Consider the following 51,020-nt stretch of genomic DNA (forward strand, 5'->3'; position numbering starts at 1 on the left):
GGAATCCTGAATGCAGACGAGTTAGGTACAGATGGCAGCTTCAATGCACAAGTGGCGTTGGGACCAGATGCAATCGATGGCACAGTGGTGAATGTTAACGGTACCAACTACACCGTGACTGCAGCTGACCTTACAAATGGCTTTATCACAGCAACTCTTGCGGCAACAGCGGCAGATCCTGTGACTGGTCAGATTGTGATTCACGCTGAGGCTGTAGATGCACAAGGTAACGTAGATGTTGCAGATGCAGACGTGACCTTAACCATCGACACAACTCCACAAGATCTGATTACAGCAATTACGGTTCCTGAAGACTTAAATGGCGACGGTATCTTAAACGCTGCGGAACTTGGTACGGACGGTACTTTCAATGCACAAGTGGCATTGGGACCAGATGCAATCGATGGCACAGTGGTCAATGTTAACGGTACTAACTACACCGTAACTGCAGCTGACCTTACAAATGGCTTTATCATAGCAACTCTTGCGGCAACAGCAGCAGATCCTGTGACTGGTCAGATTGTGATTCATGCTGAGGCTGTAGATGCACAAGGTAACGTAGATGTTGCAGATGCAGACGTGACAGTAACACTTGATGTTACTCCACCAGATATCACTACAACAGTGTTAGCAATTGACCCAGTTACTGCTGATAACATCCTGGATGCTACCGAAGCTGGTGGAACTGTGACCTTAACGGGCACGTTGACCAACATCCCTACAGATGCGGCCACAACAGGTGTTGTGGTGACTGTAAACGGAGTGAACTACGTTGCAACAGTAGATGCAGCAGCGGGTACTTGGACCGTTGATGTAGCTGGTAGTGGCCTTGCAGCGGATACAGATTTAACTGTTGATGCTACAGCTACTTTCACAGACCTTGCTGGAAACAGCAGTACTCTGCAAGATACGCAAACTTATACTCTTGCAGGTTCTATCGTTGCCTTTGACAACTTTGATACAGCCGTACTTGCTCCTCAACCATTGCTTGTACAAGATGATGCCTCTTTAGGTAGCGAAACTTACCTAGCCTTGGTTTCACTTGCTGGACTTGATTTACAACTTGGTTCTGAAGCAATTGATTTTACAGTGGGTGCTGGACAAGAAGGTAACGCGACATTTACTTACAGTGCTTTAATTGGAGTGGATGCATTATCTGACTACTCTTTAGTTGTTCAAAAATTTGATACAACAACAGGTCAATGGACTGCAATTTATGGTGGTGGCCAAGCGGATATTCTTGATCTTACTTTACTAGGTTCAACACCTGGTGTAGTGATTGATGGTTTAGAAGAAGGTCAATACCGTGCATTCATGACTTATAACGGTCTTCTAGGCATCGGTTTACTTGGTACCTTAACAGGCACAATGGATGTTTATGACACGACACAAGTAGGCGGCTACTACACTGAAGTTGCTGATGGTAACGTCATAACAGAAATAAATGATGCTGGTGAAGTAGACGTTGTGACTCCAACAACAGTTGTAAGTGCCGTTAACGGTCAACCTGTTGTAGCAGATGGCACGATCATTAATGGTGCTTACGGTACATTGGAAATCAACCTTGATGGTTCATACACTTATACTCCTACTGCAAGTGCGGCAGGTGTAGGTCAAACAGATCAATTTGTATATACATTGACTGATCCTGTGACTGGCGATACGGCTCAAGCAAATCTCAATATTCAATTGAGCTCTGTGAAAGCGGTAGACAATGTAGTAACGGCAGAAATTAATCCAGAGCCATTACTTGTTGCAGATGATGTTGCTCTTGGTAGCTCAACTTACCTTGCAGCCGTATCGTTGGCTGGTCTGGACTTACAATTGCTTGGTAACGATGCAATTGAATTTACTGTTGATCCAAACCGTGAAGGTACAGCAACGTTCACATTCGATGCGATAATCACTGCCGATTTACTCAGTGATTATGCGATTGTTGTTCAGAAGTTTGATGAAGCAACAGGACAATGGGTATCGATTGGTGGAACTAATCCAGAAGCTTCTCTCATAGATCTATCACTCATCGGTGGTACACCAACAGCCGTGCTTGAAGGATTGGATGCTGGTCAGTACCGTGCATTCATCGGATATGAAGGTTTGCTAGGCATAGGCTTAGGCGGAACATTAACTGGTACGATGGATGTCTATAATCCATACATCGTGGCTGGTTACTCTGTTGAACCGATCTCTGGTAATGTCATCAAAGATGCAAGCCTCACTGGTGAAGTTGATGCGGCAAGCAGCAGTGCTGTGATCTCTCAAGTTAACGGTGTTGCTGTTGATCCAGCTACTGGTGCAACAATTGTTGGTACTTACGGTACCTTGGTGATCGATCAAGATGGTAACTACACATATACACCAACTGTAAATGGGGCAAACCTTGGTCAGGTAGATCAATTTACCTACACCTTGCTTGATCCTGTAACAGGTAACACTTCTGAGGCAACACTTTATGTCCGCCTTGACAGTGACAGTGTAGATATGACTTGGAACGATGCAGATCCATCTCAACCAGCTGTAATTACTAGTCCGCTTCCAGTAGATGCAATGGATAACGTTGCTTCGGCTGAAATAGACATGGTGTATCCAGTAACAACTGAGGTACTTGATAATGCGATCAGCTATAACTGGTTACTCGGTGTAGGTGGAATTGTTATCGGTTCTAGAGAAGGTACAGCGACATTTACAGTTGACCCAGGTAACCTTACTGATGCCATTATTGCAGTGAACTTCGGTTCGGTTGCAACGGTGATTGATGGTTTACATGTGGTATTAACTCGAGTAAATCCAGACGGCTCTCGTACTGTGGTTGCTGATAGTTCTGATACTGGTGTGATTGATTTGTTAGGTATCTTTGGTTCGGAAGTTCAATTCAAGATTGATAACTTAAGTGCCGGTACTTATGAATTGTTCATGGAAAGCAACACACTTCTAACAGCTCTAGGTAGTGTTACTGCGGATATCACACTAAATCATGGTGATATTACTCAGCCTCCTGTACTGGTTGTTGATCCTGTGATTGGTAACGTACTTGCTGATGATAACTCTGCTGTTTACGGTACAAACTATGTACCAGACTACATTACGACAACTTCAGTAGTAACTACAGTTACAGCTGAAAATGGTAATACGTCTGCGGTTGTAGCAGGTACCCCAGCAACGATTGTTGGTGCATACGGAACTCTGACTATTGGTGCAGATGGTACTTATAGTTATCAGGCAACTGCAAATATGGCGAATGTAGGTAAAGTTGATAGCTTCACTTACACCGTCACAGACCCAGTGACTGGTAGAACTGATACAGCTACATTACATGTTCAAGTTGGTTCACCAGATGTTGATGTAACTTGGAACACAGCGGATCCTTCGGCAGACGCTACACTTCCAACACCTGCTGTAACAGCTGATACAGATGATGCAACGATCAGTATGGCACCAGTGGTAGACCCACTTGTGGATGTGGTAAGTGGTAATGTGACCATCGGTAACTTGGTTGGTTTCCCAATTCCACTTCCTGTACTCAGCAGTACGGTAACGTCGGATCAATTTGTGATTGCTGCTAATACAGTAAGCGATGTACATGTACAGTTGAACTACACTGCATCATTAAGCTTGTCTGCTTTCCCAACAACTGGATATACAATTCAGCAGTTCGTTGGTGGAACATGGGTTGATACTGCATATTCAGGTTCTGCAACTGCCTTGGCAGGTGTACTCGGTGCTCCGGCATTCTCGGCAGATGTACCACATTTGACGGCGGGTACTTATCGAGTTGTATTCAGTTTATCAAGTGTGCTTTCACTAGGTGTGATAACTCTAGACTCTGTAGTGACAACTACAGCGACTCATCTAGACCAATACACACCAGATGGTCAAACAGACTGGATTACTGGCAACGTACTTACTAATGATGTCGTAGAAGGTACTCAGCTCTATGTAATGAACTCAACAACTGGCACATATGAGCTAGCTGCGGGTCAAGGAGTGAATACAGGTGAAGGCACATTGTATCTATACAATGATGGCTCTTACTTCTACAAACCATTAGACAGTGCTGCGAATGCGACAATCGATGTGGTTGATTACAAGTTAGTTTCGGTGATTGATGGTAGTGAATACACTTCTTCATTGACGATTAACTTGAGTCAAGAGTTGAATAGTCTTGCAGTAAGTACCGCGGCAAATGATACATTTGCTCTTGGTAACGGCTCGGATACCTTGATCTACAACACATTAACAGCTGCGAGTGTCACTAACGCAACTGGTGGTAACACAACAGGTGGTGGTGTAGATATATGGACTGACTTCCATGTAGGTAATACTGCAACTGATGATCAGGCTGATAAGATTGACTTGAGTAACTTGTTAATTGGTTCTCAATCTAACTTAACAATCGGTCAATATGTGTCGGTAAGCTACGATGCTGGTACTCAAACTGCGACAATCAGCGTAGACCGTGATGGTGGAGTACTCATCGAAGGTACTTACACTGAAACACCATTGCTTCAATTGACTAACCTCACAGGTCCAGTCACATTGAATGACTTGATCAACAATGGTCAAATCATTTTCTAATCTGACAATCGACTTATAGAAAAAAGAGCCTTCGGGCTCTTTTTTTATGTTTAAACAATACGTTAACTTTGCTTTTAGAAGGGGCATGATATGATGCTTGATTAGCGCTTTATAGAACAACAAACAATTAGGGACTGAATTCGAGTGACGGCATTTTTAAATTTCCAAAGACAACTTAACCTTTGGTTAGAACAAGTTGTTCAGCACGTTCCGAGTCTTAAACAGGATATTATTTTATTTTTATCTTATGGTCCCAAAGACCAAAGATGTAGCGTATGGCACAGTGAGAAAACCAATTTAGAGCAGGCTAAAAAACAATTATTAGATTTTATTGATGACCAATTTGCACAAGAACAACTGGCTGATTATATAAAAATCGATATCGCATATAATTTAATGCAACAGGTGTGGAAAGAAGTAGAACAACAGGTCCACCATCAATTTCACAACAACCATTACCGTAAAGGCATTGGCTTGGATGAACAATGTTCAGTGGCTTTTCTTGAACAAGAGATCTATGGAAAAGCAATTATTCGAGGCTTGAGCTACGACAAGCCGAACTTCTTTGATGAAACCAATCTGAATTATGCAATTAAGCAAAAATATAACGCTACAAAACCACAGATTAAACTACAAGAGTTGCAAGACATTTGGACTTTTGATACCTACGGAGCATTTTATGAAAATGGTCAATTCATTAATTTAGCGAGTCGCTATGATATAAATGGTATTAGGGCAATCTCAAATAATAAAAAACAGCATTTTAAGCTGTTAATTGAACAAAATTCGGCATTCCTGCATGACCAGATTCAAGAAAATGGCAAATTTATTTATGGTTATTTTTCTGCCTATGATCGAGACATTCGTAACTACAATACGGTACGCCACTGTACCTCGGCGTATGCTTTACTAGAAACATTTGAGGTGCAAAATAAGCCTGAATATTGGCCTAAAATTCATGCCGCGATTCACTATGCACTGACCAATTTTTATAAAGAAAAAGATTCATCAACCGCTTTTATGATTGATGGTAAAGAAGGGGAGTTGGAAATTAAACTGGGTGCCAATGCGGCAGCTATTTTAATGCTGACAAAATATCAAGAAATTACCCAAAAAACTGATTATCAAAAATATGCAGAGAAACTCGCAAATGGTATTTTGAAATTAGTAGATTCAAATGGATCAACGACTCATGTATTAAATTATCCAGATTATGATTTAAAAGAAAAATTCAGGATTATTTATTATGATGGAGAAGCTGCTTTAGCTTTATTACGTTTATACCAAATTAACCAAGATTCTAGATTATTAGAAACAGTTAAATTAATGTTTGAATATTTTATTGAAAACAGATATGAAAAATATCATGATCATTGGTTAAGTTATTGTACCAATGAACTCACTAAAATATGCCCAGAAGATAAATATTTTATTTTTGGTCTAAATAATTATTTAAAACATTTTATTTTTATTCGAAATCGAAAAACGACATATGCAACTTTGTTAGAGATGTTAATGGCTGCTTATAAAATGGTGAGCCGTTTAAAAGAGCAGGAACGCACAGCACTTTTTGAGCAATCTTATATGTCTGAGCTTCAAAAACTAATTGAGTTTAGAGCAGATTTTCAAACTACAGGATTTTTTTATCCGGAAATGGCCATGTATATGGCACGCCCCGATAAAATTTTACATGCGTTTTATATTCGACATGACCGTTTTCGAGTACGGATTGATGACCAAGAACATAACTTGTCGGGTTATATCGCCTATGTAAAAGATTACAAAGGTGATGAGCCATGAAATATCAACCCGTTGAGATTAAGTTATTAGCACATGTCGACACTACAAGTTTTGATGAAACTTTATGGCAATTCGAATTTGATGATGATGTTTCAACGCTATTACTTATCGACTATGCATTAGAGCAATTTCAGCAAAACAACATACAAGCTCAAGATGTCTATGCCGTGCCTGAACACCTATCTGAGCAAGCAGGTCAGCACAATCTAGGCCTAAAGTCTTCTGAAAATTACACCTTTACTGAGCTATTACAGTTTTTAATTTTTACCCAAGCAGCAGATGTAAAAAATGCTTTAAGCAATATGCTTTACGGTACAAGTGAAAAAGCGCATTTAATTTTGTCCGAAAGAGCTGATATCTATCACTTAAATTTTAAAAAAGAAGGTAAACGAAATCAGCTAAAACATTTGTTTTTATTAGTCAAAAATATTTATACCTATCCAGCTGAAATCAGAAAATTTTTCTTTATTAAAGAGCTTATTTTTAAAGGAAAGCCTTATCTTCCCCAGACGCCATTAATGGCTCAATCAGTCGTAACGGTCTTATACCTCTCTAATTCGTTTCGAGAAATTTATCTCACATTTTTTGAAAAAAACCAGACTGTTGGTTTCTTTTCATTTTTAGATGATATTCATCGGATTGAACATTTGGTTCCTTACTATCACTGCTTTCAAGAGCAGAACGTAAAAGCTAAAGTTTGCTCTACTCAAAGTGGCATGATCAACATTTTGGGAGATACTTATTTTGGGGAGATCTATACAGAAAAGCGCAAGTCTAAGGGGCAAAAAGATGCTCTACAACAATATGGATACAGCTATTCATTCGAAAAAATAAAAGCTTTTTTAGGTGAAAATGACTTAAATATCGCTAACTTTGAAGCAGTATTTTCTTTAGAAGATCAATCACCATTAGGGCATAAAAAGCCGTTTATTCTTAAAGCTGAGGCTGAAAAAACATTAGCAGAATTTAAGAATATTCACCTTAACCATGTTGTGTTGGCCAATAACCATCTAAAAGATCATGGCAATAGTGGAATAACTTATACATTACAACAATTTGATCAGGCCAAGATTTCTTATATTGGCGCAGGATTGAACCAAAAAGCTGCCCATAGCTACTTTGAAATCGCATTTAATAACAAGCATTACGCTATTTTTAATGGCTATTGGCACAGAGATACAGCCTATTTAGATTATGATTTTTACGCTTTAGCGCACAAGAGTGGAGTGGCTTGTCTAAATGGAGTTTTAATTGAGCAAATAAGCCATTATAAGTTGGCTCATCCTCACCATAAAGTCATCGTTATTTGTCATTGGGGCGTTGATTTTAAACCTATTACAAAAGAACAAACTAAACTTGCCAATATTTTAACCCAAGCTGGGGCCGACCTTGTGATTGGGCATGGTGCGCATACTGTTCAACCCATTCAATTCATTCATCAAAAGCCTGTAGTATTTGGTATTGGCAATGCAGTTTTTAATAGTAACGGTGAGTATGCAGAGCACGATGCTCTACCATATGGGTGTATAGCACGGCTAGATTTGTCAAAAGATCGACTGCGTTTATATCCGATCTATACCAATAATTTGAAAACATTTTGGCAGCCATATCCAGTCAATGAGGAAGATTTTTCAAAGGCCAGCAGTTATATGACTTCATTACTGGCCCAAGAAAATTATAGTTTGGCTCAAGATAAATTAGGTTTTTATGTAGAGCTTGGTTTCTAAAATATTTTAAGGATAACTTTGATAATTCGATAAAATTGTTTGAAGTTGTACAGGTGTAAAACCTAAATTCCTTAATCCACCACTACCACGTTTACATTCAGCACTCGCCATAATATTCGTTGGAGTCCGTTTTGTAGCATTCGGTGCGCAAACATGTTTTAGACCAAATGCATGCCCCATTTCATGAACGCTTCCTGCCTGAATATTATAATTTAAACGATTCCAGTCTAACAAAACAAAGGGTTCACCATTGTTGCGAAAAGCTCTGCTAGTTACGTCTTCAAATTTCCATTTAGGTGAGTATGCATCGTAAATAAAAATAATGACTTCTTTACTTGCTGTGCGTTTTGGAAAACAGGTCTTTATGCTTGCCGGAATCGTTTCGAGGGAAATAGGATAGGGCTGATTAATTTGCTGCTTAAGGTCACATCGTAACTGAATGAACTGTTCATATGGGATATAACGGTTTAATTTGAACTTAAAGATTTTATTGTTTTTATCATCTACATAATATTTATTTAATATTTTAATTTCTTTCCGCATTTGTTGATAATTATCAAACTTTACAGCTTCCGGAGAATTAGTGGTAAAAACGAAAGTAACTGGAACAATAGGGCGACCATCTATAGATACTTTAGGTACTTCTCTTGAAGGAAGAATTGGGGGGCGAGTAGTACAAGAAACACATAGTAAAGTCCCAGTCACTACCAGTATGGCTTTTTTCATGCAGATCTCCCTCAAACCTACCTTGGATTACATTTAATTTTAGTCAAATTTTTTTATATGATATGAAGAATGTCAATTTTTATGGAGTCCATTTTGACAACTCAGTATGAACTACATCGGCAGATTTTAGAAGTCATTGCTTTGATTCCTTACGGAAAAGTTGCAACTTATGGGCAAGTCGCTCGTATGGCAGGTTTACCTAAACATGCGAGATTAGTTGGCTATGTCCTTAAGCATCTTGAAGCAGATCATCAAGTACCATGGTATCGCGTTATTAATTCTCAAGGCAAAATTAGCCTAAGTAAATTTAATGAAAAGGGTGAAAATGTTCAACAGTTAAAGCTGGAAGCTGAAGGCGTCTATTTGTTAAATGGGAAAGTAAACTTAAAGCAATTTGCTTGGCAGCCTTAAATTGACTTAAGGGCTATTTATTTAAAAATAATTGCCTAAATTATTAAGATCAACAAGATAGGCAATATGGAAGTTATCGAACAATCAAAACAGGAATATGGCTTTCGCCTAAGACTTTTTGTGCAACGCTACCCAGCACCAGTTTTCGGACACCAGTACGACCATGTGAACCCATCACAATGAGATCAACATTTAAGTCTTGAGCAGCCTCAATAATTTCTTCATGTACAACAAAACCTTCCAATAACTTAGTTTCAACCGTAATGCCTTCATTGGCAAATTCTTGTTTTGCTTGTTCTAAAATATCGAGTAAATAGGTTCTTGTGCGTTCAATTAAATCATTAGTTTGACCAGTTTTTACATAGGCATCGGCTATATAAGGGTCAAGTGCCATAACTTGTACAACCGTAATTTTGCTATTTAGCGCTTTTCCCAGTTTGATCGCCTCTTTCATGGCGATCATTGAAGTTTCAGAACCGTCAATTGGTACAAGAATATGTTGATATAACATGAGTGTTTTCCTTATTGTAATGATGCCTATTTATTCAATACTTTATACTTATTTTTTGACGATTTAAATTCAAGCACGTAATCATTTGTGACTTTATAACAATAAATTCTTCTAGATAAACTTTTATAGATTTCGCAAATTTTCCATATGTGTAGATAAAGCAGCTATATCATCAGTTTGTAAATATTCACGTATTTTCAAAATTTGCTTCTCATCTAAATCATACAGTTTTAAAGCAAGCAGTTTATCGATTTGTTCGTGAGGAAAGCGATATTTAATAATTTTCGCAGGCACGCCACCTACAATTGCATAGGGTGGAACATCTTTAGTTACTACAGCTCCAGTTGCAACCACTGCACCTTCACCTAGTTTGACACCTTGCATAATCATTGCACGACTACCAATCCAACAGCCATCGGCAATAACTGTGTCACCAGCAGCTAAAAAGCTACGTGTATCAAAAGGAAAAGTCGAAATCCAGTCGGGTCTATGAAGTTGGTTACCACCCATCATGATTACGCATTCAGCGCCAAAACAAACAAAATTACCAATATAAAGTTGATCAATCGGTTTGTCAGGTGTCGAGGCTTTGTCATGTAAATAACGTACAACACAACGTTCAAAACCTTGGTCCCAATAGGCTGAATAATATGAATAATGACCTTTAATATGGATATTCGGGTTTTTAACAGTTTTGGAAATAAACTCAAATTCACACCAATGACGAACTGGGGTGTTAATTAAAGAAGTATCCATTTGTGATTTCCCAAAAATATATCAATGGTATTAAATAAAAACCCCTCATAAAGAGGGGCTAGTTGTGTATTATCTTAGAGATATTCTACACTTACGATTTCATATTCGACTTCGCCTTGAGGAGTCACGATTTTTACTTCATCGCCTTCACTTTTACTCAAAAGACCACGTGCGATTGGTGAGTTCACAGAAATTTTATTAATTTTAAAATCTGCTTCGTCATCGCCTACAATTTTATAAGTCTTACGTTCTTCGGTATCCAGGTTTTCAATGGTGACAGTCACACCAAATACAACACGACCATTTTGCTCAAGTGTTTTGACATCAATTTCTTGAACTGCACCGAGTTTACCTTCGATATCCTGAATACGTCCTTCACAGAAACCTTGCTGTTCACGAGCAGCATGATATTCAGCGTTTTCCTTTAAATCACCGTGCTCACGTGCTTCAGCAATCGCTTGGATAATACGTGGGCGTTCAACAGATTTTAAATGTTGTAATTCTTTCTCTAAGGCAATTTTACCTTCAGGGGTCATTGGATAGCGTTGCATTTTGGTCCCTCTTAATTTGAGAAAACACAGTTAAAAAAATGAAAAAATCCCGCCACCGATAAGGTGACGGGACTTATCGGTAACAAATTAACCTACAGTTAAATCTTGCAAGCGGTATACATCCATTGGCAATTTCACAGCAAAGGCTTGGCAAACAGCTTCTGCACCATTGATAGTCGTTGTGTAATACACTTTGCCTTGTAGGGCAGCACGACGAATCATTGCAGAGTCATATTGAGCCTGTTTACCTTCAGTGGTATTGACAATAAGGTGTATTTCACCATTTTTCAAGCGGTCAACAATATGTGGACGACCTTCAGTTACTTTATTCACAGATTCACATTCTAAACCTGCTTCTTTAAGCACTTGGTATGTACCACCTGTTGCAATAAGCTTGAAGCCATATGCAGCTAATTTCTTAGCGATATCTGCAATATATTTCTTGTCAGATTCACGTACTGATAAGAAAGCATGTTTCACTTCGCCTTCGGTTGGTAAACCTGGTAAGCGTTCATTTGAGCCTAAAACAGCTTTATAGAATGCTTCACCAAATGTTTTACCTACGCCCATTACTTCACCTGTAGATTTCATCTCAGGACCAAGCATTGGATCTACGCCTTGGAATTTAGCGAATGGGAAAACAGCTTCTTTCACAGCAAAGTGTGTTGGAATGATTTCTTTAGTAAATCCTTGAGATTCAAGTGATTGACCAGCCATACAGCGTGCAGCTACTTTTGCTAAAGAATCACCAATACATTTCGATACGAATGGAACTGTACGTGAAGCACGTGGGTTAACTTCAAGAATGTAAACATCATCGCCTTTAACTGCGAACTGAACATTCATCAAACCAACCACACCAAGTTCTTTTGCCATCGCAACAGTTTGACGACGCATTTCATCCTGAATTTCTTTTGATAAAGAATAAGGAGGAATTGAACATGCTGAGTCACCTGAGTGAATACCAGCTTGTTCGATGTGCTGCATAATACCGCCGATCACAACGTCTTTACCGTCAGATACACAGTCAACATCAACTTCAGTTGCATCATCTAGGAAACGGTCAAGAAGGACAGGAGCTTCATTAGATGCCTGAACTGCTTCACGAAGGTAACGTTTAAGCTCTTCTTCGTTATATACGATTTCCATTGCACGACCACCTAATACATAAGATGGGCGAACAACTAACGGATAACCTACTTTTGCAGCTTCAGAGATACCTTCTTCAGCAGATTTTACAATGCTGTTGTTTGGTTGACGAAGCTGTAAACGTTGGATCATTTGCTGGAAACGTTCACGGTCTTCTGCACGGTCAATTGCATCTGGTGATGTACCAATAATTGGTGTACCAGCTTCTTCTAAAGCACGTGCCAATTTAAGAGGAGTTTGACCACCGTACTGTACGATTACGCCTTTAGGCTTCTCTGTACGTACAATTTCAAGCACATCTTCAAGTGTTACAGGCTCGAAGTATAGACGGTCAGATGTGTCATAGTCGGTAGAAACAGTTTCAGGGTTACAGTTAACCATGATTGTTTCATAACCATCTTCACGCATAGCAAGCGCCGCGTGTACACAGCAGTAGTCAAATTCGATACCTTGACCAATACGGTTTGGACCACCACCAATCACCATGATCTTGTCACGATTTGATGGGTTTGCTTCACACTCTTCATCGTAAGTTGAATACATGTATGCAGTACCAGATTCAAACTCGGCAGCACATGTATCAACACGTTTGTAAACTGGGTAAACACCCAAATTCCAACGTTGTTTACGGAATTGCTTTTGTGAAATACCCATGAGGTCAGCAATACGCAGGTCAGATAAACCTTTGCGTTTGAAAGCACGGATATTGTCAGCGTTTAAGTCACCAAAACCTAAAGCTTTTACTTCAGCTTCAGTTTTAACGATGTCTTGAATTTGAATGAGGAACCAACGGTCAATTTTGGTTGCTTCAAATACTTCATCTAAAGAGAAGCCATGACGGAAAGCATCTGCTACATACCAGATACGCTCAGGGCCTGGAACTTTAAGCTCTTTTAAAATGGTTTCTTTTGCATTTGTTGCGCCAGCTTCGATTTTTTCATCAAAACCGCTTACACCAACTTCAAGACCACGTAATGCTTTTTGTACAGATTCCTGGAAGTTACGGCCAATTGCCATTACTTCACCAACAGATTTCATCTGAGTGGTTAATACAGGTTCTGCTTGTGGGAATTTCTCGAAGTTAAAACGAGGAATCTTTGTTACAACATAGTCAATCGATGGTTCGAAGCTTGCAGGAGTCACGCCACCAGTGATGTCATTTTTCAATTCATCAAGAGTATAACCAACAGCAAGTTTTGCTGCGATTTTTGCGATTGGGAAACCTGTTGCTTTAGAAGCAAGAGCAGATGAACGAGATACACGAGGGTTCATCTCGATGACAACCATACGTCCATCTTTCGGGTTAATACCGAATTGAACGTTAGAACCACCTGTTTCAACACCAATTTCACGAAGAACTGCAACCGAAGCATTACGCATCAATTGATATTCTTTGTCTGTTAATGTCTGAGCAGGAGCAACGGTAATTGAGTCACCAGTGTGAACGCCCATTGGATCGAAGTTTTCGATAGCACATACGATAATACAGTTGTCGTTTTTGTCACGAACAACTTCCATTTCGTACTCTTTCCAGCCAATTAAAGATTCATCGATCAATAACTGGTGAGTAGGAGAGAGGTCAAAACCACGTTCACAAATTTCAAGGAATTCTTCGCGGTTATATGCAATACCACCGCCCGAACCACCCATTGTAAATGATGGACGAATAATTACAGGAAAACCAAAGCGCGACTGGATTGTTAAAGCTTCTTCCATTGTTTCAGCAATGGCAGCTTTTGGACATTCCAAGCCAATTTTGCGCATAGCGATATCGAAGAGTTTACGATCTTCGGCTTTCTCAATCGCTTCTTTGCTTGCACCAATTAATTCAACATTATATTTAGCAAGAACGCCGTGCTCATCAAGTGCGAGGGCACAGTTCAATGCAGTTTGACCACCCATAGTTGGCAATACTGCATCTGGACGTTCTTTTTCAATAATCTGTGCAACTGTTTGCCAAGTAATCGGCTCAATATAAGTTGCATCAGCCATTGAAGGATCTGTCATGATGGTTGCTGGATTAGAGTTAACCAAAATAACACGATAGCCTTCTTCACGAAGTGCTTTACACGCTTGAGCACCTGAGTAGTCAAACTCACATGCTTGTCCAATCACAATCGGGCCAGCACCAATAATTAAGATGCTTTTAATATCCGTACGTTTAGGCATTATTCGCTCCGTAATTACTGTTTAGATGCTTCGATAAGTTCGATGAAATGATCGAACAAAGGTGCACAATCATGTGGACCAGGGCTTGCTTCAGGGTGACCTTGGAAGCTGAAAGCTGGTTTGTCTGTACGGTGGATACCTTGTAAGGTGCCATCGAACAATGATTTATGCGTTGCTTTTAAGTTAGCCGGTAAAGTTTCTGCATCTACAGCAAAACCATGGTTCTGTGAAGTAATCATCACTGTACCATCTTCAAGATTTTGTACAGGATGGTTAGCGCCGTGGTGACCATGGTTCATTTTTACAGTTTTTGCGCCAGAAGCGAGTGCCAGAATTTGGTGCCCTAAGCAGATACCAAATACAGGTAATGTTGTGGTTTCAACAATAGTTTTTACAGATTCGATCGCGTAATCACAAGCAGCTGGGTCGCCAGGACCATTTGAGAGGAATACGCCATCCGGATTAAGTGCCAATACTTTTTCAGCCGGAGTTTCTGCAGGAACAACGGTTAGTTTGCAACCGCGGTCTGCAAGCATACGCAAGATGTTGGTTTTGACACCGTAATCGTATGCAACTACATGGTATTTTAATTCAGGTTGAGAGAAGCCTTTGCCTAAGGTCCATGAACCTTCAGACCATTCAAAACCTGTTGGATCACAACATTCTTTTGCAAGGTCTAAACCGTTTAAGCCACCAAAAGCACGTGCTTTTGCAATTGCTTCTTCTTCTGTAATATTTTCGCCAGCAAGGATACATCCGTTTTGGGCGCCAGTCTGACGTAAAATACGAGTCAGTTTACGAGTATCGATATCTGCGATAGCAACAACATTATGCGCTTGCAAATATTCACTCAACGACTGCTCAGCACGGAAATTACTGTGTAGTAGTGGAAGGTCACGAATAATTAAACCATTCGCCCATACTTTATGGATACGACCAGATTCAACGTCTTCCGAGTTGCAACCAGTGTTGCCAATATGAGGGTAAGTTAATGTCACAATTTGTTGTGCATAACTTGGGTCAGTCAAAATTTCTTGATAGCCTGTCATGGCTGTGTTAAAAACGACTTCTCCAGTCGTATTTCCCGGTGCGCCGATTGACGTTCCTTTAAAGATCGTTCCATCTGCGAGGGCTAAAATGGCGGGGATGCTCAAACCAAAGCTCCTGAATTTCGGCTGTAAAAAAGCGAGTAGACCCAAAAAAGATCGGCGATGTTTGGATAAAACATGCCCTCCCTATCGGTCTGCCCGCTTGTAACTTAACAGCGCATTATACGCATGGAACCCTCTAAAGTCTATTTCTTTTCTGCTAAAAAATATAATTCATTGCTTGCTTTTTACAAAAAAATATCCGCTTATCTGAATTAGATACTTTTGATAAATTGTCTAACAATTTGCAAGGGGAATTCTTGGAACTAGATTTATTGTATTGCTAGTTAAAAAATAAACAATATGAGGAAATAGTATGAGCAATAATGAAGTTTCAACAGATGTGAGCGAAAAAGCTCAAGCAGTCGTTGAGTCGGTAAAAGCTGAGGTTAATGAAGTGAAAGAAACCCTAGCTGCTACTACAACTAAGGCTAAAAAAACAGTAACTGCTAAAACTGCACAGGTAAAAGAAGCTGTTGCCGAAAAAACTGAGCAAGTTAAAGAAGTTGCTACAGAAGCAACAACTCAGGTAAAAGAGGCAATTACTGAGACTCAAGAACAAGTCAAAGAAGTTTTAAGCGAGACTCAAGAGAAAATTGAAGCTGAAACTCACGAATTAAATAAGAACATTCAAAATCAATTTGTTCAAATTAAACAAGATATTCTACAGCGTCTGGATGTGATTAAAGCTCAGTTTAGTACTTCACAAGAAGGCTTATCTGACCTTAAAAATGCTTTGAAAGCAGAAATTAATGCACTTATTGAAGATTTAACGAAAGTGAGCAAAGAGCTTAAGGGTGATATTAGCCAAATTTCTTTGAAACACAAAGATTCTCTAAGCGAAAGTATTAAGCGTACTAAAAGTAATGCAGTCGAAGCTTGGAATAAAGCACGAGACAATTAATGATCTCTGCTTTGATCCAGCTATAAAAAAGCGAGAATTAATTTCTCGCTTTTTTATTTTTAGAACTGATGTAACCAGTCACGTTTATTATGGAAATCTGCACTTTTTCCACTATGCTGCATTGCATAGTACTGCATACCTTCTTTGGTCTTTAAAACTGTGGTCAAACCTAAATAAAGGTTTGACCATTTCAAGCGATGCTGTTGCATAAATTGTCCTAAATCAAGACTAACATTTAAGCCATAGTGAGTACGCTTGAGATGATTCAGTTCAATATCGTAAGCAGCAAGGGGAGGTATACTTTCTGGATAGCGATATTCTTCAAACTGATATGACTGCCATGCTTGAGAAGGGGAAAGATTAATTTCCCGATAATAATCTTCACCATGCACGCCAACAAAAATTTCGAAACAAGTTTCTTCCCACAAAAAATCTTGACGAGGATGAGCCGCGACTTCTTGAGGCCAGATAATAAGTTGATTTGGATCGCGAATCCAAAAACCGATATTTAAGGTATAGGGTGCTTGCTGTTCAATTGCGCCAACAACGGAAACAGCTTGAAAACGATCAAAAGCTGAAAGTTCGTAACTTGCCATAGTTTGTCAAATTAAATTAGTTTGCTAGATGAGCGTGACGAACAAGATTAGATAAATGCTGGTTTTGTTTAGCTGCTTTTTTGTAAAGCAAAACAATTTTACCAATTTTTTGCACAGCTTGAGCACCTGTCGCTTCTACAATTGCGTCAATTGTTGCAGTACGTGCTTCACGGTCTTCACCAGCAATCTTAACTTTAATAAGCTCATGGTCATTTAAAGCACGAAGCGTTTCTTCGATTACCGCGTCAGTTAAGCCTTGTCCACCAATCATGACAACCGGATTAAGCACATGACCAATTTGACGTAAACGTTTACGTTCATGGATAGATAAAGCGGCCATTAAAAATACCTGATTTTAAAAACGGCTTAGTATAGCAAAAAACTTAAAACCAGATGTACGAAAAACTGTATAAATAATCGATCAACATTATTGGAAAAAAACTGTAAAACTTAGTGAGATTACGCTACATCCGTACTGTAATGAGAGTAATTTTCACGTACAATGAACGATCAGAAGTTTTTTTGATATTTAGTGAGTTATGGCAACACGCATTACAAACCAGAAATTGTCGAAAAGTAGTCGTGTATGGATGAGGGAACATCTGGACGATCCTTTTGTAAAAAAAGCACAAAAGGAAGGATATCGTGCTCGAGCAGCCTATAAACTTCTTGAAATCCAAGAAAAATATAAGTTGATCAAGCCAGGCATGACTGTAGTGGATTTAGGCGCGGCTCCTGGTAGTTGGTCTCAAATCGCTGGGAAACTCGTTGGTAGCAAAGGTTTAGTGGTTGCTTCCGACATTTTGCCTATGGATGCTTTGCCTGATGTCACTTTCTTACAAGGCGACTTTAGAGAAGAAGATGTATTTGAAAAATTGTTAAATATTTTAAATGGGCGACAAGTAGACATTGTAATTTCTGATATGGCCCCCAATACATCAGGTAATAGGGCCGTTGATCAACCTAGACAGATTTACTTATGTGAATTGGCTTTAGATTTCGCTCAAAAGGTTCTGGGTCCTAATGGACAATTTGTTGTTAAAGTGTTCCAGGGCACAGGATTCGATGAGTTTCGTAAACAAGTAGTTGATAGTTTTGATGTGTTAAAGACAGCAAAACCAGCAGCTTCTCGGGCGCGGTCTAAAGAGGTTTTTTTGATTGGACAAGGGCGTAAGAAAGCATTGCAATAAAGTTTACTTGCCAAGCTCCTAAAAATTGTGCATTTTGTACTTTTAGGTTATCCGCAAGCAATACAGTTGCTGCTTTTATGACGATCGGCCAAGATTGGGCATGATCAAATTAGATCGATATGGGAATAAAGCTTTGAGCGATTACTTCAAGAATGCCGTATTGTGGCTAATAATACTTGGTGTTCTGATTTTAATTTTCAGTAATATCAGTGACCGCAATAAGCCTACTGCGATGAAATATTCAGATTTCGTTGCAGCGGTGAATAGTGGCCAAATTAAGCAAGTCACAATTGACGGTTTAAATATTAATGGTGAAAAAACTAACGGATCACAGTTTGAAACTGTTCGTCCGCAAGTTGAAGACACTGAGCTTATGCCAAGCTTAAATAAACAAAATGTTGTTGTAGAGGGAACAGCTCCACAACGTCAAGGCATTTTGATGCAACTTCTCATTGCTAGTTTCCCTGTACTGTTAATCATTTTGTTATTCATGTTCTTTATGCGTAACATGGGTGGTGGTGCAGGCGGAAAGAATGGACCGATGAGTTTTGGTAAATCGAAGGCAAAAATGCTTTCTGAAGACCAGATCAAAGTCAATTTTTCTGACGTCGCCGGCTGTGATGAAGCAAAACAAGAAGTTGTTGAAATTGTAGATTTCTTAAAAGACCCAGCAAAATTCAAACGTTTGGGCGCTACTATTCCTCGTGGCGTACTTATGGTTGGTCCTCCGGGTACTGGTAAAACGTTATTAGCTAAAGCAATTGCTGGTGAAGCGAAGGTTCCTTTCTTCAGCATTTCAGGTTCTGACTTTGTAGAAATGTTCGTGGGTGTGGGTGCGTCCCGTGTCCGTGACATGTTTGAGCAAGCGAAGCGTCACGCGCCATGTATCATCTTTATTGATGAGATTGATGCAGTTGGTCGTCACCGTGGTTCAGGTACAGGTGGTGGTCATGATGAGCGTGAACAAACCTTAAACCAAATGCTTGTAGAGATGGACGGTTTTGAAGGTAATGAAGGCGTCATTGTTATTGCTGCAACTAACCGTGTTGATGTGCTTGATAAAGCATTATTACGTCCGGGTCGTTTTGACCGTCAAGTAATGGTTGGTTTGCCGGATATTCGTGGTCGTGAGCAAATTCTGAATGTACATTTGAAGAAGTTGCCTTCAGTCACGGGTGTGGACATGCAAGTCTTAGCGCGTGGTACACCAGGTTTCTCTGGTGCACAGTTGGCAAATCTTGTTAACGAAGCTGCATTATTTGCTGCACGTCGTAATAAGAATACTGTTGATATGCATGACTTTGAAGATGCAAAAGACAAAATCTACATGGGTCCAGAGCGTAAGTCGATGGTTCTACGTGAAGAAGAGCGTCGTGCTACTGCTTATCATGAAGCTGGTCATGCAATTGTTGCAGAGATTTTGCCTGGTACAGATCCTGTTCATAAAGTAACGATTATGCCACGTGGTTGGGCTTTGGGTGTAACTTGGCAGTTACCTGAACAAGACCAGATTAGCCATTATAAAGACAAGATGCTAAACGAAATTGCGATTTTGTTTGGTGGTCGTATTGCTGAAGAAGTGTTTATCCAACAGCAATCTACTGGTGCTTCAAATGACTTTGAGCGAGCTACTAAAATGGCGCGTGCAATGGTTACTAAGTACGGTATGTCTGACAAAATGGGTGTAATGGTTTACGAAGATGAAAACCAGAATGGTTTCTTTGGAAATGTAGGTAGTCGTACTATCTCTGAAGCAACTCAACAGTTGGTTGACGAAGAAGTACGCCGTATTCTTGATGAGCAATATAAAGTTGCGCGTAATATCTTAGAAGGTAATAAAGATATTGCACATGCAATGGTAAAAGCTTTGATGGAGTGGGAAACCATTGATCGTGATCAAATTCGTGACATTATGGAAGGTCGTGAACCACAACCACCTAAGGTCTATGTTGCTGAAAATCCAGTGGCTGCATTTGAACCACCAAAAGATGGTCCATCTACACCACCACCATTACCAGCAATGAACTAAACCAGTTAAAAAAAGAGCCACTATCATGTGGCTCTTTTTTTATGCGTGTATTTCAGACAAAGCCGAAAAGAAATCAACAGTATATCGAGCAGAGACTTGTTAAAATGTTGCCGAATATTAAATTGGAGCTTGTCATGCAGTTAATGCCTTTACCTCAGCAAATTCTACAATGTGGACAGCTTCAGTTAGATTTATCACAGCCTCACGTTATGGGCATTTTAAATGTCACACCAGACTCTTTTAGTGATGGTGGAAAGCATAATCAGTTAGATCAAGCTGTGGCGTATGCATTAAATATGATTGAACAAGGCGCCACAATTATAGATGTTGGCGGGGAATCTACTCGACCAGGTGCATCAGAGGTAAGTGTAGAAGAAGAGATACGACGAGTTGTTCCTGTAGTTGAAGCTTTAGCTAAACATGATGTGGTTCTATCGATTGATACAAGTCAGCCTGATGTTATCCGTGCAGCGAAAGAAGCGGGGGCACATATTTGGAATGATGTGCGTGCGCTTACTCGACCAGATGCATTAAAAACGGCAGCAGAGATAGATATACCTGTAGTGATCATGCATATGCGTGGGGAGCCCACCACAATGAATCAGCTAGATCAGTATACAGATGTAACGTTAGATGTAATGCAAGAGCTTCAGCAGCGTATTAATGAGGCTCTAGCCGCTGGTGTGAAAAAGCATAATATTATTATCGATCCGGGATTTGGTTTTGCAAAAAATGCACAGCAAAATTTAAAACTATTAAAAGAGTTTTGGAAACTTAATGATATGGGGTATCCAATTTTATCGGGTCTTTCTCGTAAACGTTTTATTGGTGAAGCTTTAAAGGGTGTAGCAGCAGATCAACGCGCGGTAGGAAGCGTTACAGGGCATTTGCTTAGTATTCAGCAAGGAGCATCCATTGTTCGTGCGCATGATGTAAAAGCCATGCATGATGCAATTCTCGTTTGGAAAGCGATGGAACAAGCTTGAAAAATAAGCTTTTATAAACAAATCATGATTAATTAATTTCATGGATTGGATGATTGAGTCAGGGAAATTTGTCGTTATTATTTTGAAAATATGTTATAAGCGGCAGGTTTCTGCTGCTGTGTAAACTTTTGTATGTTCGAAGACTTACTTCTCCCAATGTTTGATGATGAGTATTATCCAGATATTTTAGTCGCTGAACTCAAGCAGTTAATTGAACAATTTGCCAAAAAAGTTCAAAAGTCTGCTTTAGCTGATCAGGATATCTATCGATATGCTCATCAAACTGTTATTGAAATTAATGAAATGAAACCACAGTTTGAAGATCTGGATTCTTCACTAGATGATAGTGCTGCTGACTATATTGCTGAGGCAATGATGATGGTGGCGCAGGGTGCAGGATATTTAGATCTTGAGATGGAAGAGCTGGTTATGAATCGAGAGTGGTGATTACTCTCGATTCTCAATATTTTCAAATGCATCTAATAAATGACAAGATGCCTTTGAGTGAATTTCGTTTATTTCTTTAATTTTTAACACTAAAACACCATTCTCTTGATAATCGGCATCTGCTAATAAACTGATCCAATAGGTTTCTCGTTTTTGTTGTAATGCTTTGAATTTATCTATGATCTGCTCAGGTGCTTTAATTAAGTAATCATCTTTGGTAATAGAGCAGCGTGAAAAGTACCAGTTGTTATCTTTGAAAGAAATAGTGCCAGAAAAAAGATCTGTAGCGTAAACCTTGGATATGGAAAGGATGCTACACAGAAGTAATAATATTCTTATCATAAAATTCATTTTAATTAGGCATAAAAAAACCAGCTTACGCTGGATTCTTTGTAACACCAAATTCAATATTTGAAAATGGTGCCCGGGGCCGGACTCGAACCGGCACGCTTTGTGGGCGGGGGATTTTAAATCCCCTGTGTCTACCTATTTCACCACCCGGGCATGTGCGCAATAATAGATGACAAGACGGCGATTGGCAAGAGAAAATCGGATAGTTTGCTTTATTTTCAATCAGTTCGTACATGTATTTAAAAATAAGATCTACTTAAGTCATAATTTCTTCATCAAATTGAGATCAGTTGTTCATCTTATCTACTTAAGTTTAAGGCACTCATTGCTTAAAACTTAGGTAGTTGTATGTCAGAGAAAATTTCACGCCGAGAATTAATTCAAAAAAGTCTATTCGGTTTTGGGGCGCTGTCTTTGCCTGTAGCTTTCACGGGTTGTAACGATGGCTCAGACGATGAAAGTGCAGAGGCACAAGCAGATTTTTTACATGGAGTTGCGAGCGGCGACCCTTTGCAAGATAAAGTGATTTTATGGACGCGATTAACACCAGTAGATCTTAATGCACGCCTTAAAGTTACTTGGGAAATTGCCACTGATAATCAATTTAAGCAGAATTTAAAGACGGGGATGGTTGAAACGACCAAGACTGACGACTTTACGGTGAAGGTGGATGCAGCAGGATTACAGGCGAATACCATTTATTATTATCGTTTCCGTTTTGGGAATAAAATTTCATCTGTCGGTCAAACTAAAACATTACCAATAAGTACTAATAAAGTTACTTTTGCCGTATGTTCTTGCTCGAACTATCCGGCAGGTTACTTTTATGTTTACCGTGAAATGGCAAAGCAGAATGTCGATGTCATTATTCATTTAGGTGATTATATTTATGAGTATGGGGCAGATGGCTATGCGGCGGAAGATGCAGCAAAACTTGGTCGAACCTTACCAACAGATAATAATAAAGAAATTATCAAACTAGATGATTATCGCAAACGTTATGCACTTTATCGTCAAGATAAAGACTTGCAAGCAGCTCACCAGCGTCATCCTTTTATTGTAATTTGGGATGACCATGAGTTAGCAAATGATACTTGGCGTGATGGGGCCGAAAATCATCAAAGTGATGAAGGGTCTTTTTCTGATCGTAAATTAGCTGCTCTACAAGCTTATTTTGAATGGATGCCTATTCGACCAGTTACTAGCACAGATCATTTAAATATTTACCGACAGTTTAATTTCGGTTCATTGGTTGAGCTGACGATGTTGGATACGCGTATTATTGCGCGTGATAAACAGCTTGAATATGCTGATTATATGACAGCTGCTGGTTTGAATGCTCAAAAGTTTCAGGTCGACTTAACTGATCCAAAGCGTACTTTAATGGGCTATACACAAAGGGATTGGTTGGTTGATAAATTGAAGCAATCTACAGCAACATGGAATGTGATTGGTCAGCAAGTTCTAATGAGTAAGATGTGGATTCCTGCTGAGTTATTGTTGTCTTTAGGACAAATTACTTCGGGCGGAGCTTCGGCTGAAACCTTGGCTAAAATGAATGCGCAAATTACAGAGCTAGTCACCTTGAAATTGCGATTAGAACAGGGCGATCCAACATTAACTGCTCAAGAGAAAACGCGAGTCACAACAGTAGTGCCATATAACCTCGATGCTTGGGATGGTTATTATGCTGAACGTGAAACCGTATATGAAAGCTTAGCTAGTTTGAATAAGAAAGTTATTGTTCTGGCAGGCGATACTCATAATGCATGGGCATCTTATTTGTATAGCCAAAAAGGTCAATATGTTGGGGTTGAATTGGCGACGAGTTCAGTTTCTTCACCAGGCCTCGAAAAATATTTAAGTATTCCAATGGCTCAACTACAGCAGTTTGAATTTGCCTTTACTACGCTTATTGATGAATTGGCTTATTGTAATTTAAATCAGCGGGGCTATTTATTGGTTACGCTGGATCAAGCACAGGTGCAGTCGAACTGGATTTTTGTAGATTCAATTAAAAATGCAGAATATAAGGTAGATACAAGTCGAAAATATCAATTGGTATTAGATATGAATTTGACACCTGAAAAAGATAAGCAAAAAACCGCTTAGATATATTCGGTAGGGTAAGGGGTGCTAAGTAGCATCCTTTATTTTTTTATAGGCATAAAAAAACCAGCTTACGCTGGATTCTTTATGGCACCATTTTCAATATTAGAAAATGGTGCCCGGGGCCGGACTCGAACCGGCACGCTTTGTGGGCGGGGGATTTTAAATCCCCTGTGTCTACCTATTTCACCACCCGGGCTTTACCAAATTTGGAGGCGGAGGTCGGAATCGAACCGGCGTCCACGGAGTTGCAGTCCGCTGCATGACCACTCTGCCACCCCGCCTACATTTGGTGATGCACATATTAGCAACCTTTACAGAAAAAACAATACTGTTTTTAGTGAAGATGAACATAAAAGCAACATCTAGAATAAAATTGTCCAAATAATCATGTATTATTGGCATATTAAATTCATGTCTACCTTGGAGATGTGCTGTGGCATTGGTTTTAGACGGTCGCGCATTAGCAAAGCAAATTGAAGAAAATTTGTCGGTACGTGTTGAAGCTTTAAAAGCTAAAACAGGTCGTACCCCGATTTTGGCGACTATTTTGGTTGGGGATGATGGCGCATCTGCAACTTATGTACGCATGAAAGGAAATGCCTGCCGTCGAGTAGGGATGGATTCTTTAAAAATTGAATTATCACAAGAAACTACAACAGAACAATTATTAGCTGAAATCGAAAAGCTTAATGCCAATCCAGATGTTCACGGTATTCTTTTGCAACATCCTGTACCTGCACAGATTGATGAACGCGCATGTTTTGATGCGATTTCGTTAGCTAAAGACGTAGATGGCGTGACTTGCCTCGGTTTTGGCCGTATGGCAATGGGTGAAGCTGCATATGGTTCAGCAACTCCAGCTGGCATTATGACTATCCTAAAAGAGAACAACATTGAAATTGCGGGCAAACATGCAGTTGTGGTTGGTCGTTCAGCAATTTTAGGTAAACCAATGGCAATGATGCTTTTGCAAGCCAATGCAACAGTAACGATTTGTCATTCACGCACCCAAAACTTACCTGAGCTTGTAAAACAGGCTGACATTATTGTTGGTGCTGTGGGTAAGGCTGAACTTATTCAAAAAGATTGGATTAAACAAGGTACAGTGGTTGTTGATGCTGGTTTCCATCCTCGTGATGGCGGTGGTGTAGGTGATATCCAGCTACAAGGTATCGAAGAAATTGCTTCTGCATATACACCAGTACCAGGTGGTGTAGGTCCAATGACAATTACAACTTTGATTCGTCAAACTGTAGAAGCTGCTGAAAAAGCTTTAGGTTAATTTAATTAACGTTAGGCTGTTATTGATACGCGTAACCGTCATCCGCAATTGTTTGAGGCAGAAATACATTGAAAAATTAATGTTTCTGCGATGCTTTCGATTCTAGAGAGTATCTGCCGAGTTTTGCGGATGACAATGGTTTTGCCTACTTTTCCCGGAAGAAAAGTAGGTCCAACCGAAGGTTATTCTAAAAATTCAAATCATAATGGAATGACTCTGTTATGCTTGTTATAAAAATGAATTAAAAGAAATCTGATGAGCTGCACCTTTCAATTGACCAAAGCCCCTGAACATTTACTTCAAGCCTTGCATGAAGTCATCCCTCATTGTGAGTTAATAGCACAGCAGTTGCCGGAAACACCTATTTCTTTATGGTTGATTCCGCCAGTTTTTCCAACTGATCGCTTAGATGATGAAGTGATTCGCCGTATCTGGAATGACACGCCGTATTGGATTTTTTGTTGGGCATCTGGTTTGGCGATGGCGCAGTGGATACTTACGGAGCCGCATCATGTTAAAGATAAAGTAGTATTAGATTTTGGCGCGGGTTCTGGTGTTGTTGCAATTGCAGCAAAAATGGCTGGCGCTAAAAGAGTAATTTGTTGTGATATTGATCAAGTTAGTCTTGCAGCCTGTCGCGAAAATGCTTTGTTAAATGATGTTGAGCTGGAATATTTAGACGATTTATATAAAGCTGAACAGGTTGATATTTTATTGGCAGCCGATGTGTTATATGACCAGTGCAACCGTTTCTTCTTAGATGAGTTTTTAAAGTTTGCACCCGAAGTCTGGGTCGCAGATAGCCGTGTTAAAAACTTTAGTCATCCTAAATATCAAAAGATTGATGAAAGAAGTGCATCAACATGGCCAGACCTTGATGAAGCAAAAGAATTTAGAAATGTAAGCTTTTATAAGACGCTGTAAAAACAGCGTCTTTTTTTTATATTATGAGCAAGTATAACGAACGACTTTTAGTGTACTCGGGCGTGCTTCAAGCGCTTGGCGAGTCGCATAATCTTCACCATTGTTTAAACTTGGTGTATTAGATAAACCAAATGAGGCACGAGTTTCACCCAATTGAACACCATAATGTTCTTGTTGAGATGGGTTTGAAATCTCATTAATGCTGAGAACTGACAATTTATAAACTTTTTGAGAACCCAATACATTTTGACAAGCACGTTGCAATTTACGTTCATCTAATTGCTGATTAGTACGGCTAGCCAATGTATAAGCTAAAGTTGCGGAAGTTTTTGTTTGGTTTTCAATCTGATAGCCAGTTGAGCCATTATATTGTCGAGGGGTGGTCTGACAAGCAGTTAAAATAAACATGCTGCTTAATGCCAAACATAAAATACTTCTATTCATCAGTATCATCCTTATATTCTTATCTCTAGTATCTCATAAACACAACGATTGTTGGGGCTTAATCGCACGATTTAAGCTAACATCGGCTGGCGATATTAGCGCTTATTGGTAAAATATTAATGTTCTTTAATTTTTGAATGATGCTTAGTATCTTTCATAAAAATATAAATAATGAGTGAAATGAAGATCATAATAGTTACATAAATAAAGTACCAAGATTCATGACCGGCCTCTTTAAAACTCAAAGCAAAGAACTCTGCTGTACCGCCAAACAAGGTATTGGCAATCGCGTAGGGTAAAGCTACCCCTAAAGCCCGAATATGAGCAGGGAAAAGTTCAGCTTTAACCACGGCATTAATTGATGTATATCCCGTTACCATGACTAGACCTGCCAAACATAACCAGAAAGCAGTCCAATAATTATGTGTGGTTGCAAGGGTATTAAATAAAATATAAGTAAATAAAACCCCAGTTACACCAAAAGCGATCATGAGTGGTTTACGTCCGATTCGGTCTGACAAAGCACCAGCTACAGGTTGTAAGCACATGAAAATAAATAGCGCTAAAGTGGTAATTTGAGTGGCTTCGGGTTTTGTAAATCCGGAAGTATTCACTAAATATTTTTGTAGGTAAGTGGTGTAAGTATAAAAAGCTAAAGTTCCGCCAGCTGTTAAAAATAATACTGTAAAAGCTTCTTTTGGGTAGTGCTTGAATAAAGCAAACATGCCTGATTGTGGCTGGTCTTTTTCAGCTTGAGCATTTTTAAAAGATTGTGTTTCTAATAAGCCACGACGAATACGGAACACAACAATGGCAAGTAAAGCGCCAATAAAGAATGGAATGCGCCATCCCCAATCATGTAACTGTTGTTCGGTTAATACGATTTGTAATATTAAAAGAACACATAGAGCCGTCAATTGTCCTGCAATTAAGGTTACATATTGAAAGCTTGAGAAAAAACCACGTCGATTTCTTTCAGCCATTTCACTTAAATAGGTGGCGCTTGCACCATATTCACCGCCTACACTTAAACCTTGAATTAAACGTGCGACAACCAAAAGTAGTGGAGCGAATACGCCAATGCTTTCATAGGAAGGAGTGACTGCAATGAGTAGAGAACCGACACACATTAAAGTGACGGAAAGTGTAAGGCCTGCTTTACGTCCTTTACGGTCTGAATAGATCCCCATAATCCATGCACCGATTGGGCGCATTAAGAAACCTACAGCAAAAATAGCTGCAGCTTGTAGCAACTGTGCAGTTTGGCTACCTTTTGGGAAAAAAGCATGAGCAAAATAGAGGGTAAATGCGGCATATACATACCAGTCGTACCATTCGACAAGGTTACCAGCAGAACCACCTAAAATTGATTTTAGGCGAGTTTTTGTATCTAAATGAGGTTGTGGAGTTGTTACTGTAGAAGATTGATCAACCATGGGTCGCTCCATGTTTCGCTTGGGTTGAATGCTAAAAAAGAGAGAATTTATTCCGTTTTTACATATTATCTAGAGGAGTATTTCACTTTATTTTTTTTATGTCTGTAAAACAATGTTTATTATTTAAGCAAAGGGATAGGTTGAATATTTATGTGATTTCAAATTAGACAATTCGCATGTTCTTGTAGCTAAATTTTGACTTACTGCACATTATTTTCCCATAAAGATAAGAAAATTGATCAAGAATGACCAATGTTTAGTTTAAGAAGCAATATATGCGTTAAAAACAATGATATATTCCAAAGAAAATTTTGAATAATGCAGATAATGCAGTTAGACATGATGTTTTATTGTCATGAGCTAGTGTGTGTAAATAATGAAAGGGACGTTCAGATGTCAAATTGCCCGAAAAAATATATTGTCGCTTTCGATCAGGGAACAACAAGCTCAAGAGCAATTGTTTTAGATCATGATGCGAATGTTGTCAGTATTGCTCAAAAAGAATTTACTCAGATTTATCCTCAACCAGGTTGGGTCGAGCATGATCCTATGGAAATTTGGGCGACACAAAGTGCGGTATGGGTAGAGGCATTGGCTCAAGCTGGCATTAAGAGTGAACAAGTTGCGGCAATTGGGATTACAAACCAGCGAGAAACCACAATTGTATGGGATAAGAAAACAGGAAAACCTATTTACAATGCAATTGTTTGGCAAAGCCGTCAAACGACAGAGATATGTAATCAATTACATAAGGCGGGTTGGCAAGATCACGTCCGTAAAGTGACAGGTTTAGTAATTGACCCTTATTTTTCTGCCACCAAAATAAAATGGATTCTGGACCATGTAGAAGGAAGCCGTGAACGGGCCGAGCGAGGGGAGTTATTATTTGGTACGGTCGATACATGGTTAATCTGGAAATTAACCAATGGCGCAGCCCATGTCACTGATTTCACCAATGCTTCGCGAACAATGCTTTTTGATATTGAAAAGCTTAAATGGGATGAGAAACTTTTACAAGCTTTAGATATTCCTAAAGCAATGCTACCAGAGGTACGTAGTTCATCGGAGGTGTATGGTTATACACATACAATTAGTGGGCAAGAGGTTGGAATTCCAATTGCAGGTATAGCAGGGGATCAACAAGCTGCACTTTTTGGGCAAATGTGTGTAGAACCTGGACAAGCAAAAAATACTTATGGCACAGGTTGCTTTCTATTAATGAACACGGGTAAAAAGATTGTCCGTTCAGAGCATGGCTTACTGACGACGATTGCGTGTGGTGCACATGGTGAAGTGAACTATGCTTTAGAGGGCGCCGTATTTAATGGCGGCTCTTGCGTACAGTGGCTTCGTGATGAGCTGAAAGTAATTAAGAACGCTAAAGACTCGGAGCTTTATGCAACACGCGTAAAGGACAGTAATGGCGTATATGTAGTACCTGCCTTTACAGGTTTAGGTGCTCCATATTGGGATCCGACCGCTCGCGGAGCAATTTTTGGACTCACTCGTGGAGCGAGTATAGAGCATATTATTCGTGCAACTTTAGAGTCAATTGCTTACCAGACAAGAGATGTACTTGACGCGATGCAGCAAGATGCAGAAGAAGAGCTTCGAACACTCCGAGTTGATGGGGGAGTAACAGCTAATAATTTCTTAATGCAATTTCAGGCTGATATTTTAGCCACACCAGTTGAAAGACCAACCATGAAAGAAACAACGGCTTTAGGTGCTGCTTTTCTTGCTGGACTGGCAACAGGTTTCTGGCAAGATTTAAATGAATTAAGGAATAAGTCTGCAATAGAGAAAGTTTTCGAACCAAGTACCAGTCTTGAAGAAAATGAAGTTATGTATAAGGGATGGTTGAAGGCAGTTCAGCGTAGTCAAAATTGGGCAGAGGATTGATTTCTTATTAAACTAATTAAATCGCAGAGTAATCAATGACGGGCTAACCTGATAGGTATTTAAAATTGATTATTCTGCTTTTTTGATTGTTGTTTCATCAATTTGATGTTTTAATTTTTAATAACACAAACAATAAAAAGAAAATGAGAAATGACAGTACAAGCTAATGATTATTCAAAAATATATGATATTGCCGTGATTGGTGGCGGTATTAATGGTGTCGGTATTGCTAATGATGCAGCAGGCCGCGGATTATCCGTATTTTTATGTGAAAAAGACGATTTAGCTAGTCATACCTCATCTGCGAGCAGTAAATTAATTCACGGTGGTTTACGCTATTTAGAACATAAAGAATTTCGGTTGGTTAGAGAAGCTTTAGCAGAGCGTGAAGTCTTGTTGGCTAAAGCCCCTCATATTATTAAACCAATGCGTTTTATTATGCCTCATCGACCACATTTACGTCCTGCATGGTTAATTCGGGCAGGCCTATTTTTTTATGATCATTTAGGAAAACGAGAAAAATTATTAGGGTCAAATCTCATTTATTTCAAAGAAGATAGTCCCTTAAAACCAGCTATAACCCGTGGTTTTGAATATTCTGACTGTACTGTAGATGATGCACGTCTTGTCGTATTAAACGCGCTACAAGCGAAAGAGAATGGGGCTAAAGTTGTAACACGGACACGATGTATTAAAGCTTATAGACAACAAGAATTGTGGCATCTGGAATTACAAACTGGGGCTGAGCTTTATCAAATACGTGCAAAAGCCTTAGTGAATGCAGCAGGTCCTTGGGTCGAGGAAATTATTAGTGAAAATCTACAATTAAAATCGCCATATCAAATTCGGCTTATACAAGGAAGTCATATTGTTGTGCCTAAACTGTATGATTGCCATAAGGCTTTTATAATGCAAAATGAAGATCGACGTATTGTGTTTGCCATTCCTTATTTAGAACACTACACATTAATAGGTACAACAGATCAGGAATATTTAGATGATCCTCAAAAGGTAGAGATTACAGAAGTAGAAATTGATTACCTTTTAGCAGTGACAAATTCACATTTTAAAAAGCAGCTCACCCGCGCAGATATTGTAAGTCAGTTTTCTGGAGTGCGAGCTTTATGTGATGATGAGTCAGATAATCCTTCAGCAGTGACCCGTGACTATACTGTGGCGTTGCAAGTGGAAGATAAAACCACTCCCTTGCTGTCTGTATTTGGTGGAAAGATTACGACCTACCGGAAATTAGCGGAATCAGCTCTGGAACAACTTAGCCCATTTTTCATAGAGATGGGAGAGGAGTGGACCGCAAATGAAGTATTACCTGGTGCAGAGAATTGGACCACACTTGAAGATTTAGTTATAAGAATTCAAAACCAAGTGGAAGGGGTAACTGAGCAGCTTGCTACGCGCTGGGCAAATGCGTATGGCTCTAGAGTTTGGAATATTTTGCATGAGCAAAAAGCTCTTGAGCAGTTAGGACAAGATTTTGGTCACGGTTTATTTGAATCTGAAGTTCAGTATTTATGTGAAAATGAATGGGCAAATACGGCAGAAGATATATTGTGGCGTAGAACTAAGCTAGGTTTGGCATTTGATGAAAAACAAGTAAAAAATTTGGAAAGCTATTTGACTGGACGTCGACAAAAAGATGATGCCGCATAATAAAAAAGGTCGCATATAGCGACCTTTTTTATATTTAGCAATTAGAAGCCAGTTTTTACAGCTTCAAGTAAAGCTGTTTGGCGTTCTTTTAATGCTTTTGGTAAGCGTTCACCAAGTTTATTGAATAACTCAGTGTGGCTTTCAATTTCAGTAACCCACTGATCTTTATTTTGAGCTGTGATAAGGTCAAATTCTTCTTTAGAGAAATCAGTACCTTCCCAGTTCAAGTCATCGTAAGTTGGAACAAGACCAATTGGTGTTTCAACAGCGTTTGCACGACCTTCACAACGGTCAATGATCCACTCAAGAACACGCATGTTTTGACCGAAACCAGGCCATACGAAGTTGCCTTCAGCATCACGACGGAACCAGTTTACGTTGAAGATTTTTGGTAATTTATTACCAGCAGCTTCAGCTTTTGTACTTACTTCTTCACCAAGGCTTAACCAGTGATCGAAGTAGTCAGCCATGTTGTAGCCAGCAAATGGAAGCATCGCGAATGGGTCACGACGAACGATACCTTGTTGACCAACAGCAGCAGCAGTGGTTTCTGAACCCATAGTTGCAGCTTTATAAACGCCATCAACCCAATCAAAAGCTTCAGATACTAAAGGAACCGTATCTGCACGGCGACCACCGAAGATAAATGCAGAAATCGGAACACCTGCTGGATTTTCCCAGTCAGCATCGATAGAAGGGCATTGACCAGCAGCAACAGTGAAGCGCGCATTTGGATGAGCAGCTTTTTCACCATTTACGTGAGGTTGACCTTTCCAGTTAGTTAAGTTAGTTGGAATTTCTTTAGAAAGACCTTCCCACCATACTTCACCATCATTAGTCACCGCAACGTTTGTATAGATAACATCTTTGTGAAGAGTTGCCATACAGTTAGGGTTGGTCTTGGTATTTGTACCAGGAGCAACACCAAAGAAACCAGCTTCTGGATTGATTGCGTATAGACGACCATCTTCACCTGGTTTGATCCAAGCAATATCATCACCTACAGTCTCAATTTTCCAGCCTTCATAGCCTGCTGGTGGAATTAACATTGCGAAGTTTGTTTTACCGCATGCAGATGGGAATGCAGCAGCGATATAGTGTTTTTCACCTTGTGGGTTAGTTACACCAAGAATAAGCATATGTTCAGCTAACCAACCTTGTTCGCGTCCCATAACAGAAGCAATACGAAGTGCTAAACATTTCTTACCAAGTAATGCGTTACCGCCATAACCAGAACCATAAGACCAGATTTCACGAGTTTCTGGGTAATGAACGATGTATTTTTCAGGGTTGCAAGGCCATGCAACGTCTTTTTGCCCTTCAGCGAGTGGAGCACCTACGGTATGAATACAAGGAATAAATTCGCCGTCTGTACCTAACACGTCATAAACTGCTTTACCCATACGTGCCATTTTGCGCATGCTAACAGCAACGTAAGGAGAGTCAGTTAACTCAATGCCGATATGAGCAATATGGCTTCCAAGTGGACCCATAGAGAAAGGCACAACGTACATTGTACGACCTTCCATTGACCCTTCAAACAAACCATTTAACTTTTCACGCATAACAGCTGGTTCTTCCCAGTTGTTTGTCGCACCAGCATCTTCTTTCTTTTGAGAGCAAATGTAGGTACGATCTTCAACACGCGCAACATCAGATGGATCAGAATTTGCAAGATAAGAACCAGGATGTTTTTCTTGGTTTAATTTCTGCATGGTGCCGTTAGCGATCATCAAGTCGATTAGACGTTGATACTCTTCTTCGCTTCCGTCACACCATTCGATTTTTGCTGGTTTGGTTACGTTTGCAATTTCTTCAACCCATGCGATAAGCTTAGGATGACGAACGAATTCTGGTGCGTTCACTGTGGTCATGGTGAGGCCTATTCAAAATATGTACAACAATGTACAAGTCATTCATTGAGGTACAATGAAAGATCAAATAAAAAAGTGGCTGTATTAAAGCATAAAATCATAAAAAAAATAAGACTAAAGAATAAGAAATAGATATTTTGATTTTTAAGTTTTTTTGATTGAAATCATGAGTTTATTGTTTTTTGGTGTATTTTATTCTTTACATTTTTATGTTGTATGTGTGTTATTTATATTATTTATTTTTTTTAAAATCAATGACTTGATGTTTAAATTTTTCTTGAGAATTATTATTGATTAAACAAATGATCATCATTCGAAATTTACATAAAGAGACTTTTATTAGGCGATTTTATATACAAAATATAGGGTAAATCCTCTCTAAGATAATAAAAATGCGGACTTTAAAACCTCTCTCTATCATCTATAACCAGAAATCGGGTTTTCATGCTTCGAAACATGAAGATATGTATGAACAATTAATGACTGTACTTACTGAATTTGGTTTTGAAATACAAGTTTTTGAATTAGCAGAGGGCGTCACCTTTGATGATTTGATGAATAAAGTCATCCATCGGCATAGTGAAAGTGCAAATTTAGGCGTCGTTGTTGCAGCTGGTGGTGATGGGACGTTAAATGCAGTCGCTTCAAAACTTCGACACACCAATATCCCTATGGGAATTTTACCTTTGGGGACTTTTAATTATGTCGCTAAAGTTTTAGATATTCCTTTAGATTTGTTAGAAGCTGCTGAAGTCATCGCTACAGGCACACCACGTTCTGTACATATTGCGACGATTAACGATCATATTTATTTGAACAATGCGAGCTTAGGCCTTTATCCATTGTTTATAAAAAAACGCGAGCTCTACAATAAATACTTAGGTCGTTTGCCTTTACATGCCTATACCTCGGCTTTGGACGTTTTATTAAGAGAAAATAAATCAATGAAACTCTCCGTCACGGTTGATGGTAAGAAATATCCAGTCAAAACACCTCTAATTTTCTTTGGTAATAATCAATTGCAACTATGTGATATGAAACTAAGAATTGCGGATTGTGCTGCACAAGGGCGAGTCGCTGGAGTGGTCATTACAAAAAGTGATAGGCTTAGTTTATTAAACATGTTGTGGCAGTGGATTCAAGGCAAAGTAGAAGAGGCACAAGATGTTTATAGTTTTTGTGCAGACCATGTGATGGTAGATTGTGCAAAAAGATCAAAACTTACCGTGGCTTTAGATGGTGAAATATTAGAGATGAAAACACCATTAAATTTCACTGTAGAAAAGAATGCTTTAAATATTATGGTGCCAAATGTTACTACATCTGTCTGATTTGCATTTTGGAACAGAAATTGAGGCCTGTTTAGATGCGATTCGGCTTTTTTGTACCCAACATAGACCTGAAGTTATTGTTGTGAGTGGAGATATTACTCAGCGTGCTCGATACCAACAGTTTTATAATTGTCGCCAATTTTTAGATAGTCTTAATATTCCTTATCTTATTGTACCGGGTAATCACGATATTCCTTTGTATCATGTCTGGAACCGTTTTTTTTCTCCATTTACTCGCTATCAATATTTTTTTGGTCAGCTTGAACCCACATTAGAAACTGAGCATTTTTATATTGTTGGCGTAAATAGTATACGCCGCCGTTATCACACACGTGGGCATATTTCGATTGAACAAATACAAGCTACATATGAGCGATTACAGCAAGGACCATCTCATAAACTTAAGTTAGTTGTTTTTCATCAGCCTTTTTATACCCCGCCTGATGACGAGCATGGTATTAAAGATTGTCCTGTATTAGGAAAAATAGCGCTCGAAAAATGGAGTACTACAGGGCTATTCGGTATGTTACATGGGCATCTACATAAAACGGCTGTATATGATTTAACACAGATCTATCATTTAGAAATAGATCATCCTATTTATGACATTCATGCAGGAACAGCGACATCTAGCCGTTTGCATTATCATGTTCCGAATAGTTTTAATGTCATTTCAAATGAGGGAAAAATTGATCATTATTGGTTTAACTCGACGAAGGGAGAGTTCACTTCTAGCTAACTTAAATTTTAATAAGATTTCTTAATGATGTGGTTGGCTTAAAAATAAACAAAAATAGAAGTTTTTTTTCATTTTCCCCTTGAAGCGTTTTTTTTCATCCCCACAAAAGTGACATCTAAATATTTTGTTATTGCTCTGGATTATGGCAATAACGATTAATCAAAAAGACTTAGTCTGGTGGAGTTAATTATGAGCAACATTCGTCCATTACATGATCGCGTTGTAATTCGTCGCGTAGAAGAAGAAACCAAAACTGCTGGTGGTATTTTACTTCCAGGTTCTGCTGCTGAGAAACCTTCGCAAGGTGAGGTAATTGCAGTAGGTAATGGTCAAATCACTGAGAATGGCGTACGTGCTTTGGATGTTAAAGTTGGTGACAAAGTATTGTTTGGTACTTATGCAGGTACAACAGTGAAAGTAAGTGGTGAAGAACTCTTAATCATGAAAGAGTCAGATATTTTAGCTGTGTTGGAAGGCTAATCAATCCATAACTCAATCCATTATCAGATTCAGTATTTAAAAAGATTCGGAGTTTAATATGTCAGCTAAAGACGTAAAATTTGGTGATTCAGCTCGCTCAAAAATGATTGCAGGCGTAAACGTACTTGCAGATGCTGTTAAAGTGACTTTAGGCCCTAAAGGTCGTAACGTTGTTATTGACCGTTCTTTTGGTGCTCCGCACATTACTAAAGACGGTGTAACTGTTGCTAAAGAAATTTCATTAAAAGACAAGTTTGAAAACATGGGTGCTCAACTTGTTCGTGAAGTTTCTAGCAAAACTAACGACATCGCTGGTGACGGTACGACAACTGCAACTGTACTTGCTCAAGCAATTTTGAATGAAGGGATCAAATCTGTAACTGCAGGTATGAACCCAATGGATTTAAAACGTGGTATCGATATCGCAGTAAGAACTGTAGTTGAAAATATCCGTTCAAACGCAAAACCTGCTGATGATTTCAAAGCGATCGAACAAGTTGGTTCTATCTCTGCAAACTCTGATACTACTGTTGGTAAACTTATCGCTCAAGCGATGGAAAAAGTAGGTAAAGAAGGCGTAATCACTGTAGAAGAAGGTTCTGGCTTCGAAGACGCATTAGACGTTGTAGAAGGTATGCAGTTTGACCGTGGTTATATTTCTCCGTACTTTGCAAACAAGCAAGATACTTTAACGGCTGAGCTTGAAAACCCGTTCATCCTTCTTGTTGACAAAAAAATCGGTAACATTCGTGAATTGATTTCTGTTTTAGAAGCAGTTGCGAAAACTGGTAAACCACTTCTTATCATCGCTGAAGATGTTGAAGGCGAAGCGCTTGCTACACTTGTTGTAAACAACATGCGCGGCATTATCAAAGTATGTGCTGTTAAAGCTCCTGGCTTTGGTGACCGTCGTAAAGCAATGCTTCAAGACATCGCAATCTTGACTGGTGCAACTGTTATTTCTGAAGAAGTTGGTATGTCTTTAGAGCAAGCGACTCTTCAAGATTTAGGTACTGCACACAAAATCACTGTTTCTAAAGAAAACACTGTGATTGTTGATGGTGCTGGTGATGCAGCTGCAATCGCTGAGCGTGTTCAACAAATCCGTGCTCAAATTGAAGAATCTTCTTCAGAATATGACCGTGAAAAATTACAAGAACGTGTTGCTAAATTAGCAGGCGGTGTTGCTGTAATTAAAATCGGTGCGGCAACTGAAGTTGAAATGAAAGAGAAGAAAGACCGCGTAGATGACGCACTTCATGCAACTCGCGCAGCAGTTGAAGAAGGTGTGGTTGCTGGTGGTGGTGTTGCGCTAGTACGTGCTGTAAATGTATTAGACAACCTAAAAGGTGCTAACGAAGATCAAACTGCGGGTATCAACATTTTACGCCGTGCGATCGAAGCTCCACTTCGTCAAATCGTTTCAAACGCAGGTGATGAGCCATCTGTAGTGATTAATGCAGTTAAAGCTGGTGAAGGTAACTTCGGTTACAACGCAGCAACTGGCGAATATGGCGATATGTTAGAAATGGGTATTCTTGACCCTGCTAAAGTAACTCGTTCTGCACTTGAACACGCTGCTTCTGTAGCTGGTTTAATGTTAACTACAGAATGTATGATTACTGACATTCCAGAAGATAAACCAGCTGTTCCAGATATGGGCGGTATGGGTGGTATGGGCGGCATGATGTAATAACACATCAACGCTTTAACCAAAAAATCCCTGCTTATGCAGGGATTTTTTATTTTTCACGTAATTTTAAGAAATCGTTAAGTTCAATAACTTATATTAAAAACAGGAACAGCAGCTAGAAGTTCCTCTTTGTTACAGCCATGCTTATTTACTTATAAGCATGGTTTTTTTTATCCTAATAAAATGAACAACCATGTAATGGCAATGATAGAAAGTGCAACAAATTGAGCCGCACTTCCCATATCTTTTGCATTTTTAGAAAGTTGATGTTTTTCAAGAGAAACTCGGTCAACCACTGCTTCAATAGCTGAATTGAACAGTTCAACGATCATTGCAAACAAACATACAATAATCATTAACACATGTTCACTGCGGGTCACATCAAGAAAAAAACTGACTGGAATTAAAATAAGGTTAATTAAAACAATTTGGCGGAAAGCTGCCTCATTTTTATAGGCTGCTTTAAATCCCGAAATAGAGTAAGCCGTTGCATTTAATATACGCTTGAGCCCACTTTTACCCTTATAAGGAGAATAGCTATTCATTTACTTATATTTCTGACACTTTTCATGCATTATACAATTTGCGTCTTAAAAAATTATTAAATCTTTTTTAAAGATTTTGACTTTATAACTGAATAGAGAAGAAGAGATGAAAAAATTATATGTAGCTTTGGGTCTTGCATTTTGTAGCATGCACGCAACGTATGCTGAGCAAGCTCCCACCCAACAAGTACCAGGTTATTATAAGCATCAATTTGGCAAATACCGTGTAACTTCTTTACTTGATGGCACGATTTATCTGAATCCTAACTTGTTTAAAAACTTAAATCAGACTCAGAAAACTAAAATATTAACTAAATATGCTGCTGTGAATGAGAAGGGGATTCAAACTTCAGTCAATGCATTTTTAGTAGACGATGGCAAAAGTTTGACGCTTGTGGATAGTGGTGCAGCAAGCTGCTTTGGTCCACAACTTGGCTCGATTGCAAAAAATATTGAATTGGCAGGTTATCAACTGGCAAATGTAAAAACAGTATTGCTCACGCATTTACACCCAGACCATGTATGCGGTATTGCTCAAAATGGAAAAGCAGTATTTCCAAATGCAACCGTTTATGCACATGAACGTGAGGCTGATTATTGGTTAAATCCAGCTTCTGAAAAAACAGTGCCAGCAGATAAAAAAGAAAGCTACTTAGGTACTGTGAAAAATGTAAAAACTGCTCTTGCTCCTTATCAAGCAAAAAAAGCATTCAAGACATTTAAAGATGGTGATGTCATTCAAGGCTTTGAAGTGATCGATACGCGTGGCCATACGCCTGGCCATCATAGCTTTCGCTTAAAGAGTAATGATCAGCAAATCATTTTTGTTGGAGACATTGTTCACTCACATTCTTTGCAGTTTGATGCTCCAAAAACAGGAGTGGATTTTGATGTGAATTCTGAGCAGGCAATTAATACCCGTTTAAAAATGTTCGCTGAAATTTCAAATAAACAGCAATGGGTCGCAGCACCACATTTACCATTTCCAGGCATTGGTCATGTTTATAAAGTAAACGCTGAGCAATATCAGTGGATCCCACTTTATTTTGATAATGTCGTAGAGAAATAAAAAAAACAGGGCATTTATTGCCCTGTTTTTTTTATTAAAAACTTTAATTATTTTGCGGCTTTTTCATAATTAATAACGGCTTCACGGCCAAGTGCTGGGTCATCTGTAAAGACACCATCAACACCAGCTTTGAAATAGGCTTCAAACTCTTTTAACGCACCAGATGGACAGCGCTCCGCTGGTTTATCTTGACTACATTTTAAAGGCTTTGGTAAATAATTATTTTCTGGACGGAAAGTATAAGGATGTACTTTTAAGCCAGCCGTATGTGCATCAGAAATAAATGAAGTCGTTTGAACTGAGCCATTGTTATTAAAGTTAAGAATATAGCCTTTACTTGGTCCTACACCGTTTGCGTATTTAGCCACGTCTTTTAAACCTTGTGCTGTGGCTAAATCGGCATAAGTTTTAGTTTCTCCAGATTCAACAAAGTCGGCTGGTTGTGAAGTCTTAGCATCATATAGTTGAATGATTTGTGCGTGTTTAATCGTTTTATGAAGGTCGAGCTGATCTTTTAAATATTTTAAATTACTCACTTCAAAAGACTGTAAATAAACAGGCGCAATATCACGCGTATATTTATATTTGGCTAATGTTTTAAGAAGGGTATCTTCCATTGCCAGATTATGATTTTTAAAGTAAGTAGGATGTTTGGTTTCAATATATAAACCAATAATTTTTCCCGTTTTCTTATAATTTGCTTCAGCCAGCTCAATCACTTGTTCTAGAGTTGGGACAGGGTAAAGGTCGTTATAAGCTGTGTTTGCTGGTCGAAATTCTGGAATACGTTCACGTGCTTTAAGTTGCTGTAATTCACTTAAAGTGAAGTCTTCTGTAAACCAACCAGTTAAGTCTTTACCATCAATATTTTTCGTTATTTTACGGTCTGCAAACTGGCCTAAGGTACTTACATTGGTTGTGCCGCCAATCTCATTTTCATGGCGAGTAACCAATACACCATCTTTTGTGGATACTAGATCTGGTTCAATAAAATCTGCACCATCATCTATGGCTTTTTGATATGAAGCTAAAGTGTGTTCTGGACGTAAAGCGCTAGCGCCACGGTGTCCTACTACTAGAATTTTAGGAAGTTGATATTCTGGCGTAGTTGGTGTGTTTTCAGTTTTATCATCGTCATTACAACCAACTAAGCTAATTAAACTTAAGCATAAAATTGCTTTTTTAAACATAATTCTACTCATATTGTTTTAGTCTAAACGAAACTAGTCTCCCGATTGAACTTGACATGATCATGAAGAATTCATGAATTTTTAGTGACACTTTTTAAAACCTTGTTTATGGGTTTGTAGGAAATGCCCATTCTGGCTTTGTTTTTGTCTTAATTGCATTTATTGTGTTAATTCTACTTGTCTTTTATATATCGCTCGTTGATGATCAAGATGCCGAATTCGGTATTGCCACCTGTTAATTGACGACTTAATTCTGAGCAGCCATGCTATCTAAATTCTTTATTCAGCGCCCTATTTTTGCCAGTGTACTAGCAATTATTGTTATGGCATTTGGTATTTTCTCGGTGCTGAATTTACCCGTAGAACGTTATCCTGATATTGCACCTCCAAAAATTACAGTATCGGCAAGTTATAGTGGGGCAGATGCACAAACGGTTGAGCAAAGTGTTACTCAGATTTTAGAACAGCAAATACAGGGCATAGATCACTTACTTTATTTCAGTTCGACCAGTGACTCATCAGGGCGTAGCCGAATTACAATTAGTTTTGATAATGGAACAAATCCTGATACGGCACAGGTACAAGTACAAAATAGTATTAGTGGCGTCATAAGACGTTTGCCCGATGAAGTGCAACGCCAAGGAGTGACGGTAAGTAAGTCACTCGGTGATACTTTTATGGTGGTAGGTTTATATGACTCGACAGGTAAAGCGGGGAACATTGAGCTATCGGATTACTTAACTACGCATGTGGTAGATGACCTGAACCGTATTGAAGGGGTAGGCGAGTCGGATGTTTTTGGTTCGCAATATGCAATACGAATCTGGCTAAACCCCGATAAATTAAAACAATATAATTTAATGCCAAGTGATGTTGCCAGTGCAATCACTGCTCAAAATACACAGGTGGCCGCAGGTGCGATTGGTGATTTACCTGTTATCGATGGGCAGTATTTAAATACGAAAGTTACAGCAGGTTCTCGACTAAAAACAGTCGAAGAGTTTAAAAATATTGTAGTGAAATCAAATCAAACAGCGAGCTATGTCTATTTAAAAGATATTGCCAGAGTTGAGTTGGGTGCAGAAAACTATCAGTCTTTTAACACCATTAATGGCTATCCTGCTGCTGGTTTAGGTATTTCGTTATCTTCAGGTGCGAATGCAATTCAAACCTCTAAGCTTATTCATCAAACTCTAGATCAGGTTACAAGCAAGTTACCAGCCGGATATAAAATTGTTTATCCACGAGATAACACGCCGTTTGTTCAAGAGTCGATTAAGGAAGTTGTAAAGACGCTTATTGAAGCGATTATTCTCGTTATTTTGGTGATGTTCCTATTTTTACAAAGCTGGCGAGCTACACTCATTCCGAGTATTACTGTGCCGGTTGTTATTTTAGGAACTTTTGCTGTCTTATATGTGCTTGGTTTTAGTATTAACACTTTAACTTTATTTGCACTGGTACTCGCCATTGGCTTGTTAGTTGATGATGCCATTGTGGTTGTCGAAAACGTTGAACGGCTCATGCATGAACAGCATTTAACACCAAAAGAAGCAGCCATTGAGTCGATGGGAGAAATTAGTGGAGCTTTAATTGGGATTACATTGGTTTTAACTGCGGTTTTTATTCCAATGTCCTTTTTAGGTGGTTCAATTGGGGTGATTTACCGTCAGTTTTCCATTACTTTAGTTGCTGCTATGGCGTTATCGCTCGTCGTTGCCTTAGTGCTTACACCAGCTTTGTGTGCCCTAATTTTAAAACCTAACCCTGAGCCTATGCGTTGGGCGGTTTGGTTTAACCAAAAAATTGATCAACTTAAAAATCAATATATCAAGATCGTACAAACAAGCATTCGTTACAGTAAATCGGTTGTTGTGATTTTTGTGGCTTTGATTGCTGTTTTCGCCCTGTTCTATAGCGGTTTAAAAAGTGGATTTATTCCTAAAGAAGATCAAGGCATTTTAAGTGTTCAAATTAAGCTTGTTGATAGCGCTCCAATTTCTCAAAGTCAGAAAATTGGTGAACAAGTTCGTCAATATTTCCTGACTCAAGAAGATAAAAATGTCGACTTGGTTTTAATCCGTTATGGCCGAAATTACTCGGGTACAGGACAGAACTTGGCACAAGGATTTATTGCTTTAAAACCGTGGGATGTGCGTACAGGAAAAGATGATTCGGCAGACGCTATACAAAAGCGTGCGATGAAATATTTTAGTCGTTTTAATAATGCTCAAATCAATGTGACTTTACCTGCTTCGGTCAATGGTTTAGGTCAAACTGATGGTATGGATTTATGGATTCAAGATTTAAATGGGCAGGGGCAAGATTTTCTAGATAGCACCTTCCGTCAGTTGCAAACACAGAGCAAAAGCTACTCAAGTTTTGAAAACTTTGATAAGCAATCAACCAATAGTAAAGCAAACCTCAATATTAAGATTGACCAGAAACAAGCATTAGCAAATGGTTTAGAACTCCCTGCAATTAATAACACCCTGTCGAGTGCGTGGGGTGGAACTTATGTAAATGACTTTATTGACCGCGGTCGTATCAAGCGTGTCATGATTCAAGGTGATGCGGAGTTCAGATCGAAACCGGAAGATTTATATAACTGGTCTGTACGTAATAACCAAAATGAAATGGTGCCTTTTAGTTCATTTGCTAACTTTAGTTGGGGCGGAGCTCCTGAAATCGTAAAACGCTATATGGGATATAGTGCTTTACAGCTACAGGCAGATGTTGCGAGTGGCAGCAGTTCAGGTCAGGCAATGAAAGATGTTGAACAACTCGTAAATCAGCAAAAGGATGTGGGTTTAGCGTGGACAGGTTTATCTTTTGAAGAACAGAAGTCGACAAATCAGGCCGTCTGGTTATATTTAATTTCAGCGGGCTTTATTTTCTTATGTTTAGCAGCTTTGTATGAAAGCTTAAGCATTCCAGCCGCTGTGATGACTTCTATTCCGCTGGGCGTAGGGGGAAGTGTAATTTTCTCTTATATTTTCGGCCTGCCGAATGACGTATATTTCCAAATCGCACTATTAACCACGATTGGCCTATCGTGTAAAAACGCAATTTTGATTGTTGAGTTTGCAGCCTTGGCTCAAGAAAAGGGTAAGAATGCGATTCAAGCGGCTTTAGAAGGCGCTAGCTTGCGTTTAAGACCCATTCTAATGACTTCCTTAGCCTTTGGTGCTGGAGTAATCCCTTTGGTCTTTGCACAAGGTGCAGGGGCTGTGAGTCGCCAAGAAATCGGTATTAGTATTTTAGGTGGCGTCATGTTTGGTACTGTGCTGGTTTTATTCTTTATTCCAGTGATGTACGTGTTGCTTCGTTCATTGTTTAGATCGAAAGCTTCTAGTTAAAAGCAAACTATTTTAAAAAGAGACATTAAATCAAGTATATTAAGTTTAACTTTCCTTAGTGTATTTGGTTGAGATGCCTCAAGAAAAAAAATTAACAGAGCAGCAGGTCATCGCACTAGAACGAGACCTTGCCAAGTTTGCCACCATGATGGATAGTGCAGTTCGCATTCCTTTTACAAAGCAGGGTATTGGTGCTGATGCTGCACTGAGTACTATTCCAATTGCTGGTGATGTCGCTGGTTTCGCGCTGACTTGCTATGCCATTTATAAAGCCAAACAAATTGGTGTGCCCCAACATAAATTAACTCCAGTCATCAAACTGGCAGTTGTAGATGCTGTAGTGGGCTTTGTTCCAGTTGCAGGAACTATTTTCGATATTTTTATACGACCTAGTAGAAAAGCATTAGATGTGGTGCATACGCACATACGTGAAGAATATGCGATTCAAAGTGATATTCATGTCGTTCATCCATATTTACATGAACAGCTCGAAAAGAAGCAGCAGCACTCAGCTTTCTGGCGTAATCCTGTGGTGAGTTGGTTATGGTTACATATACCCGATTTATTAGGTGCTTTTGTACTACTTTTAATTGGCTTGGCTGTTTGGTGGGGAGCAAGTTATCTGTGGAGCTTCTATCAAACCATGTAATAAAAATAAAGCCTCCGATTGGAGGCTTTATTTCTTCACGTTAAACGTTTTATGGGCAATCTAATTGATGTAAAGCTGCCACACGTTGTTCAATTGTTGGGTGGGTTTGGAACAAAGCAGCTAAGCTAAAACCTTGTTCTTTACCTTCCGCAATCGCGAAAGCTTTCATTTCTTTTGGCATTTGATCTGGCATTTCTGTCTCAGCTTGTAGACGTAATAATGCAGAAATCATTGCTTGTTTACCTGCTAAACGCGCACCGGCTTCATCAGCACGATATTCACGATAACGAGAGAACCACATCACAATCGCAGAAGCGAGAATACCAAAGACAATATCTAATACCATGGTAATAACGAAGTAACCCATACCCGGTGCTTCATCATCCTGACGACCAAAAACATTACGGTCGATAAAGTCACCGACTACACGAGCAAAGAACATTACAAAGGCGTTCACGACACCTTGGATGAGTGCTAGGGTAACCATATCACCATTTGCAACGTGGCCAATCTCATGCGCAAGCACAGCACGGAGCTCGTCTTTATTCATACGCTCAAGTAGACCAGATGAAACGGCAACTAAGGCATCATTTTTATTCCAGCCTGTTGCAAAGGCATTGGATTGATATGATGGAAAAATACCAACCTCCGGCATATTAATACCAGAACGTTGAGAAAGTTCAGCGACTGTTTGCAATAACCAGCTTTCAGCTTGGTTACGAGGAGCATTCGGGTCGATCAGTTCTGTACCGGTCGTTTTCTTAGCCATCCATTTTGACATGAATAACGAGATTAAAGATCCCACCATACCAAACACAAAACAGATTACTAAAAGGTTGCCTAGATTCAAGCCACCCGCGCCATGGTAACTACCGACACCGAAGAGTGACAAAATAATGCCAGCTACAACCAGTACCGCGAGGTTGGTAAGCAAAAACAAACCAATCCGCATCATTGAGAAAACCCTCTTATAAATAAAATGTTATCTGATTTACAAATTCTAAATCATGCAGCTAATATGCGGGGCTTAGGAGAAAAATTCAAGAAAAAAATAAGGAATTGATACATTCTTTCACGTAGCAGAATGTACCTAAATTTAAAGAATTATTGGCTAAATTCGCCTAAATGGTAAGGATCAGGTAATAGATCATTACAATTTAAAGCACAGGAACTTGAGGAAATAGATCCGTCACTAAAAGTTTTTATTCAATTCGAATATGTGCGATAGCAGTGGCGTTGTTCGTGACATAAGTACCCGTAGGCGCATCAGTAAATGTCCCATTAGATAAAGTCACAATTTGACGAGAAGAGGAATATTTAGGTGCTGGCGCTGCTATTTGCGCTGTTGTGTTGTCCCTTAAATTAGAAGATTGAGAAGAGACTTGCGCAGAAGTATTAGTAAAAGATGAAAAACCTGAACCAGATGAATATAAGTTTTGATATCGACTGGTTACACGGCGCACGTAATCTTGTGTTTCACGAAAAGGTGGAATACCGCCATATTTATCAACGTTACCTTCACCTGCATTGTAAGCAGCAAGAGCCATTTGTGTATTGCCACGAAAACGTTTGAGCAGCCAGCTTAAATATTTTGCACCTGCAAAAATATTTTGCTGAGCATCGAAGGCATTGGTCACGTTAAATCGACGTGCAGTCGCAGGCATAAGCTGCATAAGGCCTTGCGCCCCGACTGGAGAGCGAGCATTTACATTAAATCCTGACTCGGTATGCATGACGGCCTTAATTAAGCCTTCTGATACGCCGTGTTGCTGTGCAGCCTGTTTAATAATGTGGTCAAAAGCATTTTTATTTTTATTGTAGCTTGGTAGAACAGAGGCTTCTGAGGCTCCCCAGTTCGTATAACTATGAATATTACTGTCAGGGTAATAGGTCACTTTTACTTTCTTAAGTGATTGATCATAACTTTTTCGATTCGTCAGCAATGTACTACCATTTTTATCTTGGTAAATATACATCTGACCTGCTGAGCTCGACGTTATGCCGGCCGAAAAAGTGGTCATCCCCACGAAACAAGAAAAAAGAAATTGAACCGATTTTTTCATTTTATGTTATTCACAATTTTAAGGTATTCAAAACTTGTCGAAGAGTTTATCAAAAAATATTACAGAAAGAACTTTTGTGTAATTTTTTTTATTTCGACTCTTTCAAAAAATCAAGCTGTTTTGTTCGAATGCTCATCAAAAAAAATTAAAAATTATTTTTAAAATGATTCTATTGACTTGGATAACATGTTGATATTAAAGGGTAAAAAACATTGGTTAAAAAATGATCAATTTAAATAAAACCCTTAACAGAAGGCCTAAACAGTTTGTCAAGTACGAAGAAATCCACAATTTTATCCACAGGTTTTGTGGAAAACTGTGGAAAAGTCCAAAAAGTAAGCACTTTGCACAAATTTTGAACGCTTCAGTCAAAATAGAGCACGACTTTTGCATCATGCAGGAGCAATGTGACGGCTTCAAGAATTGAAACTATTCTTTTGATGCGATTCTCGTCCGAATCATATAAAATTGCGCGGTATTTTTATTTATGGGTATATCTCGTCTATGTACGCGCCAGTTGAGTCTAATCAGGGATTTAATTTTAAGCCTGAACTTCCAACAAGCTCGGCCTATTACCGTTTGCTCAAGAAGCTTCGCCGTCAAGTTGGGCATGCTATTCGTGACTTCAATATGCTTGAAGAGGGCGATAAGGTCATGGTGTGTGTGTCTGGTGGTAAAGACAGTTATACCTTGCTCGATATCATGTTGCAGTTTAAACGTATTGCACCAATCAATTTTGATGTTGTTGCGGTTAACCTTGACCAAAAGCAACCAGGCTTTCCTGAAGATGTCTTACCTCGTTATATGGAAGAAAATAACATTCCATATTACATTTTAGAAAAAGACACCTATACCATTACTAAGCGTTTAACACCGGAAGGTAAAACCTACTGTGCAGTATGTTCGCGTTTACGTCGTGGTTCGTTGTATGGCTTTGCACAAGAAATTGGTGCGACTAAAGTTGCTTTAGGACATCACCGCGATGACATTCTTGCAACGTTCTTCTTAAATCTGTTTCATGGTGGTAGTTTAAAGGCGATGCCTCCAAAGCTTTTATCATCAGATAAGAAAAATATTCTGATTCGTCCATTGGCATATGTTGAAGAAAAAGACATCATCAAATATGCTGAGTTACGTCAGTTCCCAATCATTCCATGTAATCTTTGTGGCTCGCAGGAAAACTTACAGCGTGCCATGCTCAATGAAATGCTACGTGACTGGGATAAACAATATCCGAAACGTTTACACAGCATTTTCGGTGCGTTACAAAACGTATCTCCATCTCAGTTAGCGGACCGTGAACTGTTCGATTTCGAAGCGCTAGATTCTCAGCGCGAGCTGGATTTTAAAGATACTGAAGAGCTTAAAAACCGTTTAGATGTCGTGAACTTAAGTTTTGCTGCTGAGTAAAACTACTTGATAAGTCAATTAAAGGCACTTTATAAACAAGTGCCTTTAATGTATCAAAATACTAAAAAATGAATGTTCCGTACAAAAAGTCATAGCCCAAAATTTAAATTACATGCTATAACAACGCTCAAGCAGAATTGCTTCACATGATGTTGTCTGGATAGACAACTAGAGAAATTGAACAAATAAATTTGAGGAAGAATCATGCCTGCATTTTTAACTGAAGATTGGTTTGCTACTGTCGAAAAATTAACTGCTGAAGCAGGGGATCTTAATTTGCCACCCGCTCTTGCGAATTTGGCAATTAATTTAGTAGTTACAGATGCTTCTGGAAATACCGAATTAGCTTTAGATGGGGGTAAAATCAAAAAAGGTTTGTCTTCAAATGCCAAAACAACTTTAAACATGGATGCTGAAACTTTACGTAAAGTATTCTTAGAGTTTGATATGGCTGCTGCTATGCAGGCATTCATGACTGGTAAAATTAAAGTTCAAGGTGATATGTCTCAATTGATGGCTTTGCAAACAGCCAAGCCAAGCCAAGAACAAAAAGATTTGTTCAAGAAAGTGTTAGAGCAAACAGCTTAAATTTCAAAGAATTCATATAAAAAGCTTACCCATAGAGGTAAGCTTTTTATTTATACAAACAATGAATTTATCAACTTTTAAACAATAAAAATTAGATATTGATTCGTGTTTGCGCCGTTTTGATATGTTCAAGATAAGCACGAATACGAGTGACATATTGAACCGCTTGCTTATATCGACCATTACGCGTTTTATTACTTTGCAAATAATCGTAGAGATTAACCCACTGATTTGGATCTTTCCCTTGTGCCTGCAAGCGCTTCTGAATCTGGTTTACCGCACCTGGTCCCATATTATAGGCTACAAGCGCATACCAGTTCCGATCAGGGAAAGGAATATCATCATATTCACTTAGCATCTGGTCGTAATACTTCGCGCCACCTTGAATGCTTTGAGCTGGATCACTACGATTGCTCACACCCATTGCTCGAGCAGTGCTATTGGTCAGCATCATTAAGCCACGAACGCCTGTGGGAGAAACAGATTCTGGCTTTAAGTATGATTCTTGATAACCAATGGCTGCAAGTAAATGCCAGTCGAGATCATATTTAGCTGCACTTTGTTTAAAGCTCGCTTTATAAATCGGTAAACGCGTCGTTAAGTCACGTTGAATGGTTGACCAAGCTTCTGGTTTCACCACATTACGATTATAGAAAGAAGCAAGTTGCTGGGTTACACCATTTTGCTTACTTTGGCATACAAAGCCACTAGCGGTCTGGGTAAGAGGGTCATCAGCTTGTTTAAACACCCAGCTTAACTCAGGATTTAAACCATTTTTTTGCAAATCGACTGTGTCACCACAACTTGCAGAAAAGGACATTAAACCTTTGTTCTCGATGGTACTTAAACCAGCGGTCGTCATTGCAAAGTTTGCTTTACCTTGCTGAACCCATCTAAGTGCAGTGGCATTGTCTGCCACGATTTTAAAGTCCAGCTTTACATTAAGGGTTTGTGCATAGTTACGTGCTAAGTCGTAACCAAAACCATGTAAAAACTGATCTTCTTTGAAAACGTTTGTCGGGCTTTCTACCGCAACAACAGTTAGAGTATTTGTATTTACTACAGTATTGTACTGTAGGGTTTTTCCTGCATTAATACTATGAAATGGAAAAAGCATAGTACTGAGTGCAAGCGCTTTTAACGGGAGAGAAGAAAATAAAGAGTTAAGGCAAAGCCTCGACCCTGAACTTGAATTACTGTGCATGTTGTCTCCGCTACAGATAATTTATGCCCAAAAAGTCAGACAATAAGCTGCCATAACTTTTAAAAGTTGATAAATTCAATAAGGGGTGGGCAGTCATGACGTCATTCAAAATGACATGAAATGAAAAAAACAAACTGTGTAGAAAATCTACATAGTTTCCTAAAAGGTTAAAAAATGCTCAACATTTAATCTGCGCGCATCATAGTATTGAAAAAAAGTATTGTCAAATTTCGTACAATTAAATATTCGATATATCATCATAAACACATGAATTTCTTAAGGAAGAAAATTTATACACTTCTGATATGAGAAAATAGGGTATAAAATGCTACATCTTGTAAGCGATATGTTGTTGAACAGTGGTTTTTAATCATGAAATCTAACTTAATCACCCGATCAGGGCATGACAAATTAGTTGCTGAATTAAAACAACTTTGGCATGAAGAAAGACCGGAAATCACAAAGAAAGTGAATTGGGCTGCAAGCTTGGGTGATCGCAGTGAAAATGCAGATTATCAGTACAATAAGCAGCTCCTTAGAAAAATTGATCGACGAGTACGCTATTTAGGAAAACGTTTAGAAGAATTAAAAATCATTGATTACTCACCTGAGCAAGACGGTAAGGTTTATTTTGGCGCTTGGGTCGAGATTGAAAATGAAGAGGGTGAGCAAAAAACTTTACGTATTGTGGGGATTGATGAAATTTATGATCATCACCCGCAGCATATTTCGATTGAATCGCCTATGGCCCGTGCACTGCTTGGCAAAGAAGTAGATGATGAGATTGAAGTACACACGCCATCTGGGAAAAAGCTTTGGTATATCAATACAATTCGCTATGAAAAGAGCGAAAACCCAGAAAAATAAATCAATTTGTATTTATTTTGAGCGTTTGAATTAAAAGTTAAATAAAAGATTTGCCAACTTGTGTTTTTGTTTATATTATAGCGCTCGTTGGAAGCGTGGCAGAGCGGTTTAATGCACCGGTCTTGAAAACCGACGAGGGTGTGAGTCCTCCGTGAGTTCGAATCT

At 39.0% G+C, this 51,020-nt stretch carries 41 protein-coding genes, 3 tRNA genes and 1 pseudogene; 25 read left to right on the forward strand and 20 right to left on the reverse strand.

Features of this window, described 5'->3' with window-relative positions:
- The 3 genes from RMB13_RS12155 to RMB13_RS12165 all read left to right on the forward strand — a co-directional run.
- Positions 1-4,575, forward strand: a 4,575-nt coding sequence (locus RMB13_RS12155) for a type I secretion C-terminal target domain-containing protein (protein ID WP_311085363.1), incomplete at its 5' end; no start/stop codon positions are given.
- A 144-nt stretch (positions 4,576-4,719) separates the two neighbouring features.
- Positions 4,720-6,375 carry a poly alpha-glucosyltransferase gene (locus RMB13_RS12160; protein WP_311085364.1) on the forward strand — a complete coding sequence of 552 codons (1,656 nt, stop codon included), beginning with the start codon at positions 4,720-4,722 and terminating at the stop codon, positions 6,373-6,375.
- Positions 6,372-8,102: a CapA family protein gene (locus RMB13_RS12165; RefSeq protein WP_311085365.1), complete on the forward strand. Its 1,731-nt coding sequence runs from the start codon at positions 6,372-6,374 to the stop codon at positions 8,100-8,102. The genes RMB13_RS12160 and RMB13_RS12165 overlap by 4 nt, the downstream gene beginning before the upstream one ends.
- 6 nt (positions 8,103-8,108) lie before the next feature.
- On the opposite strand, the gene RMB13_RS12170 is transcribed toward RMB13_RS12165, so the two are convergent.
- Positions 8,109-8,828 (reverse strand): hypothetical protein, encoded by a 720-nt coding sequence (locus RMB13_RS12170; RefSeq protein ID WP_056481676.1) that lies wholly within the window; start codon positions 8,826-8,828, stop codon positions 8,109-8,111.
- Positions 8,829-8,909: 81 nt separating this feature from the next.
- On the opposite strand from RMB13_RS12170, the gene RMB13_RS12175 reads away from it, so the two are divergent.
- Complete coding sequence (locus RMB13_RS12175; RefSeq protein ID WP_080028334.1) at positions 8,910-9,239, forward strand: MGMT family protein; 330 nt, start codon at positions 8,910-8,912, stop codon at positions 9,237-9,239.
- Positions 9,240-9,312: 73 nt separating this feature from the next.
- On the opposite strand, the gene RMB13_RS12180 is transcribed toward RMB13_RS12175, so the two are convergent.
- The 5 genes from RMB13_RS12180 to carA form a co-directional block, all read right to left on the reverse strand.
- Positions 9,313-9,750, reverse strand: a complete 438-nt coding sequence (locus RMB13_RS12180; RefSeq protein ID WP_005038709.1) for a universal stress protein — start codon at positions 9,748-9,750, stop codon at positions 9,313-9,315.
- A gap of 123 nt (positions 9,751-9,873) precedes the next feature.
- A complete protein-coding gene (locus tag RMB13_RS12185; protein ID WP_311085366.1) occupies positions 9,874-10,506 on the reverse strand; it encodes a CatB-related O-acetyltransferase in 633 nt (210 codons plus the stop codon).
- A gap of 74 nt (positions 10,507-10,580) precedes the next feature.
- The gene (gene greA / locus RMB13_RS12190; RefSeq protein WP_003650066.1) at positions 10,581-11,057 is read right to left on the reverse strand and encodes a transcription elongation factor GreA; all 477 of its coding nucleotides are present in this window, start codon (positions 11,055-11,057) and stop codon (positions 10,581-10,583) included.
- Between the two features lie 87 nt (positions 11,058-11,144).
- The gene (gene carB / locus RMB13_RS12195; RefSeq protein WP_005038712.1) at positions 11,145-14,375 is read right to left on the reverse strand and encodes a carbamoyl-phosphate synthase large subunit; all 3,231 of its coding nucleotides are present in this window, start codon (positions 14,373-14,375) and stop codon (positions 11,145-11,147) included.
- Positions 14,376-14,389: 14 nt separating this feature from the next.
- Positions 14,390-15,529 (reverse strand): glutamine-hydrolyzing carbamoyl-phosphate synthase small subunit, encoded by a 1,140-nt coding sequence (gene carA / locus RMB13_RS12200; RefSeq protein ID WP_003650071.1) that lies wholly within the window; start codon positions 15,527-15,529, stop codon positions 14,390-14,392.
- 123 nt (positions 15,530-15,652) lie between these two features.
- Between carA and RMB13_RS12205 the strand changes: the two are divergent.
- Positions 15,653-15,810 (forward strand): annotated as a pseudogene (locus tag RMB13_RS12205) (hypothetical protein).
- 29 nt (positions 15,811-15,839) lie between these two features.
- Positions 15,840-16,427, forward strand: coding sequence for a hypothetical protein (locus RMB13_RS12210; RefSeq protein WP_311085367.1), 588 nt, complete (start codon positions 15,840-15,842; stop codon positions 16,425-16,427).
- A 59-nt stretch (positions 16,428-16,486) separates the two neighbouring features.
- Here RMB13_RS12210 and RMB13_RS12215 read toward each other — a convergent pair whose 3' ends face one another.
- Positions 16,487-17,023, reverse strand: a complete 537-nt coding sequence (locus tag RMB13_RS12215) for a DOMON-like domain-containing protein (protein WP_198077511.1) — start codon at positions 17,021-17,023, stop codon at positions 16,487-16,489.
- Between the two features lie 16 nt (positions 17,024-17,039).
- A complete protein-coding gene (gene yhbY / locus RMB13_RS12220) occupies positions 17,040-17,363 on the reverse strand; it encodes a ribosome assembly RNA-binding protein YhbY (protein ID WP_003650075.1) in 324 nt (107 codons plus the stop codon).
- Between the two features lie 199 nt (positions 17,364-17,562).
- On the opposite strand from yhbY, the gene rlmE reads away from it, so the two are divergent.
- The 4 genes from rlmE to RMB13_RS12240 all read left to right on the forward strand — a co-directional run bounded on the left by rlmE (position 17,563) and on the right by RMB13_RS12240 (position 21,675).
- Positions 17,563-18,213, forward strand: a complete 651-nt coding sequence (gene rlmE / locus RMB13_RS12225; RefSeq protein WP_005038716.1) for a 23S rRNA (uridine(2552)-2'-O)-methyltransferase RlmE — start codon at positions 17,563-17,565, stop codon at positions 18,211-18,213.
- A gap of 133 nt (positions 18,214-18,346) precedes the next feature.
- Positions 18,347-20,242 carry an ATP-dependent zinc metalloprotease FtsH gene (gene ftsH, locus RMB13_RS12230; RefSeq protein ID WP_026056144.1) on the forward strand — a complete coding sequence of 632 codons (1,896 nt, stop codon included), beginning with the start codon at positions 18,347-18,349 and terminating at the stop codon, positions 20,240-20,242.
- A 134-nt stretch (positions 20,243-20,376) separates the two neighbouring features.
- Positions 20,377-21,228 (forward strand): dihydropteroate synthase, encoded by an 852-nt coding sequence (gene folP / locus RMB13_RS12235; RefSeq protein WP_311085368.1) that lies wholly within the window; start codon positions 20,377-20,379, stop codon positions 21,226-21,228.
- 132 nt (positions 21,229-21,360) lie between these two features.
- Positions 21,361-21,675 carry a DUF5713 family protein gene (locus RMB13_RS12240; RefSeq protein ID WP_005038721.1) on the forward strand — a complete coding sequence of 105 codons (315 nt, stop codon included), beginning with the start codon at positions 21,361-21,363 and terminating at the stop codon, positions 21,673-21,675.
- Here RMB13_RS12240 and RMB13_RS12245 read toward each other — a convergent pair whose 3' ends face one another.
- Both RMB13_RS12245 and RMB13_RS12250 read right to left on the reverse strand, forming a co-directional pair.
- Complete coding sequence (locus RMB13_RS12245) at positions 21,676-22,017, reverse strand: hypothetical protein (protein WP_215901092.1); 342 nt, start codon at positions 22,015-22,017, stop codon at positions 21,676-21,678.
- A 76-nt stretch (positions 22,018-22,093) separates the two neighbouring features.
- Positions 22,094-22,179: transfer RNA gene (locus RMB13_RS12250), tRNA-Leu, on the reverse strand.
- Positions 22,180-22,374: 195 nt separating this feature from the next.
- On the opposite strand from RMB13_RS12250, the gene RMB13_RS12255 reads away from it, so the two are divergent.
- Positions 22,375-24,138: an alkaline phosphatase D family protein gene (locus tag RMB13_RS12255; protein ID WP_311085369.1), complete on the forward strand. Its 1,764-nt coding sequence runs from the start codon at positions 22,375-22,377 to the stop codon at positions 24,136-24,138.
- A gap of 110 nt (positions 24,139-24,248) precedes the next feature.
- On the opposite strand, the gene RMB13_RS12260 is transcribed toward RMB13_RS12255, so the two are convergent.
- Together RMB13_RS12260 and RMB13_RS12265 are read right to left on the reverse strand one after the other, a co-directional pair.
- Positions 24,249-24,334, reverse strand: a tRNA-Leu gene (locus RMB13_RS12260).
- An 11-nt stretch (positions 24,335-24,345) separates the two neighbouring features.
- Positions 24,346-24,419 (reverse strand) — tRNA-Cys (locus tag RMB13_RS12265).
- 152 nt (positions 24,420-24,571) lie between these two features.
- Between RMB13_RS12265 and folD the strand changes: the two genes are divergently transcribed.
- Together folD and RMB13_RS12275 are read left to right on the forward strand one after the other, a co-directional pair.
- A complete protein-coding gene (gene folD, locus RMB13_RS12270) occupies positions 24,572-25,420 on the forward strand; it encodes a bifunctional methylenetetrahydrofolate dehydrogenase/methenyltetrahydrofolate cyclohydrolase FolD (RefSeq protein ID WP_311085370.1) in 849 nt (282 codons plus the stop codon).
- A gap of 255 nt (positions 25,421-25,675) precedes the next feature.
- Positions 25,676-26,344 carry a 50S ribosomal protein L11 methyltransferase gene (locus tag RMB13_RS12275; RefSeq protein WP_311085371.1) on the forward strand — a complete coding sequence of 223 codons (669 nt, stop codon included), beginning with the start codon at positions 25,676-25,678 and terminating at the stop codon, positions 26,342-26,344.
- 21 nt (positions 26,345-26,365) lie between these two features.
- Here RMB13_RS12275 and RMB13_RS12280 read toward each other — a convergent pair whose 3' ends face one another.
- Positions 26,366-26,788: a hypothetical protein gene (locus tag RMB13_RS12280; protein ID WP_311085372.1), complete on the reverse strand. Its 423-nt coding sequence runs from the start codon at positions 26,786-26,788 to the stop codon at positions 26,366-26,368.
- Between the two features lie 116 nt (positions 26,789-26,904).
- Positions 26,905-28,236 (reverse strand): MFS transporter, encoded by a 1,332-nt coding sequence (locus RMB13_RS12285; RefSeq protein ID WP_205468635.1) that lies wholly within the window; start codon positions 28,234-28,236, stop codon positions 26,905-26,907.
- A gap of 381 nt (positions 28,237-28,617) precedes the next feature.
- Here RMB13_RS12285 and glpK point away from each other — a divergent pair, with 381 nt between their 5' ends.
- The gene (gene glpK / locus RMB13_RS12290; RefSeq protein ID WP_311085373.1) at positions 28,618-30,126 is read left to right on the forward strand and encodes a glycerol kinase GlpK; all 1,509 of its coding nucleotides are present in this window, start codon (positions 28,618-28,620) and stop codon (positions 30,124-30,126) included.
- Between the two features lie 150 nt (positions 30,127-30,276).
- Entirely contained in the window at positions 30,277-31,794 is a 1,518-nt protein-coding gene (glpD, locus tag RMB13_RS12295) for a glycerol-3-phosphate dehydrogenase (RefSeq protein ID WP_270902154.1), read from the forward strand.
- A 41-nt stretch (positions 31,795-31,835) separates the two neighbouring features.
- Here glpD and RMB13_RS12300 read toward each other — a convergent pair whose 3' ends face one another.
- Complete coding sequence (locus RMB13_RS12300; RefSeq protein ID WP_004643846.1) at positions 31,836-33,668, reverse strand: phosphoenolpyruvate carboxykinase (GTP); 1,833 nt, start codon at positions 33,666-33,668, stop codon at positions 31,836-31,838.
- A 392-nt stretch (positions 33,669-34,060) separates the two neighbouring features.
- Here RMB13_RS12300 and RMB13_RS12305 point away from each other — a divergent pair, with 392 nt between their 5' ends.
- The 4 genes from RMB13_RS12305 (at position 34,061) to groL (ending at position 37,911) form a co-directional block, all read left to right on the forward strand.
- Positions 34,061-34,999, forward strand: coding sequence for a diacylglycerol kinase family protein (locus tag RMB13_RS12305; RefSeq protein WP_311085374.1), 939 nt, complete (start codon positions 34,061-34,063; stop codon positions 34,997-34,999).
- Positions 34,980-35,738, forward strand: coding sequence for a metallophosphoesterase family protein (locus RMB13_RS12310; RefSeq protein WP_311085375.1), 759 nt, complete (start codon positions 34,980-34,982; stop codon positions 35,736-35,738). The genes RMB13_RS12305 and RMB13_RS12310 overlap by 20 nt, the downstream gene beginning before the upstream one ends.
- 189 nt (positions 35,739-35,927) lie before the next feature.
- On the forward strand, positions 35,928-36,218 hold the full coding sequence (gene groES, locus RMB13_RS12315) for a co-chaperone GroES (RefSeq protein WP_002120604.1): 291 nt from the start codon (positions 35,928-35,930) through the stop codon (positions 36,216-36,218).
- Positions 36,219-36,276: 58 nt separating this feature from the next.
- On the forward strand, positions 36,277-37,911 hold the full coding sequence (gene groL, locus RMB13_RS12320; RefSeq protein ID WP_005038745.1) for a chaperonin GroEL: 1,635 nt from the start codon (positions 36,277-36,279) through the stop codon (positions 37,909-37,911).
- Positions 37,912-38,081: 170 nt separating this feature from the next.
- On the opposite strand, the gene RMB13_RS12325 is transcribed toward groL, so the two are convergent.
- On the reverse strand, positions 38,082-38,456 hold the full coding sequence (locus RMB13_RS12325; protein WP_198077521.1) for a diacylglycerol kinase: 375 nt from the start codon (positions 38,454-38,456) through the stop codon (positions 38,082-38,084).
- A 106-nt stretch (positions 38,457-38,562) separates the two neighbouring features.
- Between RMB13_RS12325 and RMB13_RS12330 the strand changes: the two genes are divergently transcribed.
- Positions 38,563-39,525: an MBL fold metallo-hydrolase gene (locus tag RMB13_RS12330; protein WP_281834582.1), complete on the forward strand. Its 963-nt coding sequence runs from the start codon at positions 38,563-38,565 to the stop codon at positions 39,523-39,525.
- A 47-nt stretch (positions 39,526-39,572) separates the two neighbouring features.
- Here RMB13_RS12330 and RMB13_RS12335 read toward each other — a convergent pair whose 3' ends face one another.
- Positions 39,573-40,715, reverse strand: a complete 1,143-nt coding sequence (locus RMB13_RS12335) for a glycerophosphodiester phosphodiesterase (RefSeq protein WP_311085376.1) — start codon at positions 40,713-40,715, stop codon at positions 39,573-39,575.
- 263 nt (positions 40,716-40,978) lie between these two features.
- Here RMB13_RS12335 and RMB13_RS12340 point away from each other — a divergent pair, with 263 nt between their 5' ends.
- Both RMB13_RS12340 and RMB13_RS12345 read left to right on the forward strand, forming a co-directional pair.
- Positions 40,979-44,074, forward strand: coding sequence for a multidrug efflux RND transporter permease subunit (locus RMB13_RS12340; protein ID WP_281834580.1), 3,096 nt, complete (start codon positions 40,979-40,981; stop codon positions 44,072-44,074).
- Between the two features lie 73 nt (positions 44,075-44,147).
- The gene (locus RMB13_RS12345) at positions 44,148-44,723 is read left to right on the forward strand and encodes a DUF4112 domain-containing protein (RefSeq protein ID WP_311085377.1); all 576 of its coding nucleotides are present in this window, start codon (positions 44,148-44,150) and stop codon (positions 44,721-44,723) included.
- 49 nt (positions 44,724-44,772) lie between these two features.
- Here the strand turns inward: RMB13_RS12345 and htpX are convergent, their stop codons facing one another.
- Positions 44,773-45,678: a protease HtpX gene (gene htpX, locus RMB13_RS12350; RefSeq protein WP_003650116.1), complete on the reverse strand. Its 906-nt coding sequence runs from the start codon at positions 45,676-45,678 to the stop codon at positions 44,773-44,775.
- A gap of 247 nt (positions 45,679-45,925) precedes the next feature.
- A complete protein-coding gene (locus RMB13_RS12355; RefSeq protein ID WP_311085378.1) occupies positions 45,926-46,786 on the reverse strand; it encodes a lytic transglycosylase domain-containing protein in 861 nt (286 codons plus the stop codon).
- Positions 46,787-47,290: 504 nt separating this feature from the next.
- Between RMB13_RS12355 and ttcA the strand changes: the two genes are divergently transcribed.
- A complete protein-coding gene (gene ttcA, locus RMB13_RS12360) occupies positions 47,291-48,196 on the forward strand; it encodes a tRNA 2-thiocytidine(32) synthetase TtcA (protein ID WP_311085379.1) in 906 nt (301 codons plus the stop codon).
- A 204-nt stretch (positions 48,197-48,400) separates the two neighbouring features.
- Entirely contained in the window at positions 48,401-48,784 is a 384-nt protein-coding gene (locus RMB13_RS12365) for an SCP2 sterol-binding domain-containing protein (RefSeq protein ID WP_003650124.1), read from the forward strand.
- A 91-nt stretch (positions 48,785-48,875) separates the two neighbouring features.
- On the opposite strand, the gene RMB13_RS12370 is transcribed toward RMB13_RS12365, so the two are convergent.
- Positions 48,876-49,988 carry a transglycosylase SLT domain-containing protein gene (locus tag RMB13_RS12370; RefSeq protein WP_311085380.1) on the reverse strand — a complete coding sequence of 371 codons (1,113 nt, stop codon included), beginning with the start codon at positions 49,986-49,988 and terminating at the stop codon, positions 48,876-48,878.
- A 372-nt stretch (positions 49,989-50,360) separates the two neighbouring features.
- On the opposite strand from RMB13_RS12370, the gene greB reads away from it, so the two are divergent.
- Entirely contained in the window at positions 50,361-50,855 is a 495-nt protein-coding gene (gene greB, locus RMB13_RS12375; protein WP_017391789.1) for a transcription elongation factor GreB, read from the forward strand.
- Positions 50,856-51,020 lie beyond the last annotated feature (165 nt).

The organism is Acinetobacter sp. V102_4 (assembly GCF_031799005.1).
GTDB lineage: Bacteria > Pseudomonadota > Gammaproteobacteria > Pseudomonadales > Moraxellaceae > Acinetobacter > Acinetobacter calcoaceticus.

Coding starts and splice junctions, on each gene's coding strand:
- RMB13_RS12255 (WP_311085369.1), top strand. CDS start 22,375: ATGTCAGAGAAAATTTCACGCCGAGAATTAATTCAAAAAAGTCTATTC.
- RMB13_RS12365 (WP_003650124.1), top strand. CDS start 48,401: ATGCCTGCATTTTTAACTGAAGATTGGTTTGCTACTGTCGAAAAATTA.
- ttcA (WP_311085379.1), top strand. CDS start 47,291: ATGTACGCGCCAGTTGAGTCTAATCAGGGATTTAATTTTAAGCCTGAA.
- RMB13_RS12210 (WP_311085367.1), top strand. CDS start 15,840: ATGAGCAATAATGAAGTTTCAACAGATGTGAGCGAAAAAGCTCAAGCA.
- RMB13_RS12345 (WP_311085377.1), top strand. CDS start 44,148: ATGCCTCAAGAAAAAAAATTAACAGAGCAGCAGGTCATCGCACTAGAA.
- yhbY (WP_003650075.1), bottom strand. CDS start 17,363: ATGGCCGCTTTATCTATCCATGAACGTAAACGTTTACGTCAAATTGGT.
- rlmE (WP_005038716.1), top strand. CDS start 17,563: ATGGCAACACGCATTACAAACCAGAAATTGTCGAAAAGTAGTCGTGTA.
- RMB13_RS12240 (WP_005038721.1), top strand. CDS start 21,361: ATGTTCGAAGACTTACTTCTCCCAATGTTTGATGATGAGTATTATCCA.
- RMB13_RS12185 (WP_311085366.1), bottom strand. CDS start 10,506: ATGGATACTTCTTTAATTAACACCCCAGTTCGTCATTGGTGTGAATTT.
- RMB13_RS12280 (WP_311085372.1), bottom strand. CDS start 26,788: ATGAATAGAAGTATTTTATGTTTGGCATTAAGCAGCATGTTTATTTTA.
- RMB13_RS12180 (WP_005038709.1), bottom strand. CDS start 9,750: ATGTTATATCAACATATTCTTGTACCAATTGACGGTTCTGAAACTTCA.
- RMB13_RS12335 (WP_311085376.1), bottom strand. CDS start 40,715: ATGTTTAAAAAAGCAATTTTATGCTTAAGTTTAATTAGCTTAGTTGGT.
- htpX (WP_003650116.1), bottom strand. CDS start 45,678: ATGATGCGGATTGGTTTGTTTTTGCTTACCAACCTCGCGGTACTGGTT.
- RMB13_RS12370 (WP_311085380.1), bottom strand. CDS start 49,988: ATGCACAGTAATTCAAGTTCAGGGTCGAGGCTTTGCCTTAACTCTTTA.
- RMB13_RS12310 (WP_311085375.1), top strand. CDS start 34,980: ATGTTACTACATCTGTCTGATTTGCATTTTGGAACAGAAATTGAGGCC.
- RMB13_RS12275 (WP_311085371.1), top strand. CDS start 25,676: ATGAGCTGCACCTTTCAATTGACCAAAGCCCCTGAACATTTACTTCAA.
- RMB13_RS12325 (WP_198077521.1), bottom strand. CDS start 38,456: ATGAATAGCTATTCTCCTTATAAGGGTAAAAGTGGGCTCAAGCGTATA.
- RMB13_RS12165 (WP_311085365.1), top strand. CDS start 6,372: ATGAAATATCAACCCGTTGAGATTAAGTTATTAGCACATGTCGACACT.
- RMB13_RS12330 (WP_281834582.1), top strand. CDS start 38,563: ATGAAAAAATTATATGTAGCTTTGGGTCTTGCATTTTGTAGCATGCAC.
- greB (WP_017391789.1), top strand. CDS start 50,361: ATGAAATCTAACTTAATCACCCGATCAGGGCATGACAAATTAGTTGCT.
- RMB13_RS12170 (WP_056481676.1), bottom strand. CDS start 8,828: ATGAAAAAAGCCATACTGGTAGTGACTGGGACTTTACTATGTGTTTCT.
- folP (WP_311085368.1), top strand. CDS start 20,377: ATGCAGTTAATGCCTTTACCTCAGCAAATTCTACAATGTGGACAGCTT.
- RMB13_RS12285 (WP_205468635.1), bottom strand. CDS start 28,236: ATGGAGCGACCCATGGTTGATCAATCTTCTACAGTAACAACTCCACAA.
- glpK (WP_311085373.1), top strand. CDS start 28,618: ATGTCAAATTGCCCGAAAAAATATATTGTCGCTTTCGATCAGGGAACA.
- RMB13_RS12305 (WP_311085374.1), top strand. CDS start 34,061: ATGCGGACTTTAAAACCTCTCTCTATCATCTATAACCAGAAATCGGGT.
- glpD (WP_270902154.1), top strand. CDS start 30,277: ATGACAGTACAAGCTAATGATTATTCAAAAATATATGATATTGCCGTG.
- RMB13_RS12355 (WP_311085378.1), bottom strand. CDS start 46,786: ATGAAAAAATCGGTTCAATTTCTTTTTTCTTGTTTCGTGGGGATGACC.
- RMB13_RS12340 (WP_281834580.1), top strand. CDS start 40,979: ATGCTATCTAAATTCTTTATTCAGCGCCCTATTTTTGCCAGTGTACTA.
- groES (WP_002120604.1), top strand. CDS start 35,928: ATGAGCAACATTCGTCCATTACATGATCGCGTTGTAATTCGTCGCGTA.
- greA (WP_003650066.1), bottom strand. CDS start 11,057: ATGCAACGCTATCCAATGACCCCTGAAGGTAAAATTGCCTTAGAGAAA.
- groL (WP_005038745.1), top strand. CDS start 36,277: ATGTCAGCTAAAGACGTAAAATTTGGTGATTCAGCTCGCTCAAAAATG.
- RMB13_RS12300 (WP_004643846.1), bottom strand. CDS start 33,668: ATGACCACAGTGAACGCACCAGAATTCGTTCGTCATCCTAAGCTTATC.
- RMB13_RS12215 (WP_198077511.1), bottom strand. CDS start 17,023: ATGGCAAGTTACGAACTTTCAGCTTTTGATCGTTTTCAAGCTGTTTCC.
- RMB13_RS12245 (WP_215901092.1), bottom strand. CDS start 22,017: ATGATAAGAATATTATTACTTCTGTGTAGCATCCTTTCCATATCCAAG.
- RMB13_RS12175 (WP_080028334.1), top strand. CDS start 8,910: ATGGAGTCCATTTTGACAACTCAGTATGAACTACATCGGCAGATTTTA.
- carB (WP_005038712.1), bottom strand. CDS start 14,375: ATGCCTAAACGTACGGATATTAAAAGCATCTTAATTATTGGTGCTGGC.